Annotated in this window: 58 protein-coding genes and 11 pseudogenes; 44 read left to right on the top strand and 25 right to left on the bottom strand. The window is 48.6% G+C overall.

Annotation, left to right across the window (positions count from 1 at the left end; genetic code table 11):
- Positions 1-551: 551 nt before the first annotated feature.
- Both WA381_RS17375 and WA381_RS17370 read right to left on the bottom strand, forming a co-directional pair.
- Positions 552-863, bottom strand: coding sequence for a hypothetical protein (locus WA381_RS17375; protein WP_069945566.1), 312 nt, complete (start codon positions 861-863; stop codon positions 552-554).
- Positions 835-1,119 (bottom strand): hypothetical protein, encoded by a 285-nt coding sequence (locus WA381_RS17370; protein WP_061487065.1) that lies wholly within the window; start codon positions 1,117-1,119, stop codon positions 835-837. Before WA381_RS17370 ends, WA381_RS17375 begins: the two co-directional genes overlap by 29 nt.
- Before the next feature lie 148 nt (positions 1,120-1,267).
- Here WA381_RS17370 and WA381_RS17365 point away from each other — a divergent pair, with 148 nt between their 5' ends.
- The 4 genes from WA381_RS17365 to WA381_RS17350 are packed head-to-tail and all read left to right on the top strand — an operon-like array spanning position 1,268 to position 4,707.
- Entirely contained in the window at positions 1,268-1,834 is a 567-nt protein-coding gene (locus WA381_RS17365; RefSeq protein ID WP_061487066.1) for a recombinase family protein, read from the top strand.
- An 11-nt stretch (positions 1,835-1,845) separates the two neighbouring features.
- The gene (locus tag WA381_RS17360) at positions 1,846-3,480 is read left to right on the top strand and encodes a DDE-type integrase/transposase/recombinase (protein ID WP_139125465.1); all 1,635 of its coding nucleotides are present in this window, start codon (positions 1,846-1,848) and stop codon (positions 3,478-3,480) included.
- Positions 3,470-4,441 (top strand): ExeA family protein, encoded by a 972-nt coding sequence (locus tag WA381_RS17355; RefSeq protein ID WP_061487068.1) that lies wholly within the window; start codon positions 3,470-3,472, stop codon positions 4,439-4,441. Before WA381_RS17360 ends, WA381_RS17355 begins: the two co-directional genes overlap by 11 nt.
- Positions 4,438-4,707 (top strand): hypothetical protein, encoded by a 270-nt coding sequence (locus tag WA381_RS17350; protein ID WP_061487069.1) that lies wholly within the window; start codon positions 4,438-4,440, stop codon positions 4,705-4,707. Before WA381_RS17355 ends, WA381_RS17350 begins: the two co-directional genes overlap by 4 nt.
- A 294-nt stretch (positions 4,708-5,001) precedes the next feature.
- Here WA381_RS17350 and WA381_RS17345 read toward each other — a convergent pair whose 3' ends face one another.
- Complete coding sequence (locus WA381_RS17345; RefSeq protein ID WP_101566859.1) at positions 5,002-5,622, bottom strand: hypothetical protein; 621 nt, start codon at positions 5,620-5,622, stop codon at positions 5,002-5,004.
- 322 nt (positions 5,623-5,944) lie between these two features.
- On the opposite strand from WA381_RS17345, the gene WA381_RS17340 reads away from it, so the two are divergent.
- The 9 genes from WA381_RS17340 to WA381_RS17300 all read left to right on the top strand — a co-directional run bounded on the left by WA381_RS17340 (position 5,945) and on the right by WA381_RS17300 (position 10,256).
- Entirely contained in the window at positions 5,945-6,121 is a 177-nt protein-coding gene (locus WA381_RS17340; protein WP_175578053.1) for a hypothetical protein, read from the top strand.
- A gap of 158 nt (positions 6,122-6,279) precedes the next feature.
- Complete coding sequence (locus WA381_RS17335; protein WP_069945510.1) at positions 6,280-6,783, top strand: GNAT family N-acetyltransferase; 504 nt, start codon at positions 6,280-6,282, stop codon at positions 6,781-6,783.
- 8 nt (positions 6,784-6,791) lie between these two features.
- Positions 6,792-7,097: a hypothetical protein gene (locus WA381_RS17330; protein ID WP_069945511.1), complete on the top strand. Its 306-nt coding sequence runs from the start codon at positions 6,792-6,794 to the stop codon at positions 7,095-7,097.
- 11 nt (positions 7,098-7,108) lie between these two features.
- A complete protein-coding gene (locus WA381_RS17325; protein WP_101566857.1) occupies positions 7,109-7,321 on the top strand; it encodes a hypothetical protein in 213 nt (70 codons plus the stop codon).
- Positions 7,322-7,330: 9 nt separating this feature from the next.
- Positions 7,331-7,606 carry a hypothetical protein gene (locus WA381_RS17320; protein ID WP_101566855.1) on the top strand — a complete coding sequence of 92 codons (276 nt, stop codon included), beginning with the start codon at positions 7,331-7,333 and terminating at the stop codon, positions 7,604-7,606.
- 58 nt (positions 7,607-7,664) lie between these two features.
- Positions 7,665-8,045, top strand: coding sequence for a hypothetical protein (locus WA381_RS17315; RefSeq protein ID WP_069945519.1), 381 nt, complete (start codon positions 7,665-7,667; stop codon positions 8,043-8,045).
- 476 nt (positions 8,046-8,521) lie between these two features.
- Positions 8,522-8,698: a hypothetical protein gene (locus tag WA381_RS17310; RefSeq protein WP_156087398.1), complete on the top strand. Its 177-nt coding sequence runs from the start codon at positions 8,522-8,524 to the stop codon at positions 8,696-8,698.
- 13 nt (positions 8,699-8,711) lie between these two features.
- Entirely contained in the window at positions 8,712-8,978 is a 267-nt protein-coding gene (locus WA381_RS17305) for a hypothetical protein (RefSeq protein WP_039235154.1), read from the top strand.
- 258 nt (positions 8,979-9,236) lie between these two features.
- Positions 9,237-10,256 (top strand): IS110 family transposase, encoded by a 1,020-nt coding sequence (locus tag WA381_RS17300; RefSeq protein ID WP_156087399.1) that lies wholly within the window; start codon positions 9,237-9,239, stop codon positions 10,254-10,256.
- Between the two features lie 410 nt (positions 10,257-10,666).
- Here WA381_RS17300 and WA381_RS17295 read toward each other — a convergent pair.
- The 11 genes and pseudogenes from WA381_RS17295 to WA381_RS17250 all read right to left on the bottom strand — a co-directional run bounded on the left by WA381_RS17295 (position 10,667) and on the right by WA381_RS17250 (position 17,820).
- A pseudogene (locus WA381_RS17295) lies at positions 10,667-11,647 on the bottom strand (IS5 family transposase).
- Between the two features lie 63 nt (positions 11,648-11,710).
- Positions 11,711-11,848: pseudogene (locus WA381_RS17290) on the bottom strand (hypothetical protein); the annotation flags it as partial.
- Positions 11,849-11,945: 97 nt separating this feature from the next.
- Positions 11,946-12,290, bottom strand: a complete 345-nt coding sequence (gene tnpB, locus WA381_RS17285) for an IS66 family insertion sequence element accessory protein TnpB (RefSeq protein ID WP_156087400.1) — start codon at positions 12,288-12,290, stop codon at positions 11,946-11,948.
- Positions 12,287-12,577, bottom strand: a complete 291-nt coding sequence (gene tnpA, locus WA381_RS17280; protein WP_156087401.1) for an IS66 family insertion sequence element accessory protein TnpA — start codon at positions 12,575-12,577, stop codon at positions 12,287-12,289. The genes tnpB (WA381_RS17285) and tnpA overlap by 4 nt, the downstream gene beginning before the upstream one ends.
- A 287-nt stretch (positions 12,578-12,864) precedes the next feature.
- A protein-coding gene (locus tag WA381_RS17275) for an IS3 family transposase (protein ID WP_156087402.1) occupies positions 12,865-14,069 on the bottom strand; the annotation gives its coding sequence in 2 pieces (ribosomal slippage) (positions 12,865-13,697 and positions 13,697-14,069; 1,206 coding nt in all).
- 166 nt (positions 14,070-14,235) lie between these two features.
- Complete coding sequence (locus WA381_RS17270) at positions 14,236-15,210, bottom strand: AraC family transcriptional regulator (RefSeq protein ID WP_156087403.1); 975 nt, start codon at positions 15,208-15,210, stop codon at positions 14,236-14,238.
- A gap of 193 nt (positions 15,211-15,403) precedes the next feature.
- On the bottom strand, positions 15,404-15,625 hold the full coding sequence (locus WA381_RS21025) for an ATP-binding protein (protein WP_390881945.1): 222 nt from the start codon (positions 15,623-15,625) through the stop codon (positions 15,404-15,406).
- Positions 15,622-16,206 (bottom strand): ATP-binding protein, encoded by a 585-nt coding sequence (locus WA381_RS17265; protein ID WP_390881944.1) that lies wholly within the window; start codon positions 16,204-16,206, stop codon positions 15,622-15,624. Before WA381_RS17265 ends, WA381_RS21025 begins: the two co-directional genes overlap by 4 nt.
- Positions 16,203-17,027 carry a Mu transposase domain-containing protein gene (locus WA381_RS17260; protein ID WP_231506617.1) on the bottom strand — a complete coding sequence of 275 codons (825 nt, stop codon included), beginning with the start codon at positions 17,025-17,027 and terminating at the stop codon, positions 16,203-16,205. Before WA381_RS17260 ends, WA381_RS17265 begins: the two co-directional genes overlap by 4 nt.
- Positions 17,008-17,403: a hypothetical protein gene (locus WA381_RS17255; protein WP_231506618.1), complete on the bottom strand. Its 396-nt coding sequence runs from the start codon at positions 17,401-17,403 to the stop codon at positions 17,008-17,010. The genes WA381_RS17260 and WA381_RS17255 overlap by 20 nt, the downstream gene beginning before the upstream one ends.
- Positions 17,404-17,580: 177 nt before the next feature.
- Positions 17,581-17,820 (bottom strand): phage integrase N-terminal SAM-like domain-containing protein, encoded by a 240-nt coding sequence (locus tag WA381_RS17250; RefSeq protein ID WP_231506619.1) that lies wholly within the window; start codon positions 17,818-17,820, stop codon positions 17,581-17,583.
- Positions 17,821-18,038: 218 nt separating this feature from the next.
- On the opposite strand from WA381_RS17250, the gene benA reads away from it, so the two are divergent.
- From benA to WA381_RS17185, 14 genes are all read left to right on the top strand, one after another.
- A complete protein-coding gene (gene benA / locus WA381_RS17245) occupies positions 18,039-19,379 on the top strand; it encodes a benzoate 1,2-dioxygenase large subunit (protein WP_156087404.1) in 1,341 nt (446 codons plus the stop codon).
- A gap of 2 nt (positions 19,380-19,381) precedes the next feature.
- Positions 19,382-19,876, top strand: a complete 495-nt coding sequence (locus WA381_RS17240; RefSeq protein ID WP_156087405.1) for an aromatic-ring-hydroxylating dioxygenase subunit beta — start codon at positions 19,382-19,384, stop codon at positions 19,874-19,876.
- A gap of 155 nt (positions 19,877-20,031) precedes the next feature.
- Positions 20,032-21,045, top strand: a complete 1,014-nt coding sequence (gene benC / locus WA381_RS17235; RefSeq protein WP_231506620.1) for a benzoate 1,2-dioxygenase electron transfer component BenC — start codon at positions 20,032-20,034, stop codon at positions 21,043-21,045.
- A 10-nt stretch (positions 21,046-21,055) separates the two neighbouring features.
- Entirely contained in the window at positions 21,056-21,841 is a 786-nt protein-coding gene (locus WA381_RS17230; protein ID WP_156087406.1) for a 1,6-dihydroxycyclohexa-2,4-diene-1-carboxylate dehydrogenase, read from the top strand.
- Positions 21,842-21,970: 129 nt separating this feature from the next.
- On the top strand, positions 21,971-22,300 hold the full coding sequence (locus tag WA381_RS21020; protein WP_156087407.1) for a 2Fe-2S iron-sulfur cluster-binding protein: 330 nt from the start codon (positions 21,971-21,973) through the stop codon (positions 22,298-22,300).
- A 5-nt stretch (positions 22,301-22,305) separates the two neighbouring features.
- Entirely contained in the window at positions 22,306-23,229 is a 924-nt protein-coding gene (locus tag WA381_RS17225) for a catechol 2,3-dioxygenase (RefSeq protein WP_156087408.1), read from the top strand.
- Between the two features lie 46 nt (positions 23,230-23,275).
- Positions 23,276-24,736, top strand: a complete 1,461-nt coding sequence (locus tag WA381_RS17220; RefSeq protein WP_156087409.1) for a 2-hydroxymuconic semialdehyde dehydrogenase — start codon at positions 23,276-23,278, stop codon at positions 24,734-24,736.
- Between the two features lie 7 nt (positions 24,737-24,743).
- Positions 24,744-25,616: an alpha/beta fold hydrolase gene (locus WA381_RS17215; RefSeq protein ID WP_156087410.1), complete on the top strand. Its 873-nt coding sequence runs from the start codon at positions 24,744-24,746 to the stop codon at positions 25,614-25,616.
- Positions 25,616-26,401: a 2-oxopent-4-enoate hydratase gene (gene dmpE, locus WA381_RS17210; protein WP_156087411.1), complete on the top strand. Its 786-nt coding sequence runs from the start codon at positions 25,616-25,618 to the stop codon at positions 26,399-26,401. The genes WA381_RS17215 and dmpE overlap by 1 nt, the downstream gene beginning before the upstream one ends.
- A 23-nt stretch (positions 26,402-26,424) precedes the next feature.
- Positions 26,425-27,360, top strand: coding sequence for an acetaldehyde dehydrogenase (acetylating) (locus WA381_RS17205; RefSeq protein WP_156087412.1), 936 nt, complete (start codon positions 26,425-26,427; stop codon positions 27,358-27,360).
- A gap of 13 nt (positions 27,361-27,373) precedes the next feature.
- Entirely contained in the window at positions 27,374-28,411 is a 1,038-nt protein-coding gene (dmpG, locus tag WA381_RS17200; protein ID WP_156087413.1) for a 4-hydroxy-2-oxovalerate aldolase, read from the top strand.
- A complete protein-coding gene (gene dmpH, locus WA381_RS17195; protein ID WP_156087414.1) occupies positions 28,408-29,202 on the top strand; it encodes a 2-oxo-3-hexenedioate decarboxylase in 795 nt (264 codons plus the stop codon). The genes dmpG and dmpH overlap by 4 nt, the downstream gene beginning before the upstream one ends.
- Before the next feature lie 9 nt (positions 29,203-29,211).
- Complete coding sequence (locus WA381_RS17190; protein WP_156087415.1) at positions 29,212-29,403, top strand: 2-hydroxymuconate tautomerase; 192 nt, start codon at positions 29,212-29,214, stop codon at positions 29,401-29,403.
- Between the two features lie 37 nt (positions 29,404-29,440).
- Positions 29,441-30,127, top strand: a complete 687-nt coding sequence (locus WA381_RS17185) for a hypothetical protein (protein WP_156087416.1) — start codon at positions 29,441-29,443, stop codon at positions 30,125-30,127.
- Positions 30,128-30,525: 398 nt separating this feature from the next.
- On the opposite strand, the gene WA381_RS17180 is transcribed toward WA381_RS17185, so the two are convergent.
- Complete coding sequence (locus tag WA381_RS17180; protein WP_197044463.1) at positions 30,526-31,506, bottom strand: DNA-binding protein; 981 nt, start codon at positions 31,504-31,506, stop codon at positions 30,526-30,528.
- A gap of 260 nt (positions 31,507-31,766) precedes the next feature.
- Here WA381_RS17180 and WA381_RS17175 point away from each other — a divergent pair, with 260 nt between their 5' ends.
- From WA381_RS17175 to WA381_RS17150, 6 genes and pseudogenes are all read left to right on the top strand, one after another.
- Positions 31,767-31,901: a hypothetical protein gene (locus tag WA381_RS17175; protein ID WP_264386963.1), complete on the top strand. Its 135-nt coding sequence runs from the start codon at positions 31,767-31,769 to the stop codon at positions 31,899-31,901.
- The gene (locus tag WA381_RS17170; RefSeq protein WP_231506621.1) at positions 31,891-32,619 is read left to right on the top strand and encodes a tyrosine-type recombinase/integrase; all 729 of its coding nucleotides are present in this window, start codon (positions 31,891-31,893) and stop codon (positions 32,617-32,619) included. Before WA381_RS17175 ends, WA381_RS17170 begins: the two co-directional genes overlap by 11 nt.
- Positions 32,619-32,969 carry a hypothetical protein gene (locus WA381_RS17165; protein WP_231506622.1) on the top strand — a complete coding sequence of 117 codons (351 nt, stop codon included), beginning with the start codon at positions 32,619-32,621 and terminating at the stop codon, positions 32,967-32,969. The genes WA381_RS17170 and WA381_RS17165 overlap by 1 nt, the downstream gene beginning before the upstream one ends.
- Positions 32,970-32,976: 7 nt before the next feature.
- Positions 32,977-33,216 (top strand): annotated as a pseudogene (locus WA381_RS17160) (DUF4158 domain-containing protein); the annotation flags it as partial.
- Between the two features lie 325 nt (positions 33,217-33,541).
- Positions 33,542-33,670, top strand: a pseudogene (locus tag WA381_RS17155) (IS66 family transposase); the annotation flags it as partial.
- A 57-nt stretch (positions 33,671-33,727) separates the two neighbouring features.
- Positions 33,728-34,537: pseudogene (locus WA381_RS17150) on the top strand (IS3 family transposase); the annotation flags it as partial.
- 9 nt (positions 34,538-34,546) lie between these two features.
- Here WA381_RS17150 and tnpC (WA381_RS17145) read toward each other — a convergent pair.
- A pseudogene (tnpC, locus tag WA381_RS17145) lies at positions 34,547-35,104 on the bottom strand (IS66 family transposase); the annotation flags it as partial.
- 601 nt (positions 35,105-35,705) lie between these two features.
- Here tnpC (WA381_RS17145) and ltrA (WA381_RS17140) point away from each other — a divergent pair.
- Positions 35,706-37,001 (top strand): group II intron reverse transcriptase/maturase, encoded by a 1,296-nt coding sequence (ltrA, locus tag WA381_RS17140; RefSeq protein WP_156087420.1) that lies wholly within the window; start codon positions 35,706-35,708, stop codon positions 36,999-37,001.
- Between the two features lie 103 nt (positions 37,002-37,104).
- Here ltrA (WA381_RS17140) and tnpC (WA381_RS17135) read toward each other — a convergent pair.
- From tnpC (WA381_RS17135) to WA381_RS17120, 4 genes and pseudogenes are all read right to left on the bottom strand, one after another.
- Positions 37,105-38,049: pseudogene (gene tnpC, locus WA381_RS17135) on the bottom strand (IS66 family transposase); the annotation flags it as partial.
- Positions 38,050-38,330: 281 nt separating this feature from the next.
- A complete protein-coding gene (gene ltrA / locus WA381_RS17130; protein WP_156087421.1) occupies positions 38,331-40,010 on the bottom strand; it encodes a group II intron reverse transcriptase/maturase in 1,680 nt (559 codons plus the stop codon).
- A gap of 547 nt (positions 40,011-40,557) precedes the next feature.
- Entirely contained in the window at positions 40,558-40,881 is a 324-nt protein-coding gene (gene tnpB / locus WA381_RS17125; RefSeq protein ID WP_156087422.1) for an IS66 family insertion sequence element accessory protein TnpB, read from the bottom strand.
- A gap of 170 nt (positions 40,882-41,051) precedes the next feature.
- Entirely contained in the window at positions 41,052-41,552 is a 501-nt protein-coding gene (locus tag WA381_RS17120; protein WP_336132193.1) for a hypothetical protein, read from the bottom strand.
- Positions 41,553-41,731: 179 nt separating this feature from the next.
- On the opposite strand from WA381_RS17120, the pseudogene WA381_RS17115 reads away from it, so the two are divergent.
- Positions 41,732-41,971, top strand: a pseudogene (locus WA381_RS17115) (transposase); the annotation flags it as partial.
- On the opposite strand, the gene WA381_RS17110 reads toward WA381_RS17115, so the two are convergent.
- Both WA381_RS17110 and WA381_RS17105 read right to left on the bottom strand, forming a co-directional pair.
- On the bottom strand, positions 41,887-42,216 hold the full coding sequence (locus WA381_RS17110; protein ID WP_156087424.1) for a transposase: 330 nt from the start codon (positions 42,214-42,216) through the stop codon (positions 41,887-41,889). The pseudogene WA381_RS17115 and the gene WA381_RS17110 overlap by 85 nt on opposite strands.
- Before the next feature lie 28 nt (positions 42,217-42,244).
- Positions 42,245-43,084 (bottom strand): annotated as a pseudogene (locus WA381_RS17105) (IS1380 family transposase); the annotation flags it as partial.
- Positions 43,085-43,713: 629 nt separating this feature from the next.
- On the opposite strand from WA381_RS17105, the gene WA381_RS17100 reads away from it, so the two are divergent.
- From WA381_RS17100 to WA381_RS17075, 6 genes are all read left to right on the top strand, one after another.
- Positions 43,714-45,183, top strand: coding sequence for a benzaldehyde dehydrogenase (locus WA381_RS17100; RefSeq protein ID WP_156087425.1), 1,470 nt, complete (start codon positions 43,714-43,716; stop codon positions 45,181-45,183).
- Between the two features lie 94 nt (positions 45,184-45,277).
- A complete protein-coding gene (locus WA381_RS17095) occupies positions 45,278-46,369 on the top strand; it encodes an alkane 1-monooxygenase (protein WP_156087426.1) in 1,092 nt (363 codons plus the stop codon).
- 296 nt (positions 46,370-46,665) lie between these two features.
- On the top strand, positions 46,666-47,718 hold the full coding sequence (locus WA381_RS17090; protein ID WP_156087427.1) for a 2Fe-2S iron-sulfur cluster-binding protein: 1,053 nt from the start codon (positions 46,666-46,668) through the stop codon (positions 47,716-47,718).
- 122 nt (positions 47,719-47,840) lie between these two features.
- Entirely contained in the window at positions 47,841-48,941 is a 1,101-nt protein-coding gene (locus WA381_RS17085) for an NAD(P)-dependent alcohol dehydrogenase (RefSeq protein WP_156087428.1), read from the top strand.
- A gap of 179 nt (positions 48,942-49,120) precedes the next feature.
- Entirely contained in the window at positions 49,121-50,515 is a 1,395-nt protein-coding gene (locus WA381_RS17080; protein WP_156087429.1) for an OmpP1/FadL family transporter, read from the top strand.
- Positions 50,516-50,554: 39 nt separating this feature from the next.
- Positions 50,555-50,908: a hypothetical protein gene (locus WA381_RS17075; protein ID WP_156087430.1), complete on the top strand. Its 354-nt coding sequence runs from the start codon at positions 50,555-50,557 to the stop codon at positions 50,906-50,908.
- A gap of 97 nt (positions 50,909-51,005) precedes the next feature.
- Here WA381_RS17075 and WA381_RS17070 read toward each other — a convergent pair.
- Positions 51,006-51,113: pseudogene (locus WA381_RS17070) on the bottom strand (transposase); the annotation flags it as partial.
- A 239-nt stretch (positions 51,114-51,352) separates the two neighbouring features.
- Between WA381_RS17070 and WA381_RS17065 the strand changes: the two are divergent.
- Entirely contained in the window at positions 51,353-52,567 is a 1,215-nt protein-coding gene (locus tag WA381_RS17065; protein ID WP_197044465.1) for a PAS domain S-box protein, read from the top strand.
- Here WA381_RS17065 and WA381_RS17060 read toward each other — a convergent pair.
- Both WA381_RS17060 and WA381_RS17055 read right to left on the bottom strand, forming a co-directional pair.
- A pseudogene (locus tag WA381_RS17060) lies at positions 52,564-53,202 on the bottom strand (IS3 family transposase); the annotation flags it as partial. The gene WA381_RS17065 and the pseudogene WA381_RS17060 overlap by 4 nt on opposite strands.
- Complete coding sequence (locus WA381_RS17055; protein WP_156087434.1) at positions 53,181-53,402, bottom strand: J517_1871 family lipoprotein; 222 nt, start codon at positions 53,400-53,402, stop codon at positions 53,181-53,183. The pseudogene WA381_RS17060 and the gene WA381_RS17055, both read right to left, overlap by 22 nt.
- Before the next feature lie 856 nt (positions 53,403-54,258).
- Between WA381_RS17055 and WA381_RS17050 the strand changes: the two genes are divergently transcribed.
- A complete protein-coding gene (locus WA381_RS17050) occupies positions 54,259-54,672 on the top strand; it encodes a hypothetical protein (RefSeq protein WP_156087435.1) in 414 nt (137 codons plus the stop codon).
- A 40-nt stretch (positions 54,673-54,712) separates the two neighbouring features.
- Positions 54,713-55,897 (top strand): KAP family P-loop NTPase fold protein, encoded by a 1,185-nt coding sequence (locus WA381_RS17045; RefSeq protein ID WP_156087436.1) that lies wholly within the window; start codon positions 54,713-54,715, stop codon positions 55,895-55,897.
- The last annotated feature ends 67 nt before the right edge of the window (positions 55,898-55,964 follow it).

The raw sequence follows: 55,964 nt of genomic DNA, 5'->3' as shown, positions 1-55,964 counted from the left end.
TCAATACTTCGTCCTGCTGGAGATTACAAAGAGTCATTGAGTTTTAGGCTGTATATTGTTGGCCAAGGTAATCATGAGCTTAAACTTCCTTTGGACGGGAAATCTGGTAGGCCAACACTTAAAGGTGGTAAGCCTCACAACATAGCGGAAACTTACAATGTGAAGACTGGTCTTGAAGCTATTTTTATATGTAGCGGCCCGACTTATTATCCTGTCTGACCCGATTTTATCCGCACTTCCTGACCCACAATCATTGACTCTATCCTATGGCGATGGTTCACATTAGTTAAGAATGAGACCACATTGATTGACACTGGGACTGATTTCATCGGGTTAGGCCCACTTTATTTAATTTTACTGACCTCGACGTAGATGAGTTGATGTAACTCTGAAAGTTTCAATTATTTTCTTCGATGCAACTGGCCGTTATTGGTCGATATATAATACTTATCCTTTTCATTGCACTGGAAGTTATACAGGGTTCCGCACAGGTCTTTAAATTCAAATGAGTATCCTTTGATGACTTGCATAACGTACCTACTTCTCCATATCTATTTTATCGCCCAAAACGGCTTGTAATGATACTTGTCACACCCCAACTTCAACATAGCATCATGCTCACTCATACCATTAGCAACCATTTGTTTAAGCTCTGGCTCAATTTTTTCTAAATGTGCTCCATATAAGTAACCACGACGCGCTATTCCTAACCCCCATACTGTCAACACTATGGTTGGAATAAGTGATTCTGGGCTAAACATTGGAAATAAATAAAACCCTCCAGAAATGACAACTAACATGGTGATGTACAACAGAGCGTCCTTTTTTCTCTCTTCACGATATCGCTCTTTGTCTGAAGTCATTTCTCCCCCACTTATCTCTGATGTCCTTTGCCAGTTCTGGCAAATGCGCTTCAATCTCATTCGCGTAGGTCAGTATTGCCGCTCTGCAAGCTTTTAGGTGATTAGGCTCTGCACCAGAGTCTAAACGTAACACAAATGCTTCAAACGTATCAGGCAAGGCTTTTCCATCGGCTCGCTCAATCGAATATTTACCGTGTAAACCTTTTGTTGGTGCACGCAAATGGTTAGGAATTGGTAGTTTTGCATCGCTGGTCATAATTTATCCTTATCTAAAACAAATCTGAACGTCTAATATATCATAACATAATGTACAGTTTAGCAAGCCATCTTTCTAATGTCTATTATTTCGTATATTATTATTTAGTGGACACATATTCTATAATTCGATTTAGTAGACAATAAGTATGAGAAAATTTGGATACGCTCGCGTATCAACCAGTCAACAGTCACTTGTTGCCCAAAAAGAAGCCCTATTAAAAGAAGGTGTAAAAAGCTCAAGAATATTTACCGATATTGGAAGTCGCGCAGATTTAGATCGTGAAGGTTTGAATTTGCTTCGCATAAAGGTTGAAGAAGGTGACTTGGTATTAGTAACTCGATTAGACAGACTTGGTAGTGATACTGCTGAGATGATTAAATTGATAAAGGATTTTTCCCAACAAGGTGTCTATATCCGTTTTATTAAAGAAGGATTAAGCACTGAAGGTTCAATGGGGAAAATGGTTGTCACTATCCTAAGTGCCGTAGCCGATGCTGAAAGAGAACGAATTCTTGAAAGGACGAACGAGGGGCGTTTAGATGCAATGGCCAAAGGCGTAAAATTTGGTCGCAAACGTTCTATAGACAGGACTAAAGTGATGGAGCTAAAACACCAAAATGTTGGAGCCACAGAAGTAGCAAAGCAACTAGGTATTGGTCGCTCAACCGTCTATAAAATATGGAATGAAGAGGAAGACAATAATTCAGTATGAAAGCCAAACGGATTGCGTCAGAGGTATTGCTTGATCTGTCTTCACGGATGGACCAATACCCTGCGCGTTCTGAAGAGCGTAAAAAAATCGTTAAGTCGGCATGTGAGTTATATGGTGTTTCTGAAAGCACACTTTATCGTCAGCTGAGGGCAGTCAACAAACCAAAGTCCCTTAAACGAACGGATTCGGGAAAGTCACGAGTTATCCCTATTTCAGAGATGGAAAGGTACTGCGAAATTATAGCCGCATTGAAAATTCGCACCACAAACAAGAACGGGCGGCATATATCAACCAATGTAGCGATTGATTTATTGGAAAGCACAGGCGTTGAGTCAGAATATGGTTTTATTAAGCTTGAAAAAGGCAAGCTTAACAAGACAACCGTTAACAGGTATCTATCTCAGTTTGGCCTTGATAAACACAATCTAATCAAGAATGCGCCAGCAGTGAGATTTCAAGCTAGGCACAGCAATGAATGCTGGCAGTTTGATCTTAGCCCGTCAGACTTAAAAAGTGTTGAAGAGCCGCTTTGGTATGATGAGTCTAAGGGATTGCCAATGCTTATGCTCTACTCAGTAGTAGATGATAGAAGTGGTGTGTGTTATCAGGAATATCGCAACGTCCACGGCGAGGATGCAGGCAACGCGCTGCGCTTTCTTTTTAATGCTATGTCACCCAAGTCAGACCCAGATGTACCTTTTCAAGGCATCCCACAAATGATTTATATGGACAACGGGCCTATTGCCCGAAGTCGGGTATTTCAATCTGTAATGAAGTATTTGGGCATTGATGTAAAGGTGCATATGCCAGATAGCAAGGATAAACGGCGTAAAACAGCTAGGTCAAAAGGTAAAGTTGAACGAGCCTTTCGCACGGTTAAGGAATGCCATGAAGTGCTTTATCATTTGCGTGAACCCAAGAACGAAATTGAAGCTAATCAGATGTTGAGTGAATATTTGAAGAAATACAATGATCACCAACATCGAGCAGAGCCGCATTCTCGAACGGAAGACTGGCTTCAGAATATTGACGGCGCTGTTAAACAAATGTGCAGCTGGGAGCGTTTTTCATCTTTTGCTCGCGAGCCTGAAAAAAGAACAGTAGGCATTGACGCCAGAATTCCCATTGATGGGAGCATGTATGAGGTGGACCCCGACTTAGCTGGCGAACAAGTCGTTCTTTGGTGGGGACTGTTTGATGACGAACTCTATGTCGAACATGATGGTCAACGTTACGGCGCTTATTTTCCCGTCAGTGGCCCAATTCCTTTATACCGCTACCGTAAATTTAAGCAAACCAAGACGGAAAAACGGCTTGGCAAACTAGAAACCTTAGCGAAGTCGTTAAAACTGCCTGAGTCTGAAAGTGATCAAAACCACGAGGTTATACTGTCTATGAAAAATGTCGTTGAGCCAGTTCCTACGCGAGAATTCGACGATCCAGATCCATTCAATGAAAAACAGTATGAGAACATATTGAAGGCTAAGCTCGCCATATCCAAATATCTAGGAAAACCATTAGCAATATTGGAGCAAGGCGACAGAGATATGATTGACGCTATCTTGTCTCAGTCATTAGACAAAGGTGTTGTGATGAAACAAATAAAAGAATATTTCAATAATAGGAGTGGGGAACATGCAAATTGAAGTCATGGAGCACTTTGGCATCAAGAAGTATTTTCGAGACGCAGATTTCTTTGAAACCGACACGGCTAAGCGGCTGTTTAAACAACTCAAGAAAATCATACCTGAAGGCCAGCTTATCGCATTGACTGGTGTTGTGGGCATTGGTAAAACAACTTATCTAGAACGCATTCAAAAGCAGTTGGCTGCGGAGAAAAATGTGATTGTGGCCAAGTCATTATCAGTTGAAAAATCAAAGACCAATTTGACCACTCTGATCACGGCCTTGTTTTACGATGTATCAGGCGATAATGATTACCGGGTACCTAAGCTTGGTGAAAAGCGGGAACGAGATTTACAGGAACTCATTAAGAAGAGCAAAAAGCCCGTAGTTCTGTTCTGTGACGAAGCTCACGACTTACACCACCGGACATTAACAGGCTTAAAACGGCTTATGGAGGTCATACATGAAGGCGGTGGTAAATTATCAATTGTTCTAGCCGGACACCCAAAGCTTCGGAATGACCTTAAATCACCCACGATGGAAGAAGTTGGTTATCGGGCTTTAACTATGTCACTTGACGCTTCACAAGGTATTCTGCGTGATTACATTAATTGGCTCCTAGATAAATGCACTGATGACAAAATGAAGGTTAAAGATATTATTGAAGATCAGGCGGTAGATTACCTAGCAGAGCATTTAACAACACCTCTCCAGGTAGAGCAGCACCTTACATTAGCGTTAGAAGAAGCCTATGCCGTTGGTGTTAAACCTATTAACGTCGATTTGCTAGAAGAAACGCTATCAAGTCGAATTGATGAAATTGAACCTACACTTATCAGACACGGCTACAACGAGCGTGTTATTGCCGATCAGTTTAGATACAAACCGGCTGATGTTCGCAAGCTCTTTAAAGGCGACCTTGACCCTACCAGAGCTAAAGAAATGACAGCGGAAATGCGCGAGGCAGGTTTACCAATATGAAGATATCCTCTAAAAAGAGAAAACTGGCAAAAATCATTGATAAAGGAGTGAAGCAATATCCTAACAATGAACACGGCGATATCCAGCTATTACAGGCTTCATATGATTACATGGACACGTTTAAACAATTGATGGATAGCTGCGACCAAGAAGAACTTAATTTTCTTTGCAATGAACATCCTGGGCTATATAGGTTTGCACAGATGCTCGAAAACATGGCACAGGGTATCCAATCTGGCGCTATCAGTGTTCCTAAAGATCACTAATCATGGTGTCGATTAATGTGGGCCTAACCCGATGAAATCAGTCCCAGTGTCAATCAATGTGGGTTCATTCTCGCTTAATGTGAGCCGACTGCGCAGGATAGAATCAATGATTGCGGGTCGGAATGTGCGGATAAAGTCGGGTCAGGCGATATAAGAAGTCAGGCCGCTACAAATACTTATCAATTAACGCGCTTAATTGGCATCTATGAGAAAACCACAAGAAGATTAAAATGTAATAGCTAAGGCATACGAGGTTCAGAGAGTTGAAAGCCACTGTGGAAGTGGCTTGTGAAGCTAGCATTTGAGCGGAACGTCACCATCAGGGCTAATTTCTTGTTTCAGTTTTATCTTCATGTCGCATGTCATCTCGTCAATCATCTTGAAGTTTAATTTAAGTAATTCAGCTTTCTGGTCACTCCCCATGTTGCTTTTATCCACAAAAACTGACTGTGCGCCTTCTAAAGAAGAAATGTAATAATCTATTGACTGCTTTAGTGCCGCATCTGATACAGAGGCTAATGAAGCGTTTAAATCAACTTTAAATTCACCATTCTCACTAGCAACAATTGTATACATTGGGATATTAAATTGCCGACTGTTTCGTAGGAGGCGAACGGATGTTTCAATAAAATAGACATTATTGTCTTGGTGAATCTTACTGAGGTTCGCTCTATCCAGTTTATTGTAGCCTGGGATTAACTCACCTTTTTCTGTATTAAGCAGAAAGTCGTGAGCCCTAGCTTCGTCTTTCTCCAATACGGTAAGCCAAAAATCATTTGCTACAGCCATCGGATCATTAGGGGTATAAAGAACATCTAGTTTAGATGATATATCTTCGTGAAAAGCAAAAGTCACTCCACTGATAATTGCGACAGCAGAGTAAAATATTGCAGCTTTCCGTTTTTTAGAAATCATTAAATACTTACTCGGTATGGGATAGAAATTTAACTATGGTTCTTCACGAGTATAAATTCTATAAAATATCCGACTTAAACAAGATTTAGGGTAATAAGAAAGGCATCCTTTAGTAACGCCTCACTAACTGTAGAAAAGGATAAGGACGTTAACCAATTAAATCGTTTTAAATCGTTTCCTATTACCGCTTTAATAATAAGGCTTCCAACGCGATGATGGCTTTTTGACCATCCTGATTGGAAATTGAGTTTCCTATCATGACCTGTTACATTCTAACCAGACATATTTGACAGGCAAATATGATTAAGTATACTAGACATATATGACAGGTAAAAAGGTTACAGACTTTCAGTTAATAGCCAATAAAAAGGGCTGGAAGTTTGAAGAAATCGCAAAGCGCTGGGGTAAGTCAGAGCGGCAAATATCTCGAATAGCTTCAAAAGGCGAACAGAGAGATATTGATGCTGTGAACGGACTTCCGGCAAAAAATAAAGGTTAATGGGAATTTGTGCAGTTTTTAAAGTCCTTTATCTGTTTTATGCTTCGTTCACATTCCTAAGCTGAGACGCGCAGAGATAAACGTTTTCACGAAGACCAAGTTACATACACGTGCAGGAGGTGCGGCGCATCTCATACTACTTTAAAATAGGAGTTACGATGCCAGAAATTGTAAACATGGAAGAAACACTTAATCAGTTTTCCAGTGCTGTTGTCCATGGTCTGCCGCTTCGCAGGTGCCTGACCGATAAAACGGTGTTTGTTCATCCCGACAATCCAGATGGAAAAGTAAGGTTTACTTTCTGCAAACTAGAAAATGATAAACCTTCCGGTATTGTCGCTTTTTGTCAGACCGACCACTATCACGGTATTCCCTGCTTCAATGTTGGTTATGCTACCGATAAGAATTTTCGTCAAAAAGGCATTGCCACCTCATTACTCAAAGCTGCAATAATTGATTTATCCGAAGGTTTAAAAAGGCAAGGAATTGAAGACTTTTATATAGAAGTTGGTGTTGAGAAAAGCAATATTGCTTCACAAAAGGTCGCCTCTTCTGTTCTTAAAGCAATACCCGTTGACAGTATAGATCCGGATAGTGGAACGCCAACATTCGGCTATATGTGCAAGGCATCTACTCTCAATTTTTCAGAAAGATACGTCTAGGAAACTTGATGCAAGATCGAAAGAAGCGAATTAGGTATTTAAAGTTAGCGGCAGATGGCATAAATCCGCTGTCTAAGAAAAATCCACAAAGTACTATTGATGAAGCTGTTTTCTTAAAAAAGCTTCAAAATGAAGGTTTAGTCATATTCACACCAAACAAAATACCGAACTCTAGTAGTGGTTTAGAAATAACTGATACTGGCCATAAAAGGCTAGATGAAATGAAGAGGTCTAGATACCCCGATTGGCTTAAGTGGGGAGCCCTTTCAGCTATTGTAGCCGTAGTGGCAATACTTATTGGCCTCGGTAATTGATAGGAAATACGATGGCCGCGACTAAACAACAGGTATTAGATTTGGAGCGCTGTAACATTAACCTTGCTGTGCTGGGGAATATCAGGGAGCAGTTGGAAAAAGTACGTCCATCGGACGACGAATCCTTTGCCGGACACATTTCTAAAATTCATTCCCTGATAGACGAAATGAGCGCCGATGAAATCTCTTTAAGGGACGCTTTTTTCGAAGAATTAACGGAATAGGAAACAATTATGGATCTAAAAAATCAAAAAATCGCAGGGTACAGCATATTAGCGGCCATTTTCGTCGGGCTTTTTATCGTTTTGAGTAAACTTGTTGGGTTTTTAACAGTATTTTGTGTCTTCTTAGGGGTAGCAGCCTTTTATAAATTGGTTGCAATCGCTGTTAATTTAGCAGGGGCTGACGCAAATCATATGTCTACTGATGAAAAACTGGAGTTATTAATGCGCCATTTTGAGTTAACAGATGCCGATCTTTTGAAGCTAAGAGAAAAAAAGTCTAAATAGAAAACAAGATGGCTGTTATAAAATGGCGCCACCTTTATTAATATAATGCAGAAATACTATGGAAAATGAAGATTTTGAAGCTTTAAAAAAACGGATTGGTGAAGCTTCTGGTACTGAGTGGATCGCAGTTATGATAGATGCATCAAGTGATAAAGGTATCTACAGCATTGAAGAAATTTACGTTATAGCAGAACAGTACTTCTTCTGGGGACAAGATGAATTCATGGATGAGCGATTCTGGAAGATGATAACAAAAGCCACCAACGTAAAAAATAAGAATGAATTCTTTGAAAAATATAAACGTGTTTTCGATGAAACAAAGATGGATGCAACTAAACTAAACTTGGCGAAGGCTGCGTTTTCCGAGTTGAAACGAGAGGCAATGCTTTATGCTCAGAGTATTGATAAGAATAGCGCAGAATTTAAATTTGAAGCCTGAAATACAATGGGAAATAAAGATGTCTTTTAATAAGTTGAGAACTAGATATACAACAATATCATCTGGGTTACTGCTCACCTTTTTTATATATTTGAGTATCAGTGGAGTGAGTAGCGAATTTTTTAAATGGCTTAATATTTCTGGAATTGCGATGACTTCAATTATGCTGATATCAGGAGTTATCAATTTGAAGTCTTATGAATGAAAGTGTTGAGGATTTTTTTAGTAATTATCTAGGAAATTTGTTAGGCACCTTGAAACGCATTCTATTACGAAAGTGATTGCTCAAGAAAGCATTGCAGAGCCGTTAAAGTTTGTTGTCGTAGCAATAAACTCAAATACTCAAATGGCGTATGCGAAGCGTCATGGCCGAATAGATGAATTAATAACGTGGCGATTAGATAATCTTGCTAAGATCTTAAAAAAACACGGTGTGAACTCTTTTGAGACACAATGCCAAAAATAGGCATTAATAAATGAAAGATATTGATAAAAAATTTGAGGTCTCGTTTGAGAGTGAGGCGCAAAAGAAGCAAGATGATTTAACAGTAGTCGAGGAGTTTGGAGTTCGATTAGTTTGCGAAAACGAAGAGCACAGCCCGGTACGCTTAGAAGCAGGAAAGCGCTATAAAATAACAATCGAAGAACTATAGGAGATAACCCACAATGTGGTTTATTATAAACAAAGATAACCCTCCTAAGTTTTATACTGAAACTGGCTCACTGATTGAAGTACAGGGAATTGAGTGGACAAATGTGATCGTAACTACTGAGCGAACCTTTTCTTCATCACAATTTTTCGTTAAAGACAGCGACCAAGCGCTGTCCGTTTTACAAAACAGTCATGCGCAATGTTTCCAGTTGAAGAAAGATGCAAAAAAACTCGCTACCTCTTTAAATAATGGATGCTGGAAATATCTACAAATACAATAGAAAGTAGAGTTTATCCCTTCAATGCCACGCTTTATACCAATTCAACCTGCTAAATTCCCTCCAATTTGTACTAGCGCGCTTATGTGCAACGTTATTCAAACCAGTAAAGAGAAGCATACCTGGTAAGACCCACCAACATTCAGTGGCGGGGTAAAGAAAGTTAAGGCTGGTACTAGGGAAATGGGATGGACTCCCCTCATAATCGGCATCGATGTGCCATGATTAAGGTGAATATCGTTAATCAATGAGGAGAGTCCTATGACTATTATGCGTATTGGGTTGGATTTAGCCAAGAATGTTTTTGATGTGCATGGTGTTGATGAGCAAGAAAAACCAGCACTTCGAAAGACGATTAAACGTTGCGACCTTTTACCGTTTTTTGTTCATTTGCCGCCTTGTATTGTCGCAATGGAAAGTTGCGGCAGTGCCCATTACTGGGCCAGAGAATTAATAAAATTAGGCCATAAGGTGAAGTTGATAGCCCCACAGTTTGTTGCACCGTATCGCAAAGGTAATAAGAATGACCAGAATGATGCTCAGGCAATATGTGAGGCTGCTTCCCGGCCTGATATGAGGTTTGTAGCGATAAAAAACGAAGAGCAACAAGCCATATTGGCGATGCACCGAATTCGCGCCCTTCTGGTGTCCGAACGCACAGCGTTGGTCAACCAGATACGGGGGCTATTGATGGAATTTGGCGAAGTGCTGCCTCTGGGACGTGAAAAGCTACGCATGCTACTGCCCGAGTTGCTGGAGGATGCAGAAAATGGATTGCCACACCTGCTTCGAACATTGATCCACAGACAATATAGACGCCTGTGTGACCTGGACCGTGAAATTGCACAGTATGAGCGTGATATTACAATACAGGTGCAACAAGATGAGGACGCAAGACGCTTGATGGAAATTGAAGGTGTGGGACCGCTGACTGCATCTGCGTTGTTAGCCAGCGTGGGTGATATTGGGCAATTTAAAAACGCCAGACAGTTTACCGCATGGTTAGGATTGGTTCCCCGGCAATGGTCTTCAGGAGGAAAAAATCGTTTAGGCAGAATTACAAAACGAGGCGATGTTTATTTGCGAACCTTGCTGGTACATGGAGCTCGTGCTGTTATGCGATTTGTGGAGAAGAAAAGTGATCGAAAGAGCTTATGGGTCAAAGCAGTTAAAGAACGACGTGGTTTTAACAAGGCAGCCGTAGCGCTGGCTGCTAAACATGCAAGGATAATTTGGTCAATATTGTCGAATGGCACCGCATACCGCGTTATGCCAGCGTGATAAACACAAGTTAAAGCAGTCGATGCGGGGTATAGAGTAAAGAGTTGCAAAGAGTATGACATGATGGCACAACAGGTTGAACCGACGACAGCTAAACCAGCGTTCGCAGCGGGCCATAATAGGCCGTTAGGGAAATTAGGCGCTGTCGAGCGGATCTCCATCAGGGTCCCTGTCGAGAAAAGACAGATTATGAGGCCGGATACAAGCAAGCAGTTAAACCGATAGTGCCAGCAGTTATCTCTTGCAAAACGAGGGGAGTCCATACAAAACTGCGAATAAGTCCTGCAATTTAGTTCTTGAACCAGTCTTTGCACTTACCGTCTAATTTTTGAACGCTAAATTTTCAATTTCGGCAAATATACTGCCGTTTTAGGCCTGATTTCGGCCTTATTCCGGGTTATTCCAGGATTTCAGATAGTTCTTGGCTGTCGCCTTAACATCTGGTCTACTTTAAACAGGTTCGCCAAGGTGAATAACATGGCTAACTGTGAGTCATTTTTCATCAGTCCTTTATAGCGTGCTTTGATAAAGCCAAACTGACATTTGATGATCCGAAACGGATGCTCCACTTTTGCCCTGATGCTGGCTTTTAAGTATTCGATGTTAATGGCCGTTTTGTTTTTGCGAGGATGCTTTTTCAGTGCCCGGACTTTTCCGGGGCGTTCAGCAATCAGTTATTCCACATTCGTATCTTGCAACTCTTCCCGTTTCTCTGCGCCCTGATAACCGGCATCGCCGGAAACGAATTCTTCTTCGCCATGCAACAGGTTCTTCAACTGGTTCAGGTCATGCTCGTTTGCGGCGGTGGTCACCAGCGTATGGGTGAGGCCACTCTTGGCATCCACACCAATATGGGCTTTCATACCGAAGTGCCATTCATTGCCTTTCTTAGTCTGATGCATCTCCGGGTCACGTTCATTCTTTTTGTTTTTAGTGGAGCTGGGCGCTTCAATAATCGTCGCATCCACCAATGTTCCTTGCGTCATCATCACACCGCAGTCAGACAGCCATTGGTTGACCGTTTTGAATAATTTGCGAGTCAGCTTGTGCTTTTCCAGCAAGTGCCGGAAGTTCATAATGGTAGTGCGGTCTGGAATGGCTTTATCCAATGACAGTTGCGCAAACTGACGCATCGAAGCAATTTCATATAACGCATCTTCCATCGCTTCATCACCAAGGCTATACCATTGCTGCATACAATGAATGCGAAACATGGTCTCAAGCGCATACGGACGTCTGCCATTGCCTGCTTTAGGATAAAAGGGTTCAATCACTTCCAGCAGTTGAGACCACGGCAGCAGGTTATCCATTCTGGATAAGAATATCTCTTTAAGGGTCTGACGGCGCTTACTGGAAAACTCGCTATCAGCAAAGGTTAACTGTTGGCTTATGGGCGGTAACGTTTATGATTTACTATGCAGCTATGCTCTCACATCGGGGACTTAATCGCATCTTCCCAAGCTGTCCTGTTCTGGTAGGTCATAAACCTGCTTCTCGGATTTGGGGCCGAACAGCTGCTTCTTGAACCAGTCCAACTGATGGGTCAGTTGGCGAATGGACTCCGCCTGAGCGCCCAACTGCTCCCGCAACACGGCATTCTCCTCGGCCAGGGCCGAGTAAGAAGGTGCGTTGGAAGAAGGAGTGGAAGCCGTTGAATTCATGGCCGTTATTATACCCGAAGTCCACTCTCTATACCCCTCGAAAACGCTTGAACTGCCGGCATTTTTGCACTTCGATACCATCGATCAGCAGTTGCAGATCCGTCAGGGTCAGGGCCCGCTGACCAGAGGCAGATAACGGCACCCGGAACTGTCCCTGCTCCAGGCGCTTGGCCCACAGGCAATAACCGGTGGCGGTAAAGTACAGCATCTTCATCTGAGTCTTTCGACGGTTGACGAAGACAAAATACTGGCCGCTAAGTGGGTCGTGCTTCAACTGATTCCGGACCAGGGCGCTCAAGCCCCCGAATGATTTGCGCATGCCGGTGGGCTCGGTGCACAGCCAGATGCGCGCCTGGCTATCGAGCCCGATCATCCGTTCTGGCTCAGCCGCAGTTCCACGCCGTTGCCGAGGCTAAGCACAATGTTCCAGCCTGGGCCGGAGGATGGAGAGTTGCTCATCAACGACGAGAGATCCAGAAAACCGGCTTCACCGGGACCTGACGACTCATCAGTCGACGGATCGGACAGGCGCTTGCGCCAGTTACAGAAGCTGGCGCAACCGATCTCCTCCTGTTTACAAAACTGCGGCGCTGACAAGCCGCAGGCGCGCTGCTGATCAACCAGGGTCTGCCACTGTTCTGGAGTACGGTGCTTTCTCATAAGGGTAACCTCGTGCTGGGAAATGTGATGTTACTGTAGGGCGAAATTTACTGGGGTGGCAGGACGTCGCGGAATGAACGTGTATGGACAACCTGTGTTGTTTCTACTGTGACTACTTACCGTACCTGAACGTGGCGGGGAGCGCCGTTTACGATATCAACGTCCACATCTCATCGGCCGCCAGCCTGATAGGGATGGCCTGCGATACTGACATCACCCCGGGTTCACCGCCACGGCAACAGCAGATAGGCTTGACTAGTCCTGAAATAGGTTGACACTTATTTCGGTTAAAACGCCCGATGTATTTCATCGGGCGTTTTGTATTTAAGGGCCAGATGTGGCCTCCTACTATTATAGATAGCTACTGACTCTGCAACCATCTTTCTCGCTTCTTCTAAATCTCTTGGCTTATGGAGTAAGTATTCATTTTTAAGAATACCGTTTATCCGCTCTGCAAGGGCGTTTTGATAGCAGTCGTAGCCATCTGTCATTGAGCACTGTACATCATGTTTTCTATGGAGTTTTTGATACTCTTCTGAGCAATACTGTATACCTCTGTCAGAATGATGTACGAGTTTTTCGTTTGTACTTTTTTGTTTAAGCGCTCGAGTAAATGCTTGCTTTACTGACTGCGTTCGCATGTTATCGTCAACCTGATAGCCCACAATCTTCCGTGAATAAGCATCTGTAATGAGACTCACATAACTCTCTCCACTTCGCGTCGGTAAGTACGTTATATCCGCTACCCATAGCTGATTGGGTTTATCCGCTTTTAACCCCGCTTTAATGAGGTTGGGATGACAGCGGAACCGATGATGGCTGTTCGTTGTTTTGTGATAGGCACGCTTTGTCGGCACTAGTAGACGCCTTTCTCTTAGTAAATTAAAGAGATGATCCCTACCAATGTCTATTTTAACGAGCGCAAGAAGATACTGTAGTTTCCTAGTGCCGATGCGAGGTTGCATCATTCGCTCCTGACGTACGCATTGAATGACTCTATCCTCATGCGCTTCGCGCTTGAGTGAACGAGCACAGTGTTGGTAATAGGCCTGACGAGAAATATTCAGATAACGACAAGCTTTGGCTACGGAAACCCCGTCTATCACTTTTTCCTGGATGACTTTCTTTTGCGCTTTTTTACAACGCTAACTCCATAATCAGTTTCAAGAACATTCACAACGGCTTCAAAGAAATCAGCTTTCATTTTCGTATCAGCAAGCTCTTTCTCCAGAGCCTTAATACGCTGTTCTGGAGTGAGCTCCACTTTGGACTTATCCACGCAATTACCTCGTTTAAGAAACTTAGGTGTTCCATCCGTCCAATCTAAACGACCGTGCTTACGAAGCCAAACTAAAACCGTTGAGCAACCTTGTATTCCGTAGTGGTCTTGTGCTTGTTTATATGTGAATTCGCCTTTTTCAACTTGGTCTACAACGGCCAGTTTAAAAGCGAGGGAATAATCGCGTTGAGTTCTTTTGCTATTTGATTTCATTACACTCTCCAAATTAAGTTTGAAAAGTGTCAACGCTATTTAGGATGGGTCAGCTGCGTAAAAACGGGCACGGATAAGATCTGCGGTCAGTCACAACTGAAACGGCACGTCTGAATCATTCGTGCCGCTCAGATTAACCAACTGAGCTACCACTTGGTCGGATCCATTAGCTTTGGCGCCTGCGCTGCAACGTTTCCGACGGCAGCTCACCAAACATCTTACGATAGTCGGATGAAAAACGCCCAAGATGGGTAAAGCCGTAGTTCAAAGCGCCTTCCGTCACATTCCGAATAGCCTTGCCACCAGCCAGTTCTTTACGCAGGCTTTGCAGCTTGGCTTGCTTGATGAACAGCTTCGGCGTCACACTGAAATACTTGGCAAACAGGTTGTAGACGGTGCGGGTACTTACATTTCCCACCTGCGCCAGCTCTTCAATGCTCAGGTCAGCGCGGATATTGGCCTCAATGTAAGCCAAGAGGCTGGAAAAACTGCAATCATTGGCGTGTAGGTCACGCTCTGAGGCAACATTGCTGCTGAACTGTTGCAGCAGCTTGCGGATCAGAATTTCACGGTAGGGCCGCTCCACATGCTCCGGACCCAACAACTCGCTGCCATCGGCCTCAGTTAACAGCGCATCCAGCAACTTCATGAGACATGTCGATTCACTCAAGTTTATAATGTCAGATGAAAACATGACCCCTTCACGAGGCAATGAGCCTGCCTGATCAAGGCATATTTCGTTGATCAGCGCTTGAGGCACTGCAATAATAACTTTTTCACAATCAGCAGAATACGTTAGCGACACTTGCTCATAGGCATTAACCATAAGTGCTTGACCAGGCAACATCCGAATGTGCTTGTCCTGGAAGCGCCAACAACACTCACCTCGGACCACAAGCTGAAAGTGGTAGATCTCTCGAGGTTCGGAGCAACGAATATTCACCTGATTACCGTAGCGGATGAGTGACAGCCCGAGGCCAGCAAAATCACGGTAATTGAGGTAAGCGGCTTGGGTGAGACTGCGTACCCGATCTGCAGGTTCCAGCATGTGGTGTCCGACATGACGCTTGAAGTATTCGGATACTTCAAGCGGGTCTGCCTGAGCAAAAATCACGGAATTAATGAGCACATTTGATAACATGGTTTGCATCGTATGATATAATTTTTATAGTTAAACTAAGATTAGTTAATATTTTGTTGTAAGATTAGTTAATATTTTGTAAGATTAGTTAATATTTTGTAAGATTAGTTGATACTTGGGGGGAATTCAACCGCTTTCTTTGGTTCATCGCGGGTTAGAGTGAAAAAGTAAGAGACGGGCTTTCTGGCGTCAACTACCTTGTCCGGTCCGCGACAATTATGATGGCCGGTTGGGTGGTCTTACTTTTTACTCTTTCCAGCCTGCTTAAGCTGTTGCTGTGTCGTCGGTAGCTTTCCCCCTCTAATTCGATAATCGTCGCGTGGTGTATGAGTCGGTCTACGGCGGCTACGGTCATCATGCTGTCCGGGAAGATTTGATCCCACTCGCTGAATGGCTGGTTGGCAGTGACGATCAAGCTGCCACTCTCATAGCGGTGAGCGATGAACTCGAACAGTACCTGGGTTTCTGCATCCGTTTTTTAACGTAGCCAATATCGTCAATGATGATGACCCGGTACTTGTCCAGTCGTGTCATGGCGGTCATCAGATCAAGGTCGCGCTTGGCTTGCTGCAAGTGCTGAACCAGGGCTATCGCCGGGAACAGTTTGCAGCGCACGCCCTGTTCGGTGAGTTGATGGCCCAGGGCATTGGCAATGTGGGTTTTGCCAGTGCCGCTAGGGCCGATCAAGAGCACATTGTCGGCATGGTGTGCCCAGTCATTGTCTTGTTGCAGCTTGGCCAGTGCGGCGTTGCAGGGGCGACTAAAACGGCTTTGATCCAGCGCAGAGAAGGTTTTGTTGGCCGCAAGCTTAGCCTCTCGTAGCCACTTCTGAGTTCGACGCTGGTAGCGATCTGAGAGTTCGTATTCACACAAGGCTGCCAGGTAATCCGTATGTGACCAGTTCTTTTCAATGGCCGTTTCCCAGAGCGATTGATAGTGACGGTGGAAGGCCGGCAGACGGAGTTCTTTAAGCAGTAAGGCGACGGAGTCAGTCATATCGACGCCTCTTGGCTGCGGATCGAAGTCAGCAAGTCGTCATAACTGACCAGGGTGTGTTGATTTGAAGCTGAGAATTCGAGGTCGGGATTGCCACGAAGGTAGCGTGACTGGATCTCGGTAATTGACGCGAACCGGCCGACCCGGGCTTCTATCAACAGGTCTTCCCCCAGCGACTGTTCATCATCATATTCACTGGCCAGCCGAAGGACGGTCACGATCCACTTGCAGGCTTCACGGGGGTCAAGATGCTCATCCGCGAGTTGCCAGAGTTCGCGGTAGTTGTCGTCTGGAAGCAGGTCATCACGCAACTGAGAGTAGCGGAAGGCCTGTGGCTTTGAGGCCAGCGAGCAGATCACGTGCCGGTAATTGACGCTGCGGGCACGGTTCTCACTCGTCTTGGGATAAACGCGTGGCAATGTCACAGCCGGTTGCTGACCAACGAACAGCACCAGCTTGTCGTGGTGCAGGCGGATTTGGACCGACTCTCCAATCAGTCGCGATGGCACGGTGTAGACAACGCGGCGGACTTCGATCGTTGAGCTGCGCGTCACCTTGAGATGGAGGGTCTGATACTCGGCGGCTGTAAACTCCGACAGTGGCTGCAAGGCGGTCTGCTCTTCAAGCACACGGGACCGGTTGCGCCGATTGAGTTTGTCAGCAGCGCAATCGATAAACTCCTGGTACTGCTCGATACTCTCGAAGTCATTGTGGCCGCGCAGTAACAGCTGTTGTGCCAGGCGCTTCTTGAGCGAGCCATTGGCACACTCCACCACACCGTTCTCATGGGACTGCCCCAGATTATTTCGGGTGGGCGTCATGCGGTAATGCTGGCACAGCTCGCTGTAGGGCTCGCTGCAATCCCGTCGCCAGAGCCGCATAACTCTCACCGCCCTGAACCACGGTAACCGAGCGCCAGCCACTGTAGGCCAGACGGAACTGATAGAGCAGATGTGGAAAAGCCTTGGACTGAATCGTCACAGGGTTATCTGGGTGGGTAAAATCCGAAAATCCCTGCTGTGCCAAAACGGCCTGTTGGCGAAAAATGACCTCGCGTTCCGGCCCATACAGTGCTCGCCATTGCTTCACCCGACATTGCAGAGTGCGCAAAATGGTCTGGTCGTAGTGCTCAGGGTATTGCTCTTGCAAATAATCCAGCAGGGTTGTTCCGGTCAAGTCAGGCTTGGCTTCTAGCAAAGGGAGTAACTCTGTCTCCCAAACGGCTTCCAGTGGATCTTCTCGGGTGCGCCACTTTGTCGGTGCTGCATGTACAGCTCCTCTTGTCAGTTGGTTATGTGTTGGCCTGGCACCCTTTGCTCCACCATGGAAAACAAGGGGCCAATTGTTACACCCAACCGGCCAAGATAGTTGTCGCTAACCGGTCATCCTAATTGTCGCCGAACACTTCCAGGAGCGGTGCTCGACCAGGTGCATGAAATACTGCCTGAGCTGATCGGTGCTAAGCTGGTCGGGAGAGGTGTCGAAGAAGTCGCCGACCTGCCGCAGGCAGCGGGCGTACATATCGATGGTCTTGGGGCTTTTGCCCCGCAGGGTGAGTTCGGTGAGGTAGCGTTGGTGCAGGGATTGGAAGCGAGCGTGTTCGTTGGCGTTCATGGGGTGTCTCCTCTGGTCCCCTTCCGGGCTGGAAGGGATCAGAGAAGTACAGACGAATTACGCCTCTGCCGCGTAGCGGCTTCGTTCAACTACTCAATTGAACATAAGATGCAATGCAAAACCGAGTCTTTGCAGCCCTAGGATAAAGAGTGCACTCACTGGATAGTTATTCCTAGGGCTGCCCTTCAATATGTATAAAAAAAAAAGGAGGGTAGTCTGTGCATAATAATCTGATAGCAAAAGTAGGCGGTCTGATTGAAACCGATGAAAAAAAAGGCCTGTATCGTAGTCGACGCGACATGTTCACTGATCCTGAGCTGTTCGAGATGGAGATGAAGTACATTTTCGAAGGAAACTGGGTTTATTTGGCGCATGAAAGCCAGGTTGCAAATGCAAACGACTATTTTACCGGTTATATCGGACGCCAGCCCATTGTTATTACCCGCAATAAAAATGGCGAGCTGAACTGCTTTATCAATACCTGCACCCACCGTGGCGCTATTCTTTGTCGCAAAAAGAAGGGTAGCAAGGCAGTTTTAACCTGTCCTTTCCACGGCTGGAGCTTCAATAACTCCGGAAAGTTGATCAAGGTCAAAGATCCCGACGATGCTGGCTATCCGGATTCCTTTGACTGCAGAGGCTCTCATGACCTAAAAAAGGTGCGCATGGAAAGCTACAAAGGCTTCCTTTTTGGCTCGCTGAATGATGATGTCAAGCCGCTGACTAAACATTTGGGCGAAGCAGCCAAAATCATCGACATGATTGTCGATCAGTCACCGGAAGGTCTGGAAGTGTTGCGTGGCTCATCGACTTACATCTTTGACGGCAACTGGAAATTGCAGGCCGAGAATGGAGCCGATGGGTACCACGCATCTGCTACTCATTGGAACTACGTTGCCACTGTGGCTCGTCGTAAGGCCGGCATGTCCGCTGATGATGTTAAGGCGATGGACCTGTCCACTTTTAACAAGCAAACAGGTGGATTCTATGCATTTGAACATGGCCACATTCTGCTGTGGATGGAGTGGCCTAATCCGGAGGATCGCCCACTGTACGAGCGCCGAAACGAGCTGGTCGAAAAATTTGGCGCTCATCGTGCCGACTGGATGATAGGGAAGTTGCGTAACCTTTGCCTGTACCCGAACGTATTCCTGATGGATCAGATGAGCTCCCAGATTCGTCACTTCCGTCCAATCTCCGTGGACAAGACCGAAGTCACCATTTATTGCATCGCGCCCAAGGGAGAAAATGCTGAAGCGCGTACCCACCGCATCCGTCAGTACGAAGACTTCTTTAACGCTTCCGGCATGGCGACCCCGGATGACCTTGAAGAGTTTCGCGCATGCCAGCAAGGTTTTAAGGCCATGAAACTGCCTTGGAATGACCTGAGTCGTGGTGCTGCTCACTGGATCGATGGGCAGGATGAAGAGGCGATGACTATCGATTTGCACCCTGTGATGAGTGGTAAGAAGACTGAAGATGAGGGTCTGTTCATTGTTCAGCACCATTACTGGCAACAAATGATTGCCGAAGCGGCGCGCAAGGAAAAGGGAGAGTAACCATGACAATCAGTTACGACGAGATTCGTGATTTTCTGCATTCTGAGCAGCGTGCGCTGGACGATAAGGATTATAGCCATTGGCTTGAGCACTATGATAAGAACTCTGAATTCTGGGTGCCGTGTTGGGATGTGGACGGCGAGCTGACGGACGATCCGCAGTCAGAGATGTCATTGATTTATTATGATAAACGGGATGGAATTGAGGATCGTGTTTTCCGCATCCAGACAGAGCGCTCCAGCGTCAGTTCAATGCCGGAGCCGCGTACCCAGCACATGCTGAGCAACCTGGAGGTGCTCGCTGTATCGTCCAGTGATGCAAAAGTGCGCTACAGCTGGATGACCCACAGCGTACGTTATGACAATGTAGATACCTATTTCGGTACCGCGTTTGTCAAGCTGATTCGTGGTGAAGACGGCAAGCTGAAAATCAAGAGCAAGAAGGCTGTGCTGAAGAACGACTACATCCACCACGTTGTGGATATCTATCACCTTTGAATTCGTCCGGATATATAAGCCTAATGGCTTCCCTGTCAGTCAGGAATAGCCACGAGGCTTCCATCCGGATTCCCGGATCTGAATTAACCAGTTTAATAACAAGTGCCTCTCGGTGTGTCGTCGGCACCCTTGAAATGGGCCTGAGGTATCAAGCAGTGTATAAAGTAGCGCTCAATTTTGAAGATGATGTAACTCGATTTATTACCACGTTACCGATGGAGACGGTGGCCGACGCCGCTTATCGTTCGGGAATCAATATTCCGCTCGACTGCCGTGATGGTGCCTGTGGTACCTGTAAGTGTCACTGCGAATCGGGCAGCTATAAGATGGATGGTTATATAGAGGATGCGCTGTCCGTTCGGGAAGCCGAACAGCGCTATGTTCTGACTTGCAGCATGATTCCGGAGTCGGATTGTGTCGTTACCGTGCCGGCCACGTCAGAAGTCTGTGTGCGTAGCCAGCAAGCCGACGTACATGCCAGGTTGACTGAGATTAACCATCTGTCTGACTCCACCCTGTCCTTTGCCGTTTCCGGTGATCAAGTGCGGGCCATGCATTTTCTGCCGGGGCAGTATGTCAATGTACAGGTACCGGGGACTGACCAATGGCGCGCCTATTCCTTCAGCTCCATAGTTAACCAGGCGAACGAATCGGTATCTTTCCTGATCCGTGCGGTTCCCGGCGGGCTGATGAGTACCTATATGGCAAACAAGGCGAGCGTAGGTGACAGTATAACCCTGCGAGGTCCCTTTGGCAGCTTTTACCTGCGTGAAGTGAGGCGCCCGGTACTGATGCTGGCTGGGGGAACGGGGCTGGCGCCCTTCCTGGCGATGTTGGAAAAGATTCAGCAGGACGGAAGCGCTCATCCGATCCACCTAATCTACGGCGTTACGCACGATATTGATCTTGTCGAGCTGGACAAGCTTAAAGCCTTCGCCGTGGCCATCGATAATTTCACATTTGATGTCTGCGTGGCCTCAGAAAATAGCAGTTGGCCGCAGAAGGGTTACGTCACAGATTATATTGAACCTAGTGATTTGAATGATGGTGATGTTGATATCTATCTGTGTGGTCCGCCGCCGATGGTCGAAGCTGTTAGCAGCTTTATGCAGGAAGTGGGTATTCAACCGGTCAGCCTCCACTACGAGAAATTTACGACCAGCAAGTGAGGAATTCTAAATGAGAGTCGAACGTTTTGAAAACCGCGTCGCTATTGTGACTGGTGCTGCCCAGGGCATCGGTCGTGCCGTTGCCCTACAGATGGCTGCTGAAAAAGCCAGCCTGCTGCTGGTGGATCGCTCCGATATTGTCAAAGAGGTGGCAGAGGAGGCCCTGGCCGCCGGCGCGGCAAGCGTCCAGATCAGCGTCGTTGATCTGGAGCGGTATGCGGATGCCTGCAAGGCAGTCAATTTGGCGGTAAGTCATTTTGGCCGCATCGACATTTTGGTTAATAACGTTGGCGGTACGATCTGGGTCCAGCCTTATGAAGTCTACGAGGAAGAGCAGATCGAAGCCGAGATTCGTCGCTCCTTGTTTCCGACCCTTTGGTGTTCCCATTCAGTTTTGGCACAGATGCAAAAACAACAAAGTGGAGTGATCGTGAATGTGTCATCTCTAGCAACCCGAGGTTCTAACCGTGTGCCCTATTCGGCGGCCAAGGGGGGTGTAAACGCTTTGACCGTGTGTATGGCGTTAGAAAATGCCAAATATGGGATCCGTGTCAACGCAGTAGCTCCTGGTGGTACTGATGTTGGCCAGCGGCGGATTCCGCGTAATAGTAAAGCCATGAGTCAATTGGAGAAGGGGTGGTATCAGGCTATCGTTGATGAGGCTACCGAAATGAGCTTCATGAAGCGCTACTGCTCACCGGAAGAGCAGGCCAATGCCATACTTTTTTTGGCGTCTGACGAGGCTTCCTATATCACAGGTACGGTGCTGCCGGTGGGTGGCGGGTATCAGGGGTAACCCTCTTGCTCCAATTAAGAGCTTTACACGGAGTACTCCGGTGGTTGAGTAGAATGATTGGCACCGGCTGACGTCGCGCTTGAAATGTAACGTTGGGATCTTCAAGGAAATCTTAAGGGGAGAGGAGGTATGGCTCGATTTCAGGTGTATAATTGCACAACGGGCGACGATTTTACCTGCCAAGAAGGCCAGAGCGTCCTCAAGGCCATGGAGCAATGGGGCCTGAAGTGCGTGCCTGTCGGTTGCCGAGGCGGTGGCTGTGGCATCTGCAAGGTCCGCGTGATTGAGGGTGAATACAGGTGCGGAAAGATGAGCCGCGTACATGCCCCGCCCGAAGCCATTGAACAGGGGGAGGTCCTGGCCTGCCGGATCTATCCAGTCACCGATCTGACTATTGAGTGCCTGGAGCCATCGGCTCCGGGCGATACGAGCGAGCAAACAACAAGAGCGTTGAGGTAACTGTTATGAAAAAAGGTGTAATGCGTCCCGGCCACGTACAGATCCGGGTTCTCGATATGGGCGAAGCCGTCAAACACTACACCGAGCTGCTGGGCATGATCGAAACCGATCGTGACGACCAGGGCCGGGTGTATCTCAAAGCCTGGACCGAGGTGGACAAGTTCTCCCTGGTGCTGCGTGAAGCAGACGAGCCCGGCTGCGATTTTATGGGCTTCAAGGTAGTGGACGAAGACACTCTGGTTCAGCTGGAAAAAGACCTGGTGGCCTACGGTGTTGAGGTGGAACAGGTGCCGGCCGAAGATCTGAAGGATTGCGGTCGCCGCGTCCGCTTTACCGTGCCCTCCGGCCATGCCTTCGAGCTATATGCCGACAAGAAGTACACCGGCAAGTGGGGCGTTTCCAGCGTGAACCCGGAAGCCTGGCCCCGTGGCCTGCAAGGCATGAAAGCCGTCCGCTTTGACCACTGCCTGTTCTACGGCCCTGAGTTGGCTGCTACCTATGACATTTTCGTGAACGTGCTGGGCTTCCATCTGGCCGAACAGGTACTGGACCCCGAAGGCACCCGCGTAGCGCAGTTCCTGACGGTCTCCATGAAGGAGCACGACGTGGCCTTCATTCATCACGAAGAGAAAGGCAAGTTCCACCACGCGTCCTTCTTCCTGGATACCTGGGAAGCGGTCCTCCGGGCGGCGGATCTGATCTCCATGACCGATACCTCCATCGATATCGGCCCGACCCGTCACGGCCTGACCCACGGCCAGACCATCTATTTCTTTGACCCGTCCGGCAACCGCAATGAAGTGTTCTGTGGCGGCGATTACTTCTACCCGGATCACAAGCCGGTGACCTGGCAAGCGGAGCAGCTTGGCAAGGCGATTTTCTACCACGATCGCCAGGTGAACGAACGCTTCATGACGGTATTGACCTGATTTTTCAACCGTTCGACAGGCCTATCTATAACAGGATTAGTCAGCAATGAAAGACATCAAGCACTACATCAACGGGCAGTACGTTGGCTCCGCCAGCGGCAAGCTGTTCGACAACGTCAACCCGGCCAACGGCAAGGTGATCAGCAAGGTTCACGAAGCCGGTCGGGACGAGGTGGACGCCGCCGTTAAGGCCGCAAAAGCGGCCCTGCGCGGCCCCTGGGGAAAGATGACGCTGGAGGAACGCACCAGCATCCTGCATAAGGTGGCGGACGGCATCAATGCCCGTTTCGACGAGTTCCTGGAGGCGGAATGCCTCGATACCGGCAAGCCGAAATCCATGGCGAGCCACATCGACATCCCCCGGGGTGCGGCCAACTTCAAGGTATTCGCGGACATGATCAAGAACGTGCCCACGGAGTCCTTTGAAATGCCCACGCCGGATGGCACCGGCGCGCTGAACTACGCCGTACGCCGCCCCAAAGGCGTGATTGGTGTAATCAGCCCCTGGAACCTGCCCCTGCTGCTGATGACCTGGAAGGTCGGCCCCGCCCTGGCGTGCGGCAACACCGTAGTGGTTAAACCTTCCGAGGAAACCCCCACGACCACAGCGCTATTGGGCGAGGTGATGAAAGAGGCCGGTGTGCCGGATGGTGTTTACAACGTGGTGCATGGCTTTGGCGGTGATTCCGCTGGTGCCTTTCTGACTGAACACCCGGACGTTGATGGTTTCACCTTTACCGGCGAAACCGGCACCGGCGAAATCATCATGAAAGCAGCTGCCAAAGGCATCCGGGACATCTCCCTGGAGCTTGGCGGCAAGAACGCCGGCCTGGTGTTTGCCGACTGCGACATGGACAAGGCCATCGAAGGCACCATGCGCTCGGCCTTTGTGAACTGTGGCCAGGTGTGCCTGGGCACCGAGCGCGTCTATGTCGAACGGCCCATCTTTGACGAGTTTGTGGCCCGTCTCAAAGAGGCAGCTGAGGGGCTAAAAATCGGTCCGCCAGACGATGCTGAAGCCAACCTGGGACCACTGGTCAGCCTCAAACATCGTGAAAAAGTCCTTTCCTATTATCAGAAAGCCGTGGATGACGGCGCCACTGTGGTTACCGGTGGTGGCGTTCCAGAGATGCCGGACGAACTGGCCGGTGGTGCCTGGGTTGAACCCACCATCTTTACCGGGTTGTCGGAAGATTCCGCGGTGATTACGGATGAGATCTTCGGCCCCTGTGTCCACCTGTGCCCGTTCGACACCGAAGAGGAAGCCATCGAGCTGGCCAACAGTCTTCCCTACGGACTGGCGTCGGCAATCTGGAGCGAGAACATCACTCGTGCCCACCGTGTGGCGGGCCAGGTCGAAGCTGGCATTATCTGGGTCAACAGCTGGTTCCTTCGTGACTTGCGCACACCCTTCGGGGGTAGCAAGCAGTCCGGCATTGGCCGCGAGGGCGGTGTGCACTCCCTGGAGTTCTACACCGAGATTAAAAACATCTGCGTAAAATTGTGAGACGATCATGACAGCATCTGAAAAAAGCCCCGAAATCGGGCGTGAGATAACCGCTGCCGGGTACCGCACTAACGTGCATGACCATGGTGGCGACAATGGAAAGAGTGATGTCCCGGTGATGATGATCCACGGCTCCGGCCCCGGCGTGACGGCCTGGGCCAACTGGCGCCTGGTGATTCCGGAACTGGCAAAGCACCGTCGTGTGGTGGCGCCGGACATGCTCGGCTTCGGTTACACCGAACGCCCGGGAGACAACACCTACAACCGTGAACGCTGGGTGGCCCATGCCATCGGCGTTATGGACTCGCTGGATCTGGAGAAAGTGGATCTGATAGGCAACTCCTTCGGGGGTGGCCTGGCCCTGGCCTTGGCGATCGAACACCCGGAGCGGGTTCGTCGCCTGGTGCTGATGGGGTCTGTAGGTGTCAGCTTCCCGATCACCAAGGGCCTGGACGAAGTCTGGGGTTACCAGCCCTCGCTGGAAACCATGCGTCGGTTGATGGATGTATTTGCCTTCAACAAGGGGCTGTTGACCGACGAACTGGCAGAAATGCGTTACCAGGCCAGCATTCGCCCCGGTTTCCAGGAGTCTTTCGCGGCCATGTTCCCGGCACCTCGCCAGCGTTGGGTTGATAACCTGGCCAGCCGGGAAGAGGACATCCGCGCGCTGCCCCACGAAACCCTGCTCCTGCACGGCCGTGAAGACGAAGTGATTCCGCTGGAGGCTTCCCTGAAGCTGGCGGAGCTGATTGACCGCGCCCAGTTACACGTGTTTGGCCGTTGTGGCCACTGGACCCAGATTGAACATGCTGGCCGCTTTGCCCGGTTGGTTAACGACTTTTTTGATGAGGCCGACAAAGCGGCTTCCGGAGACGCCTGATGGAACCGCAAAAGATCCAGATGCTCGGCGACGAGCTGTACCAAGCCATGATCGCTCGGGAAGCGGTATCCCCACTCACCAGCCGTGGCGAAGACATCAGCATTGACGACGCCTATCACATTTCCCTGCGCATGCTGGAACGCCGGCTGGCGGATGGAGCCTCCATCATCGGCAAGAAGATTGGCGTCACCAGCAAGGCCGTGCAGAACATGCTGAATGTACATCAACCGGACTTCGGGTACCTGACCGACGACATGGTGTTCAACAGTGGCGAAATCATGCCCATCAGCGACCGACTGATTGCGCCTCGCGCCGAGGGCGAAATCGCCTTCATCCTGAAAAAAGACCTGATCGGTCCCGGCATCACCAATGCTGATGTACTGGCGGCGACCGAGTGTGTCATGCCGTGCTTCGAGATTGTCGATTCCCGCATTCAGGACTGGAAGATCGCCATCCAGGACACGGTGGCCGACAACGCCTCCTGTGGACTTTTTGTATTGGGCGACCAGGCCGTGTCTCCCCGCAAGGTGGACCTGGTGACCTGCGGCATGGTGGTGGAGAAGAACGGCAGCGTGCTGAGTGCTGGCGCCGGCGCTGCTGCTTTGGGTTCCCCGGTGAACTGCGTGACTTGGCTGGCCAACACCCTGGGCGAGTTCGGCATCACCCTGAAGGCCGGCGAAGTCATCCTGTCCGGCTCCCTGGTTCCGCTGGAGCCGGTCAAGGCCGGTGATTACATGCGCGTGGATATTGGTGGCATCGGTAGCGCCTCCGTGCGCTTCGCCTGATCCGGATCAGAGAGGACAACATTATGAGCAAGAAAATCAAAGCAGCCATCATCGGCTCGGGCAACATCGGCACCGACCTGATGATCAAGATCCTGCGCAATGGCCAGCACATCGAAATGGGCGTGATGGTCGGGATTGATCCCGAGTCTGACGGCCTGGCCCGTGCCGCCCGCATGGGCGTGGCCACCACCCACGAGGGTGTGGACGGCCTGGTGAAAATGCCGGAATTCGCCGACATCGACATCGTCTTTGACGCCACCTCCGCCAAGGCCCACATGCACAACGAGGTGTTCCTGCGCGGTCACAAGGAAAACATCAAGATCGTCGACCTGACCCCGGCGGCCATCGGTCCTTACTGCGTGCCGGTGGTGAACCTGGAACAGAACCTTCAGGAAGGCAACGTCAACATGGTCACTTGCGGTGGCCAGGCCACCATCCCGATGGTAGCGGCGGTCTCCCGGGTCGCCAAGGTGCATTACGCCGAAATCGTGGCGTCGATCTCCAGTAAATCCGCCGGCCCCGGTACCCGCGCCAACATCGATGAGTTTACCGAAACCACCTCCAAGGCTATCGAGATGGTCGGCGGTGCCCAGAAGGGCAAGGCCATCATCATCCTGAACCCGGCCGAGCCGCCCCTGCTGATGCGCGACACTGTCTACGTGCTCTCCGACGCCGCCGACAAGGTGGAAGTGGAAGCCTCAGTCGAGGAGATGGTCCAGGCCGTGTCGTCCTACGTGCCGGGCTACCGCCTGAAACAGAAGGTGCAGTTCGACGACATCCCCGAAGATCAGCCCATGAACGTCCCGGGCCTGGGCCGCTTCAGCGGCCTGAAGACCTCCATCTTCCTGGAAGTGGAAGGCGCCGCCCATTACCTGCCGGCCTACGCCGGCAATCTGGACATCATGACCTCCGCGGCACTCGGTACCGCCGAGCGCATCGCTGAATCGCTGGTCAACTGAGGAGGAACAAATCATGACCTTTAATCCCGGCAAGAAACTCTACATCTCCGACGTGACACTGCGCGACGGCAGCCACGCCATCCGCCACCAGTACTCCATCAAGAACGTGCAGGACATTGCACGGGCCCTGGACAAGGCCAAGGTCGACAGTATTGAAGTGGCCCACGGCGATGGCCTGCAGGGCTCCAGCTTCAACTACGGCTTCGGCGCCCACACCGACCTGGAGTGGATCGAAGCGGTCGCCGAAGTCACCGAACACGCCAAAATCGCCACCCTGCTGCTGCCCGGCATCGGCACCGTCCACGACCTGGACAATGCCTACAGCGCTGGCGCACGCATCGTACGAGTGGCCACCCACTGCACCGAGGCGGATGTCTCCAGGCAGCACATCGAGCATGCCAGAAAGCTGGGCATGGACACCGTGGGCTTCCTGATGATGAGCCACATGCAGACCCCACAAGGGTTGGCGGAACAGGCCAAGCTGATGGAAGACTACGGCGCCACCTGCCTCTATGTCGTTGACTCCGGCGGTGCCATGAACATGAACGACATCCGCGACCGCTTCCGGGCCCTGAAAGATGTGCTCAAGCCGGAAACCGAAACCGGCATCCACGCCCACCACAACCTGGCCCTCGGTGTGGCCAACTCCATCGTGGCGGTAGAAGAAGGCTGTGACCGTGTTGATGCCTCCCTGGCCGGCATGGGCGCCGGTGCGGGCAACGCGCCGCTGGAAGTGTGCATCGCCGCCTTCGACAAGATGGGCTGGGAGCATGGTACCGATGTGTACGCCCTGATGGACGCCGCTGACGATATCGTTCGGCCGCTGCAGGACCGTCCCGTCAGAGTGGACCGCGAAACCCTGGCCCTGGGCTACGCCGGTGTCTACTCGAGCTTCCTGCGCCACTCCGAAGTGGCGGCGCAGAAATACGGCCTGAAGACCGTGGACATTCTGGTAGAGCTTGGCAAACGCCGCATGGTGGGTGGCCAGGAAGACATGATTGTGGATGTGGCGCTGGATCTGCTGGCGGCACAGAAGGAGCAAAACGCATGAGCAAGACATTAAGTCGCGAACAAATGCTGGCCCTGGCTGAACACGTGGAAAACGCCGAACTGCAGGCCCACGACATCACCAAGGTCACCAACGACTTTCCGGATATGACCTTCGAGGACGCCTACGACGTGCAGTGGGAAATCCGCCGCCGCAAGGAAGAACGGGGCAACAAGATCGTGGGCATGAAAATGGGCCTGACCTCCTGGGCCAAGATGGCCCAGATGGGTGTGGAAACACCGATCTACGGCTTTCTGGCGGATTATTTCAGTGTGCCGGACGGTGGTGTGGTCAACACCAAGGAACTGATCCACCCGAAGATTGAAGCCGAAATCGCTTTTGTTACCAAGGCACCGCTTAAAGGGCCTGGCTGCCATATCGGCCAGGTACTGGCAGCAACGGACTTCGTGATCCCCGCCGTGGAGATCATCGACTCCCGCTACGAGAACTTCAAGTTTGACCTGGTGAACGTGGTCGCCGATAACGCCTCGTCGACCCGCTTTATCACTGGTGGGCAGATGGCCGAAGTGGCGGATGTGGACCTGAAAACCCTGGGTGTGGTGGTCGAGAAGAACGGCGAAGTGGTGGACGTGGGTGCTGGCGCGGCTGTGCTGGGTCATCCAGCCTCAAGCGTCGCCATGCTGGCGAACTTGCTGGCGGAGCGGGGCGAACACATCCCGGCAGGCACCTTCATCATGACCGGGGGTATCACCGCGGCCATCACCGTCGAACCCGGTGACAACATCAGCGTTCGCTACCAGGGCCTGGGAACGGTCACGGCCCGGTTCGTATAAGGAGGTTTTATGCCCGTTGCCCAAATCAACATTCTGGAAGGTCGCACCGACGAGCAAAAAGAGATGCTGATCCACGAGGTAACAGACGCTATTGTCCGCTCCCTCGGAGCGCCGGTTGAAAGTGTTCGCGTCATTCTCAACGAGATGCCCAAGCAACATTTTGGCATCGGCGGGCAGTCAGCAAAAAGACTGGGGCGGTAAGCCCCGGCAATATTGCCGGATTATTTGGATAAGACACATGACAAAACTTCCGGCGTTATTTGTCTCCTGTGACGCTGACAACATTCAGTCCAGTGGACAAGCCTGTTCCGGGCCAGCGCGGATGATCTGGGGCAAGCACTACAAAAGCGTGGTAATAATCAGCTCACGGTGTGATCACAAAACCCCGGAAATCCTTCAGCTTAAAGGTGACGGTGGCACTGCTGGCAGGATAAAGGCACTGCTCTCAGGCCATGGCTTTGAACCGGAAGTGTGTTCACGGGATGTATCGAGCCGGCACCAGCTGTTCCGGGTGCTTTTGGCAGAAGAACCCGGGGAGTTAACGGAGCTCATCCTCAATACCGGTATGAGTGAGTTGGAGTACCGTCCAGTCGGGCGGTGTCTGGAGGTGTTGCGGAAGCAGGATGTTCTTGTGATCTGTCTCGATGACAAGGCATGCCATAGGGAAGCTGATGGTATCTCCCTGCATGACCGGCATTTAAGGGAGTTGCTCAGTGCCTGGGCGCAGGATCAGCGGTGGGGTACAGCGATGTCGTTCAAGGGTGATGCTGCCGGCCCAGCCCAAAATACTCGTCTGGATGACCCGACGGTGTGCCTGCTCAATACCGCGTTTACCCTTGGGGGCTCGCAGTTTCCGCAAAGGATGTTCAGTAGTGGGATGAACAATGTTGCACAGAAGGTCACTGGTTTTGGATGGTTGCAATAATCATGGCAGACGATAACCAGAAACCGCTTGTTCAACGGGGGTTTTTATTGACTGAAACCGCCGCATTGCGCCTGTTGACATTCGTAAAAATTGGCAGAGCTGATTTTTTGTCCAAACGAATTTGCAAAACGATACATGTTTCATTAAATGGATGCGTTTTGGTAAGAACTTGTCCCTAGACGATGAAAAAGCAGGGCAACACGCCGCCCTAAATCCGTCATCCAAACCACTCGGGCTCCCCCAATGAGAAACACCTGAGACTTGAACCACAATAGAACTGCAGTAGGCTCTAAAGCATAGTCAGGAGGATTTCAAGAAACGGGGTATCTTAATTTTGTGTCGCGGTCAAGAGCAATATGCTCCTTTTCGTCAACAGGCCGTGTGACTTTTCGAATGCATTAAGGGGTCTTTCTGATCGTCTCGTCGGAATCGTTGTCAGCGCTCAAGCGATCCAACAGCTCATTCTTCACGCTCAGGTCGGTTTCAAGCTGCTGCACCTTCGCTTTCAGTTGGTCGTTCACGCGCTGCTGCTTTTCAAAGGCAGCCTTTCGTTGGCGTAACGCTACTGTTTGCTGCTCTAGCCGCACCGTTTTGTCGGCCAGACGACGATTTTCGCGATCCCGCTCGTCCAGTTGCTGGATCAACTGATCCGACTGCTTTCGAGCTTCAGTCACCTCCGTGAACACCCGGGTGATCTCCCGGGTGGCCTGGGTCTGTTCGTCGCGTTTCACGGCCAGGGCTTGTTGCAGGTGGCGTTGCTCTTCCTGGACCTGCTGCTCATGCCGACGCTGATCCTGTTCGCGCTGCTCTTTCACGGAGCCGCGATAGTGCTCCAGCGCCTGCCGAGCATGCTTGTGCTTTTCTTCGAGTGAGTTCACCTGGCGTTGCTTGTCCTGAACCTGCTCAGTCAAACTTTCAATGCGCTGGGCCTGTGCGCGGTTATCGCCTTCGAGTTTCGAGAGCGCCTCACGCAGCCCATGGATCTGCGCCTGTAAATCATCCCGCGCCGGAGCCAACACGGTATTTTGCGCCTGGTTTTGCCTGGTCTCAGCGGTCTGTGCCGTCAAGGCTTCCTGTAAGCTGACCACCTCGGCCTGATGGCGGTATCCCGCCTGCTCAATGGTCTCCTGCGCGTCCTGGCGTAATTGCCGAGCCAGTTGGCCTACCAAGTCGGTTACGTGGTTGCTCAGAAGCGCTTCGTCGTCCAGACGGGTGCTTTCACGCGCCTCGATCGCTTTCAGGTGGTTGCTGATGGTGGTCTTTGAGGCGGTGTTGCCCATCTCGGCTCGTATGGCGTCGATGGAGGGGTAAACATTGCGAGCCAGAAGACGTTTACGGGCGTTCTCGACCAGGGGTTGGGTGATGCCACCTCGGGCCATGATCGTGTCCTCATGTTTATTTCGTACTGTAGTACGTATTATGTTATTACGTACTATATACACCAGAAAGATAGTTGGAAAGCACCTCTGTAAAGACATGTGATAATCCAGAGTTATCCATTGTGATACCCATTTCGATAACGATACTAACCAAAGCTCGGTACGATATGACTCGATTTACCGCCCCGGATCAAGGCCGCACCAGGAGATCAAGAATGCACAAACAAGCCGAACCACTCGATCAACCCGTGCGCGATGCAATGGCTAAGACGTCCAAAAAGATGGTTTCAAAGGCAGACAATGAGGCCGTGTGCGAAGCGGCCGAACGCTGGATAAGAGAAGCGACAAGAGCATTGCCGAAATCGGACGACGCTGGTGGACCCAATGACGGTTGATCGGTACGTTCGGGCTGCTACCCGCGACAATACCCGACGAAGCTACCGATCCGCAGTCGAGCATTTTGAGGTGAACTGGGGCGGTTTCTCGCCCGCAACCGCCGACAGCGTCGCTCGCTATCTGGTCTATCATTCCGAAAGGCTTTCTGCCGCCACTCTGAAGCAGCGTCTGGCGGCGCTGGCACGCTGGCACCGGGACCAAGGTTTTCCAGATCCGACGAAAGCTCCTTTAGTACGCACGGTTCTGAAGGGCATTCGCGAAGAGCATCCCTACCGGCAAAAACAAGCAAAGCCGCTGGCCCCCGCTGCCGGTATGTCCTTGTACTTACGGAGGAGCAAGGGGGATCGTCAGGCCGAAGGTCGCCTATACAAGGTGCCAGCTCTGAGGCAGTGCTGTCCCGTGGAGGCCTGTCAGGATTGGTTGGACTTTTTGAACCAGCCCAGCGGTGCGCTATTCAGGGCGATTGATCGCTGGGGAAATATTTCCAATACTTCATTGCACCCGAACAGCATCGTGCCGCTACTGCGCCAGCTTCTGGCCGACGCAGACATTGACGCTGTGGAAGCGTTCAGCAGCCATTCGCTGCGACGCGGTTTTGCCACCTGGGCCAGTGCGTCCGGCTGGGAAATCAAAGCGCTTATGGAGTACGTCGGTTGGCAGGATGCCCAGACTGCCTTGCGATACATGAAGCTAAATCGCCGTTCGAGCAGGCCCTGATGCAAATCCCAACCGAAGTGGCGTCTTCTGTCGGCCAGCCACGCCTGGCGAGCGTATCCGAACCGCGACACCGGGCATTAACCGTCCAGCTCACCCTGGAGCCGCAACGCCCTCGCAGCCGGAAACCCCACCAGGCCCGCACGGTAATCGAAGCCCACTGCCTGAAACCGTTCGAGATGGAACAGCAGAACAATGGAGACTACCACATTGAGGTGCCTGCAACGTCGGATGAGCAGCTGGACGAAATGATGGACGACTTGATCGATGAGACACACCGCATTGCGTCCGACAAAGCCTGCTGGGTGGAGACACTGATCACGGACCCGGCCACCGGGCAAGCATGGGATTGAGCCGGTTATGAGTGCTATTCAGGGAACAGCCTATCCACGGTTTCGGACGGATATCCCGCAACAGGAGCTTGATGCGGTTTACACGCCCACGTCCGGTGAACAGCGCTGGGCTCGTCGGCGCACCAGACAGATCCTGGAGCGCTTCTTTTTACTGCTTCACCTGAAGGCGTATCAGAAACAGGGGTTCTTTTCCTCGTCGGTCGATTTGCCGGGCGATTTGCGCCGTCACATTGCGCAGTGCCTTGGTCTCGACAAACAGCCGACCATACCTGCATCAACTTCTTTTAACACCCCTATGATTTGACATTCTGTATAGCGTGATTTTTTCATAGTCGTCTCCTACATTAATCATTGCAGAAAACTCCAATTAAGTCTGTCTCAGTTTAGGGGAAGTGGACAATGTGGATTGATGAATGTTTAACTTAAAACTATGGGATAGAGCAAAATCGAGCCCAATAGTTGAATCTGAAAAAGCCAACAGCTATATGTGGCTGTACGCGAGTGGCGCTGACTCGCTTAACGGTAATATACCCGATTCAGTGATACCTAATATCGTGCTTTACGACTATCACAATAGTCGCGCTGAGCGCGCGATTAAACCGTTCGTCATCGGCAGAAAAAATTGGCTGTTTAGCCAAACCGCCACGGGCGCAAATGCCAGTGCGGTGCTTTATAGCATCATTGAAACCGCAAAATCCAACTGTAAACCTCCCCTAAAATAGCGGCATACCTTTTTAGAGTTCTTCGGCGTAAACTGAGCCAAGAATGGTGGTATGGAAGCGTCTGATATCAAAAGACTGAAGGATCTTGAAGACGAAAACCGCATGCTTAAAGCGATGTTCGCTGACTTAAGTCTAGAACACCGGATCCTCAAAGATATCGTCGAAAAAAAGCTGTAAAGCCAGCGATAAGGCGTGAGCTTGTTAATTATGCGCGAGAGCAGCATGGTGCCAGTTTACGTCTTGCATGTCGCGCTGTTGGCATCAGTGATTCAGTTTATCGTTACCAGCCTGATCAAACGCGGGATGATAAGGTCATCGCCAAACTAATTGAAACCGCTGAGCGCTATCCGGCCTACGGATTCAGCAAGCTGTACAAAATCCTGTGTTGTTGGGGCCATGGCTGGAATCATAAGCGTGTTCACCGGATTTACTGCAAGCTCAAGCTGAATAAGCGACGCCGTGGAAAGAGCCGTCTGCCAGCCAGAAACCCCGAACCACTGGCCGTTCCGGTTCAGGCTAATCATTGCTGGTCAATGGATTTTATGTGCGACAGCCTGCAATGCGGCAGACGCTTCAGAACGTTCAATCTGGTAGACGATTTCAACCGTGAAGCACTGGCCATCGAAATTGACCTGAATCTGCCATCGCAGCGCGTAGTCAGAGTGTTGGAGCGTATCGTTACCTTTGCGGGGTTATCCCAATAAACTTAGCATGGACAACGGGCCGGAATTCATCTCTGTCACTCTGGCAAGTTGGGCAGAAGAACATGGTATTGATCTGGAATTTATTAAACCCGGTAAACCTACTCAGAATTCCTTTATCGAGAGATTCAACGTAAGCGTCCGGTAATCCCACCTAGCGCTTAGCAAACTGCCATAGTAGTAGCTGCTCGATATCGGCTTCAGGTTTGCTGAGCTGCTCCAAGCTGTCCATGACATACTCGAACACATTGAGGTCGTTAGCTTTCGCCGTTTCAATAATGCTGTAGAGGTTGGCGCTGGCATTGGCACCGGTTGCAGTCTGGCTGAACAGCCAGTTCTTTCTGCCGATGACGAACGGTTTGATTACGCGTTCTGTACGGTTATTGTCGATGGTAAGGTATCCATCGAGTGTGTAACGAACCAACTTATGCCATTGATTGAGGCAGTATTGTATTGCCTCACCCAGTTTGGTTTTCGGTAACACCTGTTGAGCTGATTTTGTCAGCCAGGTTTCAAGCTGATTAAGCAGCGGCAGGCTCTTTTCCTGACGTTGCGCATAGCGGTTTGCCGCGGTTTCTTCTTTTAACTGTGTTTCTACACGGTAGAGTTTCTGGATGTGGTTCAGTGCCCAGTCTGCTTTGCCACTGCCCTTACTGCCCGCGCCTTTTTTCGCCTCCATAAACTTGCGTCTGGCATGGGCCCAGCTTGCGACAGGCTAAGCCTGAGAATAAAGGAGGTAACTATGCTGTAACCAAAATTATTCGTTGAATTCCAGAGGGTTCAACTCCCTCCCGGTAAAAGCTAACCACTGGCCGGAAGCGAGTCTTGCATGGACAACGGTAACGTTATTCGTGAAGCGTAGACAGCAGGTGCTAAAGCCGCGGGATTGAGTCTCGATATCATGTTCACGTTGGAGGCTTCATTTTGTTGGGAATGGGGTCAGTACAGTACATATCGTAATGGTAAGAGATGTATTGTCCGACCGGGATCTATGGCCGGGGCAAAGGTACAGGATGGAATTCTCAGGAACCTGTGAGATCCAGTATTGACCTGAGTATTAATAAGCGTTTGGCTTTAGCTATTAACAAAGCCGGGCTGTCTGGTAACGGCTTCTAATCAGACAGAGCGAACATGAAGCACGCTCAGGAGCTTAAAAGCGAATCCATAAGTGATTAGGTAGTAGATGCTGGAAGTCTTAGTGCGCCATAGTACTGTTGACTTGGGGGAACTCTGCTCAGGAGGACCCTAACGAGGAAAGGGCGCACCATAACTTTTTAACTGTTGATGGGAAACATAAAGGTGCTCAGAAACCGATGATTGTGTCAACGAAACAACAACAGATAGCCAAATTGGCTAAAGAGAAACCGAAACTAGTATTCACATCACTCAATCATCAGCTGGATATTGAGTGGCTATATGAAGCGTATCGGCTCACACGTAAAGATGGCGCAGTTGGCATAGATGGTGAAACAGCACGTGACTATGAACAGCACTTGGATGCAAATCTGCAATCATTGCTTGAACGAGTCAAGTCTGGACGCTATCGAGCGCCTGCTATTCGTCGCGTGTTTATTCCCAAGGGCGATGGCAAGCTGCGTCCACTTGGGATCCCCACATTTGAAGACAAGCTTGTTCAACGTGCTGTTGTAATGCTACTGGAGCCAATATACGAACAGACGTTCTATGACTGTTCATTTGGTTTTCGACCGGGCTACTCTGCGCACCAAGCGCTACAAAGTCTTCGTAATCACATCATGGATGACGGGGGGAAGTGGGTACTAGACGTGGATATACAGCAGTATTTCGATACCATTGAACATACTCAGTTGAGAAACTTTTTAGACCAACGAGTGACGGATGGCGTTATTCGTAAAATGATAGACAAATGGTTAAAAGCCGGTGTGATGGATGGGAGTAAACTAAAGAAGTCTGTAATCGGGACGCCACAAGGCGGTGTTATTTCTCCTTTGCTAGCAAATATATACTTGCACTATGTATTGGATGAATGGTTTGCCAATACGGTTAAACCTCGCATGCGTGGGCGTTCAAGTTTGACTCGGTTTGCGGACGATTTTGTTATGGTGTTCGAACATTACGAGGATTGTTATCGTGTTCAACAAGTCTTAACCAAACGCTTTACGCGTTATGGGCTGACACTGCACCCTGACAAAACTCGCCGCGTAGATTTTCGATTTCGGTATCGAAAAACGAATATCCAACGCGGTAAGTGCGTTAATTTTGATTTTCTAGGCTTTACCCATTACTGGGGGCGGTCTCGACGTGGTCACTTTGTTGTTTGTCAAAAGACAGCGAAGAATAGGCTCGCTCGAACACTAAAGGCATTTAATGTGCTGTGCCAAAAGATGCGCCATAAACCGCTGGATTTGCAGTGGGAATGGTTAAATCGAAGGCTAGTGGGACACTTTGTCTACTTTGGGATCACTGGAAACATAAAATCACTTAAACGTCTCCACCATAAAGTGGAGCGTCTGTGGCATAAGTGGCTAGGTCGCCGTTCTAGGAAAAGTTACATTCCTTGGGTACGATTCACGCTATTGCTTAAACGCTTCCCATTGGCGATTCCAAGGATCTATCATCGTTATGTTTAATGAGCTACGCAGCGAATAAACTGTTATGAAGAACCGGATGCGTTAATTGCGCTCGTCCGGGTCTGTGAGGGGTGAGGGCAGTAATGTCCTCATCTACTCGGAAGCCCACTAAGGTGGCTTGTGTTTGTTCATAGCCCTGATAGCCATCCACTTGCAGGTAACCGTGATAACCGCCAAGGAAGTCCACGGCACATTGTCCGGCACGACTATTGTGATAATCGTACAGCACGATATTATGTATCGCTGAACCGGTAATGGTCGCTTGCGGTGAATCTACACCAGTAGCATACAGCCACATGTAGCTCGTCGATTTACCGGAATCGACAACCTTCAGCGTGGTTTCATCCGCCTGGATAACCGGTTGTTGTATCAGGTGTTGATGAAGCCAGTCGTAGAGCGGTTTAAATAGCTCAGCACAACGGATTATCCAGTCCGCCATGGTCTTGCGGCTTATTTCGATACCGTGTTGTTTGAACATGGCTTCCTGCCGGTAGAGCGGCAGACCATACTGGTATTTGCTGGTGATTATCTGACTTAACAGGCTTGTTGCATAGCCTTTGGGAATAACACAGTGTGGCACTTGCGCTTGCTTTAGCGTGTTGCTGATACCCTCTTTTTCGCAGGAGCGACACGCATACTTCGGACGTACATGCTCAATCACCTTCACCTGAGCAGGGATAAACTGAAGCTTCTCAGATTTATCTTTGCCGATGCAGTGCAATGTACCTGCGCAGCAATCGCAGACTTTATCTTCATCGGGAATATCATGGATGATAACTTCACGCGGCAAGTCTTCAGGCAACGGGTTGCGCTTAGGTTTACTGCGTGTGTAGCTGATAGTTTCCTGCTCTGCCGACACATTCTCAGCAGCCAGTTCCTCCACCTCATTAAACAGTTCGCCCTGACCAGGGTGGCCTTCGGTGCTTTTACCGATCTGTTTATTCTGGGCAATGCGGAACTGCTCTTCCAAATAAGCAATTCTAGCGTCTCTTTCTTCAAGAAGCGCCTCTAATTCAGCGATGCGGTGTTGATAATCATCGGTAGTCATACAGATATTATCGCGCATTAAAGCACTGATTACATGACATTATTCAGATTGTTTTGTGATCGATAATCGCTGCTTATGGTCACCGGTTATAAGCCGGATATCGTTTAATTCAAAGCCTGAAAATAACCACTGCAACTGTTGTTCACTCAGGTGCATGTGCTGTAATTCAGCATCACTTGGCCATTTAAAGCGGTGCTTTTGTCGAGTAGCCAGACCCGATTACTCGAGCCCAGCCCTCTAAGAACGGTACGTGCGAGTTTCCCCGCATACCGCTCAAGTCGTTATAACGCCATGTAGGATGGCGCAGCAGTATTTTTACTTTTATGAATGCTGTTATGGCAAGAAGGGTGTACAACCACGGTATTACTCGTCTTATTATCACCACCTAAATATAAAGGCACTAGGCGGTGAATATTCCAACCAGTTTTAGCCGTTATTTTCCTTTTGCAATACAAACACTCACCATTTTGACGTGATAATAATCTATGCAGGCGTTCTTTGTTGCGAGAATTTATTAACACATCAAGCCGAGATTCAAAGTAAGTTTCATGTGTCGGATCGTAAGGGTTTGCATCGGAATTGATTTTTGGATGTCGCACAATCGGTATTGCTGCTAACCGAAATAAGGCTATTTGTTTATCACCGGTGCAGAATGTCCAATTACGCGCACCAACAGAGTGGAAGTATCTAGCCCTAATCCAGTGTTTTCCTTTTCTAGGATGTCTACGACATGCCCATTTCCAGAGTAGCAACCATATATCAGAGTCAATCTTGCAAAATACTTCCTTTGCGACACTGTGTCGGTGATAATTACACCAACCTCTTAATATTGGATTAAGCTGAAAGATTAGCCTGTCTTGTCGAGTAGAGCGATATTTGGTGATCGTAAGTCTCAACTTATTCATCAAATGTAGAACGCTTTTGCTACTGGGTTTGACCAGTAATTTGCCATTATACTTTCTGAGATTTTGACCAAGAAAATCAAAACCCTCTGATATATGCCTAACGTGCGTTTTTTCTGGCGATAATGCCAAACCACGTTGGGACATAAATTCATTAATACAAGGCAATATTGTATCTACCAAAAACGCTTGAGAATGAGCCGTTACAACAAAATCATCAGCATATCTGATTACAGAGACTCTCTTAACATTAGAACGAATTTCACGGTGCTTACCTCTTTTAACACCTGAAGCTTCTTCAATTGTTCCTTGCAGTTGATTCAATACCATATTCATTAACGTCGGCGAGATTATCCCTCCTTGCGGTGTTCCTGCAAGTGTTGGATATACCTTGCCAGACTCCATGAAGCCGGCATTCAACCACTGTGAAAGGATTGGTTTGTCAATGTTTAAGTGCTTTAGCATCCATTCATGGCTGATATTATCGAAGCATCCTTTAATATCTGCATCAAGCACCCATTCTCCCGCACCTTTGCGACACAATACTTTGAAGCATTGTTCGATCGCATCAGCGCAAGATCTTTGTTTTCGAAAACCAAAAGAATTGCCGTCACTGTTTGTCTCCACTTCTGGCTCAACGGCTAGCAAATACAGTGCTTGCATCCCACGATCCAGCATTGTGGGGATACCGAGAGGTCTTCTCTGCCCATTCGACTTTGGAATAAAGACTCGCCTTAATGGACTTGCCTTGTATCCAGAGCGTTTGAGCGATGAGATTGCTCGCCATTTTTTAGTAGCACTTTGCCATGTTTCGCCATCAATACCAGACGTTTTACGCCCTTTGTTCTCCGTTACTTGTTTAACCGCAAGGGCTTTCGCATAAAAGGAATGAGTCAATAACCATTGCAGACTTTTAACTTTCCCTTTTCTCCCTTGCTTTACTGCTTTCACAATACGCGCTTGCAATGATCCTACGTAGCGCTTTGCAGCCTTCCAATCGATGTTAGACCAGCATTGCGCTTCGTTTATAGGTGCACATTGTTCATAAGAGCAATTCATTTGCATTCCTAAGCTAAAATCTTATTACAAATTTCTTGTGATTAACCACTCGATGGAAGTGGGCTATGCTTTCGCATGATGTCACGTTCAATACATCTATCCTTGCCATTACAGCAAGGCATTCGCTTTCTCCATCGTCCTTTACCCGCATGCCCGTCATTCATTCTTACGAAGAAACTACCTCAACGAGGGAGCATACGGGCTTACCAAGTTCCACTTTATTCACATAATGGGTTAGTGTCAGTCAATCCGCCGGGGGCACATTAAATTGCGTAACATGAGACTAGAGCATGTTAACTTGTCCACCACACCTTTTGGTTCAAGCTTGTCAGCATCTTTAGCTTGTTTATAATGACGACAGTTAAAACTGTTCAGTTAATTACACATACCATTAATTCCTAGGGCTCAACCGCATGATGCTTGCAGTTTGTTCAACATCACTGTTGAACTTAAGGCTACATTGTCTTTCGAGCTTCACACCTCACCATTGCTAGTAACGCATGTCGAAATAGGAAACCTTCGGCAATACGAAGGGTTGAATCAAAGTTCAACAGTAAACAAAGCGACTTCTTGTCGCACCAAGACGCTTATACCACAGGGCAAAGCCGGTTTTATCCCAGTACAACACCTTCAGTTTATCCCGCTTTTTATTACAGAAGACAAACAGTGCATCTCGGAACGGATTGAGTTCCATCTGTTGCTCAACCACCACAATCAGAACGTTAATAGATTTACGGAAGTCGACATTATCCAGATAAAGATAAATGTCAGAAGGCTCGACGAACATCCTCATTCGTTCAGCGCCTTCATCAGGCTGGCCAGCCAGTGGGGGCTGACATTGACGGGTAGACGCAATGTCGAAGAGGCGCATTCCAGCGTTAGCGCCTGAAGGTCATCTTCGACACGGGACTCATAGGTGGTGACTTCGCGCTTAACGCGAACAAACTTATTGTTGGTTACCCACACTCACGGTTTAATTCACTAATACCACAGGCCTAAAGAAATAATAAACGTATTAATTATTTAAACGTTTCTACGCGCCTACCGGACATATCTGTGGGGGGAATATATAGAAGCGGACCTAATTGCCGGATGACCAATAACCTCTGTCCAATAACGTCGAACCGTTCTCTCGCTCCGGCCACAAATCGCAGCTACAGATACTTGAGTAGGGGTGACATTTTGAGTTAGAAGCTCCCTAGCAGCGCGTAGGATTCGACTTAGAGTTGATTCAGCTTTCTTCTTGGCCGTTGACTCAGCCGCAGCTTGTCTAGCGGCCTTAACTTCTTCAGGATTGAGTTTGGCTTTGTCCTGGTATAGAAATGAAACATCCATACCCAGTTGGCGTTCCAGATAGTCTGCTATCGAGTCCTTTTTGTATTTGTACAGCGTTGTTTTCGCCGTCTTCAGGTACTTATTGAGCTCTTCATCCGTTAGGCCAATATGACGTTCATTGAGTTGTCTCACGCGCTGATATGCAGCTTCCTCATCCTGAATGTGTCTTAGCGCCACAAATAATATAAATGCCGTACTATCGCGCATACCCTCTTTCACAGGGTTCGCATTTATATGTTGAAGAATGTGCGTATATATCTTGAACCACCACTGTCCAATAGTATGTTTACCGCTATTAGGCCTCTTATATTCATTAAGGTCTTTGTGACGTGCTCCAATAGATTCACACACCCAGTTAAGAGATAATTCTCACAACTGGAGTGTATATGAAAACGCGAAAAAGCTATTCAAAAGAATTCAAATTAGACGCCGTGAGTTTGGTCACTGACCAAAACTACAAAATTGCTGAGGCAGCACGAAGCCTAGGGATCAGTGCCAATATGCTTGGTCGTTGGGTTAAAGAGCAGGATTCTGAAGGAGCTCACGCTTTCCGCGGAAATGGCAGGCTTACACCTGAGCAAGAGGAGATCCGCCGTCTCAGGGAAGAAAACAAACGCCTGAAAATTTCTTTCTCCATGCGCAGGGTTTTGACTTCCTGACGAAGCCGCTTCAGCTCTTCAAGCTCTGTTTCTGTAGGCTTCGACTCACTGGCTGATTGCTCCTGTTTTTCCTTCCACCGGTAGAGCAGGTTGGTGGCAATACCCAGAGACTTCGCAGCCTCTGGTACTGTGTAACCTTGCTCGGTTACGAGCGCAACGGCTTCTTCCTTAAATTCTGGCGGATACTGCTTGTAACTGCGTTTCTGACTCATGGTTAGCACCTCTGTTATTGAAGAGTTTATCTCTTCTTGAGGTGTCCGGGATATTCAACCAGAACAGTTTCTTCAGGCGGCTGTTGCCGGTCAGGCCGAACAGAAAATCCGTGTACGGATCGTCAAGCGCCAGCTGCATCAATTCCACGTTGGCAAAATGAGCGTCACCACGCAGCAGGATGCGGGTCTCGTGCCAGTGCTGGCGCAGCCGCTTGAGCACCCGCTTAAGGATCATCGCGTTTTCTGCCCCCTTCGGGCGCTTGCCGGGGCGCAGTGCAGCGGTAATGAACTTGCCCGACAGGCCTTCGAACAGAAACAGCGGCAAGTAGCAGTGGCTCTGGTAATGGTGATTGTAAAACGCCAACTCCTGCTGGCCATGAGTCCGGTCTTCGGAGTGATCCATGTCTAGCACGATCATCTCTGGGGGCTTGCCGTAGCTGGCGACAAACTGCTCTACAAAGGCCTCGGCCAGGCGGTAAAGGTCGCGGGTGTTAACGGCATTTTCCAGACGCGAGAACGTGGGTGCGCTGGCCAGGTCCTGCTCTGCCTCAAGCGGTTTGCGCTCGGCGCCGAGCTTGAACATCGGGTCACGGCGCAGCGCGTTGGCGTCATTGGCATCGGCATAGCCGCAAGCGATCTGGAAGATCCGCTGGGTCAGCAGATCATCAAGCGAGTGGTCGATGTAAGAGGCGTGACGGCGGTCGTCGATGGCCTGGGCCAGTCGATGAACCAGGCCGATCTGCTGGTCCACCCCGCGCAGCAGCAGGGGGCCAAAGTCGGATGACAACGCTCCGCCCTCAAAATCAGCGCGTATGGTAAAGCCGGCAAAGGGAGGAAAGCGCAGTTGAGTTGGGATAGAATTGGACATGGGCGAACCTTGTTTAGCTTCTTCCGAAGCGTTATTGGCGTAACTCCCATTATATCAATGGGTTAAGCAAGGTTCGCCTTTTTTATGAATTTTTCGGGCTAGGAAATTTTACTGAATGACAACCTGACTTGGTCACTTTCCGCCATACATCGCTCATTTCATTGAATTCTTATCCGGGCCTCAGGGAGCAGTTCAGGCTCTTGCCTGGATGCCGTAGATAGTCCTATGCTTTCGAAAATATGGACGTTGCAGTATCCGGACAAACGATGCACTGTCCGGATAGTCATCCCCTGGGAACTTGCACCACAATCAAGACAAATAAAGAACCCACGCAAGGCAATCCAATAGCAAAAGCAGGCAGCGTTATCGAAGGCTACGACGAAAAACACCTTTGTTGTGACCGTTGGGGCATGGCCGATGGCCCTGAGTTGTTGGAGTAGAGGCGTATACGGAAAGTCTGTCCGGCGCATGGAAGCTGGGAGCGCAATTCCAGTGGTTAGTTACAAGTTAGTCCAAGGCGCCTATCTGGTTATAAGGCTAGGCAGTGGTGCGTTCTATTACTCCGGGTTCGAAATATATTCGGTGCGGGCGCAATAAATAATAATTATTTTATGTCGAGGAGAAGACTGATGCAGCAAGAAAGAAAAAAAGAGGTGCCTATTTGGTCTGGAAAAGTGTTCAGCTCTGGGTGGGTAGAAGCGCGGGGTGGTGCCTCTGACGTTACCGATCCATCTAATGGTGATCTGCTTGGTGTTGTGGGCATTGCAAATGGTGAAGATGTCGCAGCTGCTGCACAGTCAGCCAGGCGAGCTCAAAAGGAGTGGGCTGCAATACCCTTCAGTGAAAGAGCCGAGATTGTCCGAAAGGCTGCGGAAAAACTGAAAGAGCGCGAAAATGAGTTCGCCGATTGGAACGTGCGGGAATGTGGCGCGATTCGGCAGAAAGGCTTGTGGGAGGCCGGGATTACCTATCAGCAAATGCATCAGGCTGCGAGCCTAGCGTTCTTGCCTGACGGTACGTCATTGCCATCGACTGTTGCAGGGCGCCTGAATCTTTGTCATCGAGTTCCTGTTGGCGTGGTCGGCGTGATTGCTCCGTGGAACTTCCCACTGTTTCTGGCGATGCGTTCGGTAGCGCCAGCGTTGGTGTTGGGGAATGCAGTAATTCTAAAACCCGACCCTCAGACTGCGGTCACTGGAGGCGCGCTCATTGCTGAGATTTTCTCCGAGGCTGGTATACCAGATGGCGTTATTCATGTCCTTCCTGGAGGGGCAGAAGCAGGCGAATCAATGGTGACGAATCCGGGCATCGACATGATTTCCTTTACTGGATCAACCGAGGTGGGCCGGCTAATTGGAGAGAAGTGCGGAAGAATGTTGAAAAAGGTTGCGCTTGAGCTCGGTGGAAATAATGTCCACATCATTTTGCCTGATGCAGATCTTGATGGGGCCGCCAGTTGTGCAGCATGGGGTACGTTCCTGCACCAGGGCCAGGTGTGTATGGCCGCCGGGCGTCACTTGGTTCATCGTGATATTGCGCAAGAATACGCAGAGAAGCTTGCGCTGCGTGCTCGGAATTTGGTGGTTGGAGATCCGAAAACGGATCAAGTACACCTCGGTCCTCTTGTCAACGATAAACAAGTGGCCCACGTCCATGCGCTCGTAGAATCTGCGCAAAAGGCCGGCGCAAAGATCTTGGCGGGAGGTACCTATCAGGATCGCTACTACCAAGCTACCGTGCTCATGGACGTAACGCCGAAAATGGATATTTTCGAGTTGGAAACTTTCGGCCCGGTGGCGCCAATCACTATCGTTGACAGCGTAGAGGAAGCCATCGGATTGGCAAACAGTTCGGAATATGGCTTGGCTGCGTCTATTCACACTAAGGACTTAGCGGCGGGTCTGGAGATTGCGAGGAATTTAAAGACAGGGATGGTTCATATCAATGACCAGCCGATCAACTGTGAGCCACATGTTCCTTTTGGAGGCATGGGAGCCTCAGGTAGCAGTGGAAGGTTTGGCGGGCTTGCAAGCATTGATGCATTTACTCAGTCTCAATGGATCAGCATGGTTGGGAAGCCAGCTACTTACCCATTCTGATCTAATTAGATAGATTAGTTTCAATGATACCCTTGATGATTAATATCTTTGAGATATCTGTAATCAAAATAAGTAATAAGATGAGGAAAATAATATGGATGCCATTCGTTACTACCTGATTCCACTAGTGACTGTTTGCGGGGCATTGGGGTTTTATTATGGCGGAAATTGGGTTTGGCTCGGGGCTGCAACCTTTCCCGTGCTGATGGTGCTAGATATCGCTTTGCCCAAGGATTTTTCAGAGAGAAAGGTAAATTCTTTTTTTGCAGACCTTACTCAATACCTGCAATTACCATTAATGATTGCTATGTATGGGTTTTTTATTTTCGGCGTGAGGGAAGGCCTGATAGACCTTGGTGAACCCATGCTGTTTTGGGGAAGCATTCTTTCTTTGGCTTGGCTTAGTGGAGTACCTACGCTTCCAGTTTCGCACGAATTGATGCACCGCCGGCACTGGTTTCCGAGGAGAATGGCGCAATTACTGGCAACATTTTATGGTGACCCAAACCGAGATATTGCTCATGTCAATACGCACCATCTAGAACTCGACACGCCTCTCGATAGCGATACCCCAATCCGCGGCCAGACAATGTACAGTTTCGTGGTCAGTGCAACTGTTGGTTCCGTCAAAGATGCAGTAAAAATTGAAGCTGAGACCTTACGTCGAAAAGGAAAGTCGCCGTGGCATTTGTCTAACAAAACGTATCAGTATGTCATGCTTCTGATCGCTCTGCCTGCCGTGGTAACTTATTTTGGAGGGGCGGATGCGGGGCTAGTTACAATTATTTCAATGCTGATTGCGAAAGCGCTTGTTGAGGGGTTCAATTATTTTCAACACTATGGGTTAATACGCGAAATCGGTCAGCCTATCCTCTTGCACCACGCCTGGAACCACATGGGGATGATCGTCCGCCCGCTGGGATGCGAGATCACGAACCATATTAACCATCACATTGACGGCTATATACCGTTCTACGATTTGCGCCCGGAAAAGGAGGCTCCTCAGATGCCCTCACTCTTCCTGTGCTTTCTGCTTGGACTTGTTCCGCCTCTTTGGGAGAGTCTCGTTGCAAAGCCGAAATTGAAGGATTGGGATCTGCACTATGCCACCCCCGGTGAGCGAAAGTTGGCCGTTGAGGCTAATAAAAATGCCGGATGGTCACAGTGGATACCGCAGGCAGATTGATGACTACATTAAACTGGTGGCATTTCACGTTTGGCAATCTCAACTGAAAACATTGGGATTTCTGGGCCCTGATAGTGAGGAAGGGCCATTAGAACCTAATAGCAGTCAACGTGTTGAATTTTTGATGTTGGCCGGAAGCATATAGAGAAAATTGGCTCTACGGCCTTTTTTATCAGGAGAATTTGTGTGCCGACTGACGTGTCATTTTCCTGCTGCCATAAACGCCTGGAGCAAAGGTGTCGTTCTGGAATTTACACAAGTAAAGACCAATAAATTTTAATGATGGACGTTTGAATATGTTTAAGAAAATCTTTGGCCTATTTGCTCCTCCTCGGGAACTAACTGTTTCTGTGAGAGGGCAAGGAGTGGAATTTAAAGTTCCACGAGGTCAGACGATTCTGGAAAGTGCGCTGCATCAAGGGCTGGCGTTTCCACATGAGTGTAAAGTCGGAACCTGTGGTGCGTGTAAATATAAACTAATCTCGGGAAAGATAAGCGAACTGGCATCATCTGCTATGGGGCTAAGTGGTGGTTTATATCAGTCTGGATATCGGTTGGGTTGTCAGTGTATACCTAAAGAAGACCTTGAAATTGAACTGGATGCCAAACTCGGAAGGGCCATTGTTCCTAAAGAGACCACAGCCGTGATCAGTGAACAGAAACCTCTGGCACACGATGTAATCGGATTGACTCTAATGCCAGAAAAACTAATAACTTTTAATCCTGGTCAGTATGCTGATATTGAATTTACAGAACTGTCGGCTGTAAGAAGCTATTCGTTTTCGACTATAGGCCAAGCGGACGGCAGCCTGAACTTTCATGTCCGCCTAGTCCCAGGAGGGGTTTTCAGTGGTTGGCTATTTGGTGGTGATAGAACTGGGACCACCGTTACGTTGCGAGGCCCGTATGGACAGTTTGGGTTTAATGAGAGCGATGACGTGATGGTCTGCGTGGCTGGAGGAACGGGGCTCGCACCCATTAAATGCATTTTGGAGAGCATGACCGGAACCCAACGCGAGCGTGATGTTTTCTTATTTTTTGGGGTGCGGCAGCAGCGTGATTTATATTGCCTTGAAGAAATGCAAGCGCTTCAACGGGATTGGGGTGGAAACTTCGAGCTTATTCCAGTGTTGTCCGAAGAACCGGCAACGTCCTCCTGGAAAGGAAAGCGAGGCTTGGTGACTGAATGTTTTCAAGAATACCTGCAGGGGCGGTCGTGTGAAGCATACCTCTGCGGGCCACCACCGATGGTTGATGCTGCTGAAACCGAACTTCTTCGACTTGGTGTGGCGCACGGATCTATATATGCAGATCGTTTTTATAATCGAACCTCTGCGACCACGCCGTAATGCTGGGAGTGAAGGGATAGAATTTCTTTTTTGGTTAAGCTCACCCGAAAAAATTTGTTGAGCCTAGCGAGAAATGATTAGTGTTTATTAAACTGTGTGACGATTCAAAAACGGAGACAAAAATGAAAATAAAAGCAGCAGTTGTTCGTCAAAAAAATGGTCCATTTGGACTCGAAAATGTAGTCCTTAATGAGCCCGCTGAAGATCAAATTCTTGTTCGAGTAGTTGCGACTGGAATGTGTCATACCGATCTGATTTGTCGTGATCAGCATTACCCGGTTCCGCTTCCGATGGTGTTTGGGCATGAGGGAGCTGGCGTGGTTGAGAAGGTTGGATCTTCTGTCAAAAAAGTACAGCCGGGCGATCATGTTGTTTTGACTTTTTATACTTGTGGTGGTTGTGAAGCATGCCTTTCCGGTGATCCCACAAGTTGTGCCAACTCTTTCGTTCCCAATTTTATGGGGCGCTCAGTTGCCGGTGAGTGCACCATTCATGAACACGATGGCCAGGAAGTTGGGGCGAGTTTTTTCGGGCAGTCTTCCTTTGCGACTTATGCTTTGTCTTACGAACGCAACACAGTGAAGGTCACTAAAGACGTCCCGCTTGAACTCCTTGGGCCGCTTGGCTGCGGCATTCAAACTGGCGCAGGGTCTGTTCTCAATGCACTGAAACCTCCTGCGGGCTCGGCTATCGTGATCTTCGGTGCTGGGGCCGTAGGTCTTTCAGCAGTGATGGCTTCCGCCGTGGCCGGATGTACGAAAATCATTGCTGTCGATGTCAAGGAAAATCGACTGAAATTAGCTCGTGAGGTTGGAGCGACCCATGTGATTGATGCAACCAATACTGATCCAGTTGAGGAGATCAAGAAATTGTGCGCTGATGGGGCTCCGTATGTTCTGGAAACCAGCGGTTTGCCTTCTGTGCTTTCGCAAGCGATCTTGAGCTCCTCCATAGGCGGTGAGATTGGTATTGTTGGTGCGCCACCAATGGGGACTACAGTCCCTGTTGATGTTAATTTTTTACTATTTAACCGTAAGCTCCGAGGAATTATTGAGGGTCAAGCTGTTTCGGATATCTTTATTCCACGATTGATTGATTTGTATCGCCAAGGAAAGTTTCCCTTTGATAAATTAATTAAATTTTACTCATTCGATGAAATTGATCGAGCCGCTGAAGATTCGGAAAAAGGGATAACACTTAAGCCGGTAATTCGTATCGCTTAATAAGGTATAAGAGAACCTTTAGGTTTCGGTGCGCTGTTCTTGCGGACGGCGTACAACCTCCTCATAAGCTGAAAAGCTTATAAATATAAATTTTGCTATTTATGCCAAAAGGAAGCATAAGAGGATTGATTATCTGAAATGCTGGGCCATTAATAAAACAAAAAAGAAGGTGAGAGAGAATGCAATTTAAAAAATTAAATAAATGCATTATTGGTCTGTTCTTGTATATGATCTCATTCTATACGGTAGCGACTTACGGGTTGTTCCTAGAAGGTTTTGGATCGATTTCGAGGGGTATGGGAGGAACGGCCGTATCTCATTATGTTGGGCCTGCGTCAATGATGGTTAATCCGGCGACGATGAGTTTGTCTGATACGACAGGTGAAGTGTTGCTAGGGTTCGACCTGATTACTACGGATATTAGCGCGACGAATCTTGGCACAGGAGAAAAGGTGTCATCGAGTACGCGCTCAAATAATCGAGGGCCATATGTAGCTCCTCAGTTTGCTTTTACCAGTAAAGTTTCAGATTGGACTTTTGGGGTGGGCATGTTTGCTCAAGCCGGAGTGGGCGTTGAATATGGTAGGTCTAGCTTTTTGTCGCGCGGAGATATTGGTGAGACGGGCTATGCTGCCGGTGCTGATACGGGGCTCGAGAATGCAAGTCGTCTGTTTATTCTCGACATACCGTTTTCTGCGAGTTTTAAGGTTAATGACGATCTCTCCGTCGGTGCTACCCTGGATGCAAAGTGGACGGGTTTAAATCTTGATTATTTGTTTGGGAATAAACAGTTGGCTAGTCTCGGTGGGGATGGGCGGGCGTCCGGGTCGCTACTGGGATTGCTCGGGACATTACCTGATCCACGGGGAGTACACATAAGCGTTAGCGAAAACAAAGAAATCTCAAGTGGTGTTGATGGTTGGGGATACTCGGGTAGATTAGGTATGTTGTACAAGATGGCGCCCAAAACAAATTTGGGCATTTCCTACATGTTCGAGAGTAAAATGAATGATTTGAAAGGGAACGGAACAGTCACTGCGGTTGACGGTATCGCCGGAAACATACCTATTGAAGGACAAATACGAGTTTTGAATTTTAATACTCCTGCCAAATTGGATGTAGGAGTGAGTCATCAATTCAGTGACAAATTACTGCTCGCTTTAGATGTGTCTCGGGTTTTCTGGAAAGATGCCCTGAAGGATATTAAGGTGGGGTTTACCAGTGACGCCGGAGATGTTGATCTAAGGCTTCCTCAGAATACGAAGGATCAAACGATAGTGGCGATTGGGGCTTCGTATGCCGCGACCCAAAATGTAACGTTGCGGGCAGGATACAGTCAGGCTACTCAGCCATTCAATGATGAGGGGTTGTTGGCCCTGATTCCAGCAGTTCTGAAGAGGCATGCAACCATAGGCATTAGCTACCAAGTTTCAAAATCAGGTAGGTTTGATGCTGCATACTCTCGAGCCCTTGAGAATAGTATGACCAACCAGTCGGCTTTTAACACCTCATCAGCTGTCAGGTCGTCCATTGCGCAAGATAATTTTGTTTTTGCCTATACTCATTCATTCTAGACATGATGTCTAGAAACTTAACAAATTGAGGATGAATCGATGGAACTTATACAGTGGGCATTTTGGGTGCTGGCGGCGACGGCTGCGGGCGGGTTGCTGTTCGGGCTTCTGTTGGCAATGAGGGCGCGTTATCCCTCTTGGTTCGGCTTGGCGCATGGCGTGCTGGGATTCGCCGGTCTCATAATGCTGGGCTATACCTTGTATACTGCTGGGCCCGACACCGCGATCCCGCAGACCGGATACTGGGCGATGGCCCTGCTGGGCGCGGCGTTTCTGGGTGGGGCGCTGTTTTTTGGCGTGGTGTTCCGTCAGGCCAAACCCCGATGGGTGATCATGACTCACGGCGGCTTGGCGCTGGCCGGTGTTGCCATGCTTTATTTTTCCGCCTATTGAGGCGCACGGTTCCCGGGCTTGGCTCCAGCATCTTTTGGAGAAAGCGCGCCAGCAGATTGCTGAACTGGAAAACCTTTGCGAACATGCTCCCCTTGCTTACGCTGTTCAGAGATTCAATGGCGTTGGTGGTGTAAACTGCCCTGCGGATGTCTTCAGGGTAATTAAACAAGGTGTTGAGATTATGCCAGTGCGTACGCCATGATTTAGGGAAATGGGATGGACTCCCCTCGTACGGTTCTTATTTCATTATATTTTGAACCGCCTCGCGTGTATAAATTTTTTAGCCCATTACCTCAACGGCACGTGGAAAGATGCACCGCTGGAAACTTATTGTCGATAATTTAGCTCGGCTTTAAAAAATAGTAAGTTGATTAATTGCTTTTACTTTATCTGTGATTACACTACATAAAACCATTATAGATGTTTTAAAGGATTATGCGTTCAATGGATAGTTATAGTGAGGAAGCAACTAAATTAGAGAATGCTGCATTAAAGCGTGAGTTATCCGACCTCAAACGTGAACGAGATAAGTATAAAACGCTTTTTGACACCTCGGCTGACGCACTTTCAATCATCGATTTAGCCACTGGAAAGTTCATCGAATGCAATACCTCCGCACTCGCAATGCACAACGTTCAAAGCGAGCAAGACTTTTTAGCGCTTAGCCCCGCCGATTTGTCTCCGGAATATCAACCATGTGGCTCTCGCTCTGCTGAACTCGCAAAAATCTATCTATCTAAAACAGTCAGCGAAGGACCCCAAACATTTCGTTGGGAACACGAAAACTTTGGCGGAGTTAAATTTGAGTGTCTAGTGTCTCTCAGCGCTTTCAAGATGCCTGAATCAATGCTCGTATTGGCTGCAGTGCGTGACATATCAGATATCATTAAGTCAAAAGAGGCAGTGGTAAAAGCACATACAGAAATCGAAAAATATGAATCCGCAATACAACTCCAACAAGAAAGATTCAGAGCGTTTGTAGAACAGGCTCCGGTAGGGATTGCAATTAATCGATTTGCTGATGGCGCATTTGTGTCAGTCAACAAAGAGTTTACTGAGTTTTCAGGGTACGAACTCGATGAAATGAGTAAGCTCAGCTATTGGGAGTTGACACCATCGAAATACGAGGATGAGGAAACAAAACAGCTTTCACTTTTAAATTCTACTGGCCGCTATGGTCCTTACAGAAAAGAATATATCCATAAAGATGGACATTGCTATCCCGTATTACTTTCTGGTGTGAAAATCATAGACGAGGAAGGCGTCCCTCTAATTTGGTCTGTTGTTCAAGATGTCACTGAGCAGGAAGAAGCAGAAAAAGAACTCCGTAAGGCAAAAGCGCAAGCAGAAAACGCTAATGAAGCCAAAAGTCTTTTTTTGTCTAACATGAGCCACGAAATTAGAACGCCAATGAACGGCGTCCTTGGTATGCTTCAATTATTAGAGAAAGAGCCACTCTCGGAAAAAACCAAGAAGCTTGTTTCCACTGCCGTTTATTCGGCCAAAACACTGCTACGCATTTTGAACGATATTTTAGATTACTCAAAAATTGAATCCAATTCGCTCAGCCTTGAAACAACAGAGTTTTCTATCGAAAAGACAATGGAATCGATTTTGTCGTACGAATTTCCTAAGGCTGAATCGACCAGACTTTACTAGACAGACTTTCTTTTGAATTCTTCTAGCTTTTCATAAGCCAGTGGAGGCATATTATTCGCTTCACCATGCTTGCGTCTAGAGTTATAAAACATTTCGATATAATCGAATATGTCGGCTCTTGCATGTTCACGTGTTTTATAAATTGTTCTCTTGATTCGCTCTCGCTTAAGTAGTTGGAAGAAGCTCTCTGCAGCGGCATTATCATGACAGTTTCCTCGACGGCTCATGCTGGCCTTGAGATTATGCTCTGTTAAGAAGTCACTCTATTCATAGCCTGTAAATAGACTACTTTGATCTGAGTGTATGAGCACCTGCTTTTTGGGCTTTCTTCGCCATACTGCTGCTAGTAGCGCTTGAGTAACAAGCTCAGATTCGATGCGAGAACTCATCGACCAACCAACAACAGCGCGAGAGTATAAGTCTAAAACGACGGCAAGGTAGAGCCAGCCTTCATGAGTGCGGATGTAGGTAATGTCAGTGACCCAGTATCTGTTCGGTGTAGCTACTGTAAATTGCCTATCAAGTACGTTATCGGCAACAACAGCAGGTTTGCCGCTGAAGTGTCCTGTATGCTTTTTATAACCGACTTGTGCCTGTATATCTTCTAGCCTCATTAACTTAGCCTCACGATGTTTACGGTACTGCCAAAGTAATTTGATGAGACTTTTAGGCCATCAGAAGAAACGGCGTCGAGCGTTAACCTGGTTCCATCTTGGATAAAGATAGTGTCTTCAGCGTATTTGACCTTTTGAATAACGTCTGCTGTTCCGTAGGAATAGCAAAAGTACCCGTTACCCGACTTATCGAAACTGAGGCTCGCGAGGTAAGGGCCCATGTTACCCGTCTAGAACCCAATGACGTGTGAGGGTGCCGTCTCAGCCTTTACCTGCACAAAATTGTTGTTAAGCATATCATCAACGGGAGACTGGCATCCGGCTAAAGCTAACGAGCCTAAAACCAGATATTTGCGTACATTCATAATCGTCCTTAATGTGAATAGGTGTGGTAGGTACCAGTGTAGTACGGAATAACCATAGTACGCGTGATTTTGCAGAAAAAACACAACCACATGCTAATCACTACGGCAACATACCCCTATACCGTCTTGCTAAACTTCCCGCAGCTTCGCTGCGGCGGCGGCGCGCTCCGCGCAGTTGGGCAGGGAGAACGTGAGAAATTGGTGAGTGAGTAGGGGAGGTAAACGAAAGTGGGTCACAGGTAGTGGACAAGTAACGCACGTTTACTATGGGGCAGGTTGGTGGATGTATAGTGGTGTGTGAGGTGAATTCTTTGTTGTGGGTGAGTCGTCCTCGTTTGTGCTTTAGTCAATGAGTCCGGTTAGGGTTCTTATGCTGGGTTGGTGAGAAAAGGGTTTATTGGTTAAGGCGGTTCTAGGGTATGTTGCCGTAGTGGTTACCCTTTTCCAGTTATCAACAAGGCTGTGGATGGTTTATTCGTTGGATTTGCTGCTGTTTGATGAGTTATTCACTTTTTCGTTGGTAGTAGGGCGCCTGGTTACGCGCCCCTTTATAACGCACTTTGTGTTGAATAGAACGTGTTGATTCTCAATAAGTCGGGTTTGTTTGTCTGTTGTGGAACTTTTTTGCTACCTAAACCTAGTCAGTTATTCGTTGATTTTTTGAGCAGGTGGAGGAATAGTAGCTAAAGATAAAAGTAATCACGGAGGATTTATGTCTACTCCTTCTCGAATGCAATCATTCACAGTTAAGATAAAGAGTTGGTGGAAAAGAAACGTAGCATATAATAATGGCTGGCGACTGTTCCGCGCATACATTTACTTGGTGCTCGCCGCTCTTGCTGCGTTTGCTGGCTACTTTGGTTGGGGGTATTTTGGCGAGGACAGCGCAGGCTGGTTTGGGCGTAGTGGCGCCATTACCGCATTAACAGCCAGTATGGCCGAAGCGCTCCTTGCAGCTTTCGGTGTCGGCAATCTCTTCCAAGGGATTGCGGAAGTTGGTACTACCAAATTCATAGCGAAATATAAGAAGCCCATCGGCCTTGGCCAATACTTGGGAGCCTTCCTTATTGCAATGGGGACTTTAATTTGGGCTTACGGTGACTTGTTTTACCACGCTACTAACTAAGGGTAATATAGTTGCTATAGACAGTTAGTGATGGATTATCATGGACGAAATAAAACCAAAATACAGTGAATGGCTTAGCGAATACACATTTGACAATTGCGCGGTCGGTAGGAAAGCCTATGGCGAATTCTTAGCGTCATTTCTTGCCGAAGAAAAAGACGGATTTGTGCTTAACCTCAACGGAAAGTGGGGAACGGGTAAGACAGAGTTTTTAAAGCGCCTCTACACTCATTTTCACAACGCTAATCATCCTGTTATCTATATAGATGCTTGGGAAAGCGACTTTACCGATAATCCCCTCTTAGTAGTGGCAAGTGAGTTACTGACTCAGTTGAAAGCGCTATTACCACTTCATGGTAACGACTTAGATAAACTAAAAAAGCACCTTGGAAAGTTGTTAAAAGGAAGTGCAATCGTTGCAGGAAGCTACATTGGTGAAAAATTCATTGGTGACGCCGCTGCCGGAAGAGAGTTTGTTAAAACTTTTATGGAGTCGTCCCCAAAAGAATACCTCGATAGCATGAAGAAAGGCTACTCAGAACAGGTCGAGGCTGTAAAAGAGGTTCGTAAACACCTGGAGCAGCTAGCTGTTGCATTAAATGAGGTTCACAAGCGACAACTGCCTGTAATGGTACTAGTAGACGAACTCGACCGATGTAGACCCAATTACGCCATTGAAATGCTCGAAGTGATCAAGCATTTCTTCAGTACTAAAGACTTTGTTTTCGTGGTGGCTACTGATACAGAACAGTTACAAAACTCGATTAATGCTGTCTATGGCGAAAAATTTGAATCAGAAGCCTACCTAAGGCGCTTTTTCGATAGGAAATCTGTGCTTTCCCCTCCAGACGTTGATAAATTTTTAGGCCATTACGAGTTTGACCACCATGAAAACGTGCAGCTGTATCCCGACAACTCGCATTTTGATAGAGACCCAATCGAGATTGTTAATTTCAAAATGTTGGCAAGAGCATATTCACTGGGATTGAGAGATATTGATCAACTTGTAGCAAAGTACAAAGCCTGTATACGGTCGATAGCGTCAAATAGAGAGCAAACACATCTTGTAAACATCTTTACTTTGTTAGTCGCTCTCATCGAATTTGATAGACGCCCCGATAAATTCGAAAATCGAGACACAGACAACCCCTTGTCTAACTGGGATGGAGAAGACTTTACTATCTCGACGCGAGACGAAAGCAGAAAAACCACATTGGGGTTCTAGGGATTTTCCCCTCTAAAAAGACATAATCCTCTGTACATGCCGCCAATAGGAGACTGTGGAGGTGGGT

The organism is Alteromonas sp. CH_MED4-4, from assembly GCF_037029575.1.
GTDB classification, from domain to species: Bacteria; Pseudomonadota; Gammaproteobacteria; order Enterobacterales; family Alteromonadaceae; genus Alteromonas; species Alteromonas macleodii.
The sequence above is the reverse complement of the archived record's forward strand: the minus strand, read 5'-3'. Positions and strand labels throughout refer to the sequence as shown.

Bases quoted from the DNA above. Each gene is read 5' to 3' on its own strand.
- WA381_RS17375 (WP_069945566.1), bottom strand. From the start codon at position 863: ATGACTTCAGACAAAGAGCGATATCGTGAAGAGAGAAAAAAGGACGCT.
- WA381_RS17370 (WP_061487065.1), bottom strand. From the start codon at position 1,119: ATGACCAGCGATGCAAAACTACCAATTCCTAACCATTTGCGTGCACCA.
- WA381_RS17365 (WP_061487066.1), top strand. From the start codon at position 1,268: ATGAGAAAATTTGGATACGCTCGCGTATCAACCAGTCAACAGTCACTT.
- WA381_RS17355 (WP_061487068.1), top strand. From the start codon at position 3,470: ATGCAAATTGAAGTCATGGAGCACTTTGGCATCAAGAAGTATTTTCGA.
- WA381_RS17350 (WP_061487069.1), top strand. From the start codon at position 4,438: ATGAAGATATCCTCTAAAAAGAGAAAACTGGCAAAAATCATTGATAAA.
- WA381_RS17345 (WP_101566859.1), bottom strand. From the start codon at position 5,622: ATGATTTCTAAAAAACGGAAAGCTGCAATATTTTACTCTGCTGTCGCA.
- WA381_RS17340 (WP_175578053.1), top strand. From the start codon at position 5,945: ATGACAGGTAAAAAGGTTACAGACTTTCAGTTAATAGCCAATAAAAAG.
- WA381_RS17335 (WP_069945510.1), top strand. From the start codon at position 6,280: ATGCCAGAAATTGTAAACATGGAAGAAACACTTAATCAGTTTTCCAGT.
- WA381_RS17330 (WP_069945511.1), top strand. From the start codon at position 6,792: ATGCAAGATCGAAAGAAGCGAATTAGGTATTTAAAGTTAGCGGCAGAT.
- WA381_RS17325 (WP_101566857.1), top strand. From the start codon at position 7,109: ATGGCCGCGACTAAACAACAGGTATTAGATTTGGAGCGCTGTAACATT.
- WA381_RS17320 (WP_101566855.1), top strand. From the start codon at position 7,331: ATGGATCTAAAAAATCAAAAAATCGCAGGGTACAGCATATTAGCGGCC.
- WA381_RS17315 (WP_069945519.1), top strand. From the start codon at position 7,665: ATGGAAAATGAAGATTTTGAAGCTTTAAAAAAACGGATTGGTGAAGCT.
- WA381_RS17310 (WP_156087398.1), top strand. From the start codon at position 8,522: ATGAAAGATATTGATAAAAAATTTGAGGTCTCGTTTGAGAGTGAGGCG.
- WA381_RS17305 (WP_039235154.1), top strand. From the start codon at position 8,712: ATGTGGTTTATTATAAACAAAGATAACCCTCCTAAGTTTTATACTGAA.
- WA381_RS17300 (WP_156087399.1), top strand. From the start codon at position 9,237: ATGACTATTATGCGTATTGGGTTGGATTTAGCCAAGAATGTTTTTGAT.
- tnpB (WP_156087400.1), bottom strand. From the start codon at position 12,290: ATGATCGGGCTCGATAGCCAGGCGCGCATCTGGCTGTGCACCGAGCCC.
- tnpA (WP_156087401.1), bottom strand. From the start codon at position 12,577: ATGAGAAAGCACCGTACTCCAGAACAGTGGCAGACCCTGGTTGATCAG.
- WA381_RS17270 (WP_156087403.1), bottom strand. From the start codon at position 15,210: ATGTTATCAAATGTGCTCATTAATTCCGTGATTTTTGCTCAGGCAGAC.
- WA381_RS17265 (WP_390881944.1), bottom strand. From the start codon at position 16,206: ATGACTGACTCCGTCGCCTTACTGCTTAAAGAACTCCGTCTGCCGGCC.
- WA381_RS17260 (WP_231506617.1), bottom strand. From the start codon at position 17,027: ATGACGCCCACCCGAAATAATCTGGGGCAGTCCCATGAGAACGGTGTG.
- WA381_RS17250 (WP_231506619.1), bottom strand. From the start codon at position 17,820: ATGAACGCCAACGAACACGCTCGCTTCCAATCCCTGCACCAACGCTAC.
- WA381_RS17240 (WP_156087405.1), top strand. From the start codon at position 19,382: ATGACAATCAGTTACGACGAGATTCGTGATTTTCTGCATTCTGAGCAG.
- WA381_RS17230 (WP_156087406.1), top strand. From the start codon at position 21,056: ATGAGAGTCGAACGTTTTGAAAACCGCGTCGCTATTGTGACTGGTGCT.
- WA381_RS21020 (WP_156087407.1), top strand. From the start codon at position 21,971: ATGGCTCGATTTCAGGTGTATAATTGCACAACGGGCGACGATTTTACC.
- WA381_RS17225 (WP_156087408.1), top strand. From the start codon at position 22,306: ATGAAAAAAGGTGTAATGCGTCCCGGCCACGTACAGATCCGGGTTCTC.
- WA381_RS17220 (WP_156087409.1), top strand. From the start codon at position 23,276: ATGAAAGACATCAAGCACTACATCAACGGGCAGTACGTTGGCTCCGCC.
- WA381_RS17215 (WP_156087410.1), top strand. From the start codon at position 24,744: ATGACAGCATCTGAAAAAAGCCCCGAAATCGGGCGTGAGATAACCGCT.
- dmpE (WP_156087411.1), top strand. From the start codon at position 25,616: ATGGAACCGCAAAAGATCCAGATGCTCGGCGACGAGCTGTACCAAGCC.
- WA381_RS17205 (WP_156087412.1), top strand. From the start codon at position 26,425: ATGAGCAAGAAAATCAAAGCAGCCATCATCGGCTCGGGCAACATCGGC.
- dmpG (WP_156087413.1), top strand. From the start codon at position 27,374: ATGACCTTTAATCCCGGCAAGAAACTCTACATCTCCGACGTGACACTG.
- dmpH (WP_156087414.1), top strand. From the start codon at position 28,408: ATGAGCAAGACATTAAGTCGCGAACAAATGCTGGCCCTGGCTGAACAC.
- WA381_RS17190 (WP_156087415.1), top strand. From the start codon at position 29,212: ATGCCCGTTGCCCAAATCAACATTCTGGAAGGTCGCACCGACGAGCAA.
- WA381_RS17185 (WP_156087416.1), top strand. From the start codon at position 29,441: ATGACAAAACTTCCGGCGTTATTTGTCTCCTGTGACGCTGACAACATT.
- WA381_RS17180 (WP_197044463.1), bottom strand. From the start codon at position 31,506: ATGGCCCGAGGTGGCATCACCCAACCCCTGGTCGAGAACGCCCGTAAA.
- WA381_RS17175 (WP_264386963.1), top strand. From the start codon at position 31,767: ATGGCTAAGACGTCCAAAAAGATGGTTTCAAAGGCAGACAATGAGGCC.
- WA381_RS17170 (WP_231506621.1), top strand. From the start codon at position 31,891: ATGACGGTTGATCGGTACGTTCGGGCTGCTACCCGCGACAATACCCGA.
- WA381_RS17165 (WP_231506622.1), top strand. From the start codon at position 32,619: ATGCAAATCCCAACCGAAGTGGCGTCTTCTGTCGGCCAGCCACGCCTG.
- ltrA (WP_156087420.1), top strand. From the start codon at position 35,706: ATGATTGTGTCAACGAAACAACAACAGATAGCCAAATTGGCTAAAGAG.
- ltrA (WP_156087421.1), bottom strand. From the start codon at position 40,010: ATGAATTGCTCTTATGAACAATGTGCACCTATAAACGAAGCGCAATGC.
- tnpB (WP_156087422.1), bottom strand. From the start codon at position 40,881: ATGCGCCTCTTCGACATTGCGTCTACCCGTCAATGTCAGCCCCCACTG.
- WA381_RS17120 (WP_336132193.1), bottom strand. From the start codon at position 41,552: ATGCGCGATAGTACGGCATTTATATTATTTGTGGCGCTAAGACACATT.
- WA381_RS17110 (WP_156087424.1), bottom strand. From the start codon at position 42,216: ATGAGTCAGAAACGCAGTTACAAGCAGTATCCGCCAGAATTTAAGGAA.
- WA381_RS17100 (WP_156087425.1), top strand. From the start codon at position 43,714: ATGCAGCAAGAAAGAAAAAAAGAGGTGCCTATTTGGTCTGGAAAAGTG.
- WA381_RS17095 (WP_156087426.1), top strand. From the start codon at position 45,278: ATGGATGCCATTCGTTACTACCTGATTCCACTAGTGACTGTTTGCGGG.
- WA381_RS17090 (WP_156087427.1), top strand. From the start codon at position 46,666: ATGTTTAAGAAAATCTTTGGCCTATTTGCTCCTCCTCGGGAACTAACT.
- WA381_RS17085 (WP_156087428.1), top strand. From the start codon at position 47,841: ATGAAAATAAAAGCAGCAGTTGTTCGTCAAAAAAATGGTCCATTTGGA.
- WA381_RS17080 (WP_156087429.1), top strand. From the start codon at position 49,121: ATGCAATTTAAAAAATTAAATAAATGCATTATTGGTCTGTTCTTGTAT.
- WA381_RS17075 (WP_156087430.1), top strand. From the start codon at position 50,555: ATGGAACTTATACAGTGGGCATTTTGGGTGCTGGCGGCGACGGCTGCG.
- WA381_RS17065 (WP_197044465.1), top strand. From the start codon at position 51,353: ATGGATAGTTATAGTGAGGAAGCAACTAAATTAGAGAATGCTGCATTA.
- WA381_RS17055 (WP_156087434.1), bottom strand. From the start codon at position 53,402: ATGGGCCCTTACCTCGCGAGCCTCAGTTTCGATAAGTCGGGTAACGGG.
- WA381_RS17050 (WP_156087435.1), top strand. From the start codon at position 54,259: ATGTCTACTCCTTCTCGAATGCAATCATTCACAGTTAAGATAAAGAGT.
- WA381_RS17045 (WP_156087436.1), top strand. From the start codon at position 54,713: ATGGACGAAATAAAACCAAAATACAGTGAATGGCTTAGCGAATACACA.